Annotated in this window: 63 protein-coding genes and 1 other annotated feature (2 of these 64 running past the window's edge); of the genes, 59 read left to right on the top strand and 4 right to left on the bottom strand. The window is 46.8% G+C overall.

Going from position 1 to position 57,671, the window contains the following annotated elements:
* Positions 1–3,998, top strand: partial view of a collagen-like repeat preface domain-containing protein gene (locus NZ043_RS29335; protein WP_339309916.1) — the 3' portion only. The gene continues 1,126 nt to the left of window position 1, outside the view; the window shows 3,998 of its 5,124 coding nt (coding positions 1,127–5,124); its start codon lies off the left edge, out of view; the stop codon is at positions 3,996–3,998.
* 64 nt (positions 3,999–4,062) lie between these two features.
* On the opposite strand, the gene serA is transcribed toward NZ043_RS29335, so the two are convergent.
* Positions 4,063–5,658: a phosphoglycerate dehydrogenase gene (serA, locus tag NZ043_RS29330; protein WP_076209897.1), complete on the bottom strand. Its 1,596-nt coding sequence runs from the start codon at positions 5,656–5,658 to the stop codon at positions 4,063–4,065.
* Between the two features lie 198 nt (positions 5,659–5,856).
* Positions 5,857–6,087 (bottom strand) — a binding site (T-box leader).
* A 335-nt stretch (positions 6,088–6,422) separates the two neighbouring features.
* On the opposite strand from serA, the gene NZ043_RS29325 reads away from it, so the two are divergent.
* The 3 genes from NZ043_RS29325 to NZ043_RS29315 are packed head-to-tail and all read left to right on the top strand — an operon-like array spanning position 6,423 to position 8,292.
* Positions 6,423–7,016, top strand: coding sequence for a type II CAAX endopeptidase family protein (locus tag NZ043_RS29325; protein ID WP_036607728.1), 594 nt, complete (start codon positions 6,423–6,425; stop codon positions 7,014–7,016).
* On the top strand, positions 7,013–7,465 hold the full coding sequence (locus tag NZ043_RS29320; protein ID WP_339309915.1) for a hypothetical protein: 453 nt from the start codon (positions 7,013–7,015) through the stop codon (positions 7,463–7,465). The genes NZ043_RS29325 and NZ043_RS29320 overlap by 4 nt, the downstream gene beginning before the upstream one ends.
* A 29-nt stretch (positions 7,466–7,494) precedes the next feature.
* The gene (locus NZ043_RS29315) at positions 7,495–8,292 is read left to right on the top strand and encodes a metallophosphoesterase (RefSeq protein ID WP_339312905.1); all 798 of its coding nucleotides are present in this window, start codon (positions 7,495–7,497) and stop codon (positions 8,290–8,292) included.
* 45 nt (positions 8,293–8,337) lie between these two features.
* Here the strand turns inward: NZ043_RS29315 and NZ043_RS29310 are convergent, their stop codons facing one another.
* On the bottom strand, positions 8,338–9,234 hold the full coding sequence (locus NZ043_RS29310; protein WP_339309914.1) for a polysaccharide deacetylase family protein: 897 nt from the start codon (positions 9,232–9,234) through the stop codon (positions 8,338–8,340).
* A gap of 94 nt (positions 9,235–9,328) precedes the next feature.
* On the opposite strand from NZ043_RS29310, the gene NZ043_RS29305 reads away from it, so the two are divergent.
* From NZ043_RS29305 to NZ043_RS29195, 23 genes are all read left to right on the top strand, one after another.
* Positions 9,329–9,682 carry a hypothetical protein gene (locus NZ043_RS29305; protein ID WP_047843572.1) on the top strand — a complete coding sequence of 118 codons (354 nt, stop codon included), beginning with the start codon at positions 9,329–9,331 and terminating at the stop codon, positions 9,680–9,682.
* Positions 9,683–9,869: 187 nt separating this feature from the next.
* The gene (locus NZ043_RS29300; protein ID WP_133385349.1) at positions 9,870–10,484 is read left to right on the top strand and encodes a genetic competence negative regulator; all 615 of its coding nucleotides are present in this window, start codon (positions 9,870–9,872) and stop codon (positions 10,482–10,484) included.
* Between the two features lie 43 nt (positions 10,485–10,527).
* Positions 10,528–11,223, top strand: coding sequence for a glutamic-type intramembrane protease PrsW (gene prsW, locus NZ043_RS29295; protein WP_133385348.1), 696 nt, complete (start codon positions 10,528–10,530; stop codon positions 11,221–11,223).
* A 114-nt stretch (positions 11,224–11,337) separates the two neighbouring features.
* Entirely contained in the window at positions 11,338–11,508 is a 171-nt protein-coding gene (locus tag NZ043_RS29290) for a hypothetical protein (protein ID WP_165980215.1), read from the top strand.
* Between the two features lie 121 nt (positions 11,509–11,629).
* Complete coding sequence (gene ypeB, locus NZ043_RS29285) at positions 11,630–12,976, top strand: germination protein YpeB (RefSeq protein WP_076209902.1); 1,347 nt, start codon at positions 11,630–11,632, stop codon at positions 12,974–12,976.
* A gap of 148 nt (positions 12,977–13,124) precedes the next feature.
* Positions 13,125–13,778 carry a flagellar brake domain-containing protein gene (locus NZ043_RS29280; protein WP_017687679.1) on the top strand — a complete coding sequence of 218 codons (654 nt, stop codon included), beginning with the start codon at positions 13,125–13,127 and terminating at the stop codon, positions 13,776–13,778.
* Between the two features lie 63 nt (positions 13,779–13,841).
* Positions 13,842–14,066, top strand: coding sequence for a hypothetical protein (locus NZ043_RS29275; RefSeq protein WP_339309913.1), 225 nt, complete (start codon positions 13,842–13,844; stop codon positions 14,064–14,066).
* A gap of 103 nt (positions 14,067–14,169) precedes the next feature.
* Positions 14,170–14,874, top strand: a complete 705-nt coding sequence (gene cmk / locus NZ043_RS29270; protein WP_339309912.1) for a (d)CMP kinase — start codon at positions 14,170–14,172, stop codon at positions 14,872–14,874.
* Positions 14,871–15,458, top strand: coding sequence for a lysophospholipid acyltransferase family protein (locus NZ043_RS29265; protein WP_091018056.1), 588 nt, complete (start codon positions 14,871–14,873; stop codon positions 15,456–15,458). Before cmk ends, NZ043_RS29265 begins: the two co-directional genes overlap by 4 nt.
* A 142-nt stretch (positions 15,459–15,600) precedes the next feature.
* Complete coding sequence (gene rpsA / locus NZ043_RS29260; protein ID WP_036607712.1) at positions 15,601–16,815, top strand: 30S ribosomal protein S1; 1,215 nt, start codon at positions 15,601–15,603, stop codon at positions 16,813–16,815.
* Positions 16,816–17,000: 185 nt separating this feature from the next.
* Positions 17,001–18,323, top strand: coding sequence for a ribosome biogenesis GTPase Der (der, locus tag NZ043_RS29255; protein WP_076209907.1), 1,323 nt, complete (start codon positions 17,001–17,003; stop codon positions 18,321–18,323).
* A gap of 11 nt (positions 18,324–18,334) precedes the next feature.
* Positions 18,335–18,958, top strand: a complete 624-nt coding sequence (plsY, locus tag NZ043_RS29250) for a glycerol-3-phosphate 1-O-acyltransferase PlsY (RefSeq protein ID WP_339309911.1) — start codon at positions 18,335–18,337, stop codon at positions 18,956–18,958.
* Positions 18,951–19,991 (top strand): NAD(P)H-dependent glycerol-3-phosphate dehydrogenase, encoded by a 1,041-nt coding sequence (locus NZ043_RS29245; protein ID WP_036607707.1) that lies wholly within the window; start codon positions 18,951–18,953, stop codon positions 19,989–19,991. The genes plsY and NZ043_RS29245 overlap by 8 nt, the downstream gene beginning before the upstream one ends.
* Positions 19,992–20,094: 103 nt before the next feature.
* The gene (locus NZ043_RS29240; RefSeq protein WP_017687687.1) at positions 20,095–20,370 is read left to right on the top strand and encodes a stage VI sporulation protein F; all 276 of its coding nucleotides are present in this window, start codon (positions 20,095–20,097) and stop codon (positions 20,368–20,370) included.
* A gap of 173 nt (positions 20,371–20,543) precedes the next feature.
* Entirely contained in the window at positions 20,544–20,723 is a 180-nt protein-coding gene (locus tag NZ043_RS29235) for a DUF2768 family protein (protein WP_017687688.1), read from the top strand.
* A gap of 83 nt (positions 20,724–20,806) precedes the next feature.
* Positions 20,807–21,424: a hypothetical protein gene (locus NZ043_RS29230; RefSeq protein WP_091028916.1), complete on the top strand. Its 618-nt coding sequence runs from the start codon at positions 20,807–20,809 to the stop codon at positions 21,422–21,424.
* A gap of 17 nt (positions 21,425–21,441) precedes the next feature.
* Complete coding sequence (locus NZ043_RS29225; protein WP_091028919.1) at positions 21,442–21,792, top strand: 2Fe-2S iron-sulfur cluster-binding protein; 351 nt, start codon at positions 21,442–21,444, stop codon at positions 21,790–21,792.
* Between the two features lie 46 nt (positions 21,793–21,838).
* On the top strand, positions 21,839–22,618 hold the full coding sequence (locus tag NZ043_RS29220) for a hypothetical protein (protein WP_339309910.1): 780 nt from the start codon (positions 21,839–21,841) through the stop codon (positions 22,616–22,618).
* 454 nt (positions 22,619–23,072) lie between these two features.
* The gene (gene spoIVA, locus NZ043_RS29215) at positions 23,073–24,551 is read left to right on the top strand and encodes a stage IV sporulation protein A (RefSeq protein WP_036607700.1); all 1,479 of its coding nucleotides are present in this window, start codon (positions 23,073–23,075) and stop codon (positions 24,549–24,551) included.
* 216 nt (positions 24,552–24,767) lie between these two features.
* A complete protein-coding gene (locus tag NZ043_RS29210) occupies positions 24,768–25,865 on the top strand; it encodes a sugar ABC transporter substrate-binding protein (protein WP_133385344.1) in 1,098 nt (365 codons plus the stop codon).
* A 109-nt stretch (positions 25,866–25,974) separates the two neighbouring features.
* Entirely contained in the window at positions 25,975–27,492 is a 1,518-nt protein-coding gene (locus NZ043_RS29205) for a sugar ABC transporter ATP-binding protein (protein WP_133385343.1), read from the top strand.
* On the top strand, positions 27,489–28,475 hold the full coding sequence (locus NZ043_RS29200) for an ABC transporter permease (protein WP_017687695.1): 987 nt from the start codon (positions 27,489–27,491) through the stop codon (positions 28,473–28,475). The genes NZ043_RS29205 and NZ043_RS29200 overlap by 4 nt, the downstream gene beginning before the upstream one ends.
* A 217-nt stretch (positions 28,476–28,692) precedes the next feature.
* Positions 28,693–28,965, top strand: coding sequence for an HU family DNA-binding protein (locus tag NZ043_RS29195; protein ID WP_024630670.1), 273 nt, complete (start codon positions 28,693–28,695; stop codon positions 28,963–28,965).
* A 66-nt stretch (positions 28,966–29,031) separates the two neighbouring features.
* On the opposite strand, the gene NZ043_RS29190 is transcribed toward NZ043_RS29195, so the two are convergent.
* Positions 29,032–29,193 carry a hypothetical protein gene (locus NZ043_RS29190; protein WP_165980214.1) on the bottom strand — a complete coding sequence of 54 codons (162 nt, stop codon included), beginning with the start codon at positions 29,191–29,193 and terminating at the stop codon, positions 29,032–29,034.
* Positions 29,194–29,340: 147 nt separating this feature from the next.
* Here NZ043_RS29190 and mtrB point away from each other — a divergent pair, with 147 nt between their 5' ends.
* The 32 genes from mtrB (at position 29,341) to NZ043_RS29030 (ending at position 57,431) form a co-directional block, all read left to right on the top strand.
* Positions 29,341–29,562 (top strand): trp RNA-binding attenuation protein MtrB, encoded by a 222-nt coding sequence (gene mtrB, locus NZ043_RS29185; protein WP_017687697.1) that lies wholly within the window; start codon positions 29,341–29,343, stop codon positions 29,560–29,562.
* Positions 29,563–29,683: 121 nt separating this feature from the next.
* Positions 29,684–30,235: a hypothetical protein gene (locus NZ043_RS29180; RefSeq protein ID WP_076209915.1), complete on the top strand. Its 552-nt coding sequence runs from the start codon at positions 29,684–29,686 to the stop codon at positions 30,233–30,235.
* Between the two features lie 101 nt (positions 30,236–30,336).
* Positions 30,337–31,200 (top strand): heptaprenyl diphosphate synthase component 1, encoded by an 864-nt coding sequence (locus NZ043_RS29175; RefSeq protein WP_133385342.1) that lies wholly within the window; start codon positions 30,337–30,339, stop codon positions 31,198–31,200.
* 15 nt (positions 31,201–31,215) lie between these two features.
* Complete coding sequence (locus NZ043_RS29170; RefSeq protein ID WP_017687700.1) at positions 31,216–31,944, top strand: demethylmenaquinone methyltransferase; 729 nt, start codon at positions 31,216–31,218, stop codon at positions 31,942–31,944.
* Complete coding sequence (locus NZ043_RS29165) at positions 31,937–32,803, top strand: UbiA-like polyprenyltransferase (RefSeq protein WP_091028934.1); 867 nt, start codon at positions 31,937–31,939, stop codon at positions 32,801–32,803. Before NZ043_RS29170 ends, NZ043_RS29165 begins: the two co-directional genes overlap by 8 nt.
* Complete coding sequence (locus tag NZ043_RS29160; protein ID WP_017687702.1) at positions 32,804–33,424, top strand: flavin prenyltransferase UbiX; 621 nt, start codon at positions 32,804–32,806, stop codon at positions 33,422–33,424.
* 343 nt (positions 33,425–33,767) lie between these two features.
* Positions 33,768–34,742 (top strand): polyprenyl synthetase family protein, encoded by a 975-nt coding sequence (locus NZ043_RS29155; RefSeq protein ID WP_017687703.1) that lies wholly within the window; start codon positions 33,768–33,770, stop codon positions 34,740–34,742.
* 154 nt (positions 34,743–34,896) lie between these two features.
* Positions 34,897–35,340, top strand: a complete 444-nt coding sequence (gene ndk, locus NZ043_RS29150; protein ID WP_017687704.1) for a nucleoside-diphosphate kinase — start codon at positions 34,897–34,899, stop codon at positions 35,338–35,340.
* Positions 35,341–35,365: 25 nt separating this feature from the next.
* Positions 35,366–36,160, top strand: a complete 795-nt coding sequence (locus tag NZ043_RS29145) for a protein-glutamate O-methyltransferase CheR (protein WP_091028937.1) — start codon at positions 35,366–35,368, stop codon at positions 36,158–36,160.
* A 178-nt stretch (positions 36,161–36,338) separates the two neighbouring features.
* Positions 36,339–37,508 carry a chorismate synthase gene (gene aroC / locus NZ043_RS29140; RefSeq protein ID WP_017687707.1) on the top strand — a complete coding sequence of 390 codons (1,170 nt, stop codon included), beginning with the start codon at positions 36,339–36,341 and terminating at the stop codon, positions 37,506–37,508.
* A gap of 1 nt (position 37,509) precedes the next feature.
* The gene (gene aroB / locus NZ043_RS29135; RefSeq protein WP_133385341.1) at positions 37,510–38,604 is read left to right on the top strand and encodes a 3-dehydroquinate synthase; all 1,095 of its coding nucleotides are present in this window, start codon (positions 37,510–37,512) and stop codon (positions 38,602–38,604) included.
* Positions 38,605–38,609: 5 nt separating this feature from the next.
* Positions 38,610–38,987, top strand: coding sequence for a chorismate mutase (gene aroH / locus NZ043_RS29130; protein WP_133385340.1), 378 nt, complete (start codon positions 38,610–38,612; stop codon positions 38,985–38,987).
* Between the two features lie 689 nt (positions 38,988–39,676).
* On the top strand, positions 39,677–41,245 hold the full coding sequence (gene trpE, locus NZ043_RS29125) for an anthranilate synthase component I (RefSeq protein WP_133385339.1): 1,569 nt from the start codon (positions 39,677–39,679) through the stop codon (positions 41,243–41,245).
* 68 nt (positions 41,246–41,313) lie between these two features.
* Positions 41,314–42,354, top strand: coding sequence for an anthranilate phosphoribosyltransferase (trpD, locus tag NZ043_RS29120; RefSeq protein WP_091034830.1), 1,041 nt, complete (start codon positions 41,314–41,316; stop codon positions 42,352–42,354).
* Positions 42,344–43,132 (top strand): indole-3-glycerol phosphate synthase TrpC, encoded by a 789-nt coding sequence (gene trpC / locus NZ043_RS29115; protein WP_076250003.1) that lies wholly within the window; start codon positions 42,344–42,346, stop codon positions 43,130–43,132. The genes trpD and trpC overlap by 11 nt, the downstream gene beginning before the upstream one ends.
* Before the next feature lie 35 nt (positions 43,133–43,167).
* Complete coding sequence (locus tag NZ043_RS29110; RefSeq protein WP_091034832.1) at positions 43,168–43,869, top strand: phosphoribosylanthranilate isomerase; 702 nt, start codon at positions 43,168–43,170, stop codon at positions 43,867–43,869.
* The gene (gene trpB / locus NZ043_RS29105) at positions 43,866–45,065 is read left to right on the top strand and encodes a tryptophan synthase subunit beta (protein WP_017687714.1); all 1,200 of its coding nucleotides are present in this window, start codon (positions 43,866–43,868) and stop codon (positions 45,063–45,065) included. The genes NZ043_RS29110 and trpB overlap by 4 nt, the downstream gene beginning before the upstream one ends.
* Positions 45,062–45,868: a tryptophan synthase subunit alpha gene (trpA, locus tag NZ043_RS29100; RefSeq protein ID WP_339309909.1), complete on the top strand. Its 807-nt coding sequence runs from the start codon at positions 45,062–45,064 to the stop codon at positions 45,866–45,868. Before trpB ends, trpA begins: the two co-directional genes overlap by 4 nt.
* 86 nt (positions 45,869–45,954) lie before the next feature.
* Positions 45,955–47,055 carry a histidinol-phosphate transaminase gene (gene hisC, locus NZ043_RS29095; protein ID WP_133385337.1) on the top strand — a complete coding sequence of 367 codons (1,101 nt, stop codon included), beginning with the start codon at positions 45,955–45,957 and terminating at the stop codon, positions 47,053–47,055.
* A gap of 26 nt (positions 47,056–47,081) precedes the next feature.
* The gene (locus NZ043_RS29090) at positions 47,082–48,176 is read left to right on the top strand and encodes a prephenate dehydrogenase (RefSeq protein ID WP_091028950.1); all 1,095 of its coding nucleotides are present in this window, start codon (positions 47,082–47,084) and stop codon (positions 48,174–48,176) included.
* A gap of 699 nt (positions 48,177–48,875) precedes the next feature.
* Positions 48,876–49,469: a sigma-70 family RNA polymerase sigma factor gene (locus tag NZ043_RS29085; RefSeq protein WP_062835180.1), complete on the top strand. Its 594-nt coding sequence runs from the start codon at positions 48,876–48,878 to the stop codon at positions 49,467–49,469.
* Positions 49,466–50,101 (top strand): zf-HC2 domain-containing protein, encoded by a 636-nt coding sequence (locus NZ043_RS29080; protein WP_249912244.1) that lies wholly within the window; start codon positions 49,466–49,468, stop codon positions 50,099–50,101. The genes NZ043_RS29085 and NZ043_RS29080 overlap by 4 nt, the downstream gene beginning before the upstream one ends.
* Positions 50,102–50,144: 43 nt before the next feature.
* The gene (locus NZ043_RS29075) at positions 50,145–50,744 is read left to right on the top strand and encodes a histidine phosphatase family protein (RefSeq protein ID WP_091028954.1); all 600 of its coding nucleotides are present in this window, start codon (positions 50,145–50,147) and stop codon (positions 50,742–50,744) included.
* A 234-nt stretch (positions 50,745–50,978) separates the two neighbouring features.
* Positions 50,979–52,097 (top strand): hypothetical protein, encoded by a 1,119-nt coding sequence (locus NZ043_RS29070; RefSeq protein ID WP_339309908.1) that lies wholly within the window; start codon positions 50,979–50,981, stop codon positions 52,095–52,097.
* 47 nt (positions 52,098–52,144) lie between these two features.
* Positions 52,145–52,651, top strand: a complete 507-nt coding sequence (locus NZ043_RS29065; RefSeq protein ID WP_091028957.1) for a gamma carbonic anhydrase family protein — start codon at positions 52,145–52,147, stop codon at positions 52,649–52,651.
* A 23-nt stretch (positions 52,652–52,674) separates the two neighbouring features.
* Positions 52,675–52,854, top strand: coding sequence for an IDEAL domain-containing protein (locus NZ043_RS29060; RefSeq protein WP_017687723.1), 180 nt, complete (start codon positions 52,675–52,677; stop codon positions 52,852–52,854).
* Positions 52,855–53,006: 152 nt separating this feature from the next.
* Entirely contained in the window at positions 53,007–53,429 is a 423-nt protein-coding gene (locus NZ043_RS29055) for a DUF2487 family protein (RefSeq protein ID WP_133385334.1), read from the top strand.
* 192 nt (positions 53,430–53,621) lie between these two features.
* The gene (locus NZ043_RS29050) at positions 53,622–54,164 is read left to right on the top strand and encodes a ubiquinol-cytochrome c reductase iron-sulfur subunit (protein ID WP_017687725.1); all 543 of its coding nucleotides are present in this window, start codon (positions 53,622–53,624) and stop codon (positions 54,162–54,164) included.
* A gap of 15 nt (positions 54,165–54,179) precedes the next feature.
* A complete protein-coding gene (locus tag NZ043_RS29045; RefSeq protein ID WP_017687726.1) occupies positions 54,180–54,851 on the top strand; it encodes a cytochrome b6 in 672 nt (223 codons plus the stop codon).
* Positions 54,852–54,872: 21 nt separating this feature from the next.
* Complete coding sequence (locus NZ043_RS29040) at positions 54,873–55,757, top strand: menaquinol-cytochrome c reductase cytochrome b/c subunit (protein ID WP_091018012.1); 885 nt, start codon at positions 54,873–54,875, stop codon at positions 55,755–55,757.
* A gap of 111 nt (positions 55,758–55,868) precedes the next feature.
* Positions 55,869–56,495 carry a DUF1405 domain-containing protein gene (locus NZ043_RS29035; protein WP_091028961.1) on the top strand — a complete coding sequence of 209 codons (627 nt, stop codon included), beginning with the start codon at positions 55,869–55,871 and terminating at the stop codon, positions 56,493–56,495.
* A 66-nt stretch (positions 56,496–56,561) separates the two neighbouring features.
* The gene (locus NZ043_RS29030; RefSeq protein ID WP_289389661.1) at positions 56,562–57,431 is read left to right on the top strand and encodes a sporulation protein YpjB; all 870 of its coding nucleotides are present in this window, start codon (positions 56,562–56,564) and stop codon (positions 57,429–57,431) included.
* 123 nt (positions 57,432–57,554) lie between these two features.
* On the opposite strand, the gene NZ043_RS29025 is transcribed toward NZ043_RS29030, so the two are convergent.
* A protein-coding gene (locus tag NZ043_RS29025; protein WP_036607636.1) for a YitT family protein crosses the window boundary here: on the bottom strand, positions 57,555–57,671 show its 3' end. The gene runs 753 nt beyond the window's last position; the window shows 117 of its 870 coding nt (coding positions 754–870); its start codon lies beyond the right edge, outside the window — the gene reads right to left on this strand; it ends in the stop codon at positions 57,555–57,557.

Here is a 57,671-nt window from a genome sequence, read left to right as displayed (position 1 = left end):
GTCCGGGAGGGGTGCCAGGAAGCTCACCGGATTACACACTGCTTGCGACAGCAGGAGCGACGGGGGCAACTGGAGCCACAGGTGTAGGGTTAAATGGCATTGTACCGTTCGATCCGGCATTAGCACCAACCTATCCAGCTGGACAGATCGTCACGTTTGGTGGCAGTACCTACATTACGAATGTTGCATCACCAACGGGTACACCAGGAGGTTCTCCAGATTATACATTGTTAGCAGGATCAGGAGTTACCGGTGCGACTGGAGCTACAGGCATCGGCCTTAATGGTACAGTTCCGTTTGACCCTGCAGTAGCTCCAACGTATCCAGCAGGTCAGGTCGTAACGTTTAATGGAAGTACGTATATAACGAATGTGGCTTCTCCTACGGGTACTCCAGGGACTTCGCCAGACTATACATTGCTTGCAGGTGCAGGACCCACAGGAGCCACGGGTGCATCAGGTGTAACGGGAGCAACCGGGGCAGGTTTAACAGGCATTTTGCCATTCGATCCAGCGGTGGCTCCAACATATCCAGCGGGTCAAATTGTAACGTTTAATGGAAGCACATATATAATCGATGTAGCCTCACCAACGGGAACGCCGGGGACTTCACCAGATTACACGTTGCTTGCTGGAGCAGGAGCGACAGGTGTGACGGGAGCCACAGGAATCGGCGTAACGGGAAGTACGGGGGTTACAGGGGCATCGGGTTCAACGGGAGCGACAGGCTTGGGTTTAAGTGGTATCGTGCCATTTGATCCAGCCGTAGCCCCAACGTATCCAGCCGGCCAGGTTGTAACGTTCAACGGCAGTACGTATATAACCAATGTAGCCTCACCAACGGGAACGCCGGGTACTTCACCAGATTACACGTTGCTTGCGGGCGCAGGAGCAACAGGTGTGACTGGTGCAACCGGCGTTGGAGTAACAGGAAGTACCGGAGCATCAGGGGTAACGGGAGCGACAGGTGTAGGTTTGAGTGGTATCGTACCATTTGATCCAGCCGTAGCCCCAACGTATCCAGCCGGCCAGGTTGTAACGTTCAACGGCAGTACGTATATAACCAATGTAGCCTCACCAACGGGAACGCCGGGTACTTCACCAGATTACACATTGCTTGCGGGCGTGGGAGCCACGGGAGCGACAGGTACAACCGGAGTTGGAGTAACGGGAAGTACGGGTGCGACAGGTACACCTGGCGTAACAGGGGCAACGGGTGTAACTGGTGCGGGTTTAACAGGAGTTGTACCGTTTGATCCAGCGTTAGCCCCGACGTATCCAGTGGGTCAGGTAGTAACGTTTAGTGGCAGTACGTATATTGCGAATGTGGCCTCACCAACGGGAACACCAGGCAACTCACCAGACTACACATTAATTGCAGGTGTAGGAGCAACAGGTGCAACCGGTGTCGGGGTTACGGGTAATACTGGAGCCACGGGCGTAACGGGTGCAGGACTCACGGGAGTAGTACCATTCGATCCAGCCGTAGCTCCCACATATCCGGCAGGTCAAGTTGTTACCTTCAACGGCAGCACGTACATTGCAAATGTGGCATCGCCGACGGGAGCACCGGGCACCTCACCAGATTACACGCTGCTTGCGGTAGCAGGAGCAACGGGAGTTACTGGAGCTACAGGAATCGGTTTGAATGGTGTCGCGCCATTTGATCCAGCGGTAGCCCCCACGTATCCGGCGGGTCAGGTTGTAACATTTAATGGAAGTACGTATATAACCAATGTGGCATCACCAACAGGAACACCGGGCACCTCGCCGGATTATACACTGCTTGCAGGGGCAGGTGCTACAGGGACCACAGGGGCATCCGGTGTAACAGGAGCGACAGGTGTAGGTTTAAGTGGTATCGTACCATTTGATCCAGCTGTAGCCCCAACGTACCCGGCGGGTCAAGTCGTAACGTTTAACGGTAGTACGTATATAGCCAATGTAGCGTCACCAACGGGTACACCAGGCACGTCACCAGATTACACGCTAATTGCAGGTGCAGGCGCAACAGGTGTAACGGGAGCAACTGGACTTGGAGTGACAGGAAGCACAGGAGTGACGGGTGTTACGGGTGCAGGACTCACGGGAGTAGTACCATTCGATCCAGCCGTAGCCCCAACGTATCCAGCCGGCCAGGTTGTAACGTTCAACGGCAGTACGTATATAACCAATGTAGCCTCACCAACGGGAACGCCGGGGACCTCACCAGATTACAAGTTAATCGCAGGAGCAGGAGCGACGGGCGTCACGGGAGCCACCGGAGTTGGCGTGACCGGAAGTACGGGATTAACAGGTGCCACTGGTGAAACTGGAGCGACGGGTCTCGCAGGTTTGACGGGTGTGACTGGAGTTACAGGAGCCACCGGAGTCGGCGTAACCGGAAGTACAGGATCAACAGGTGCCACTGGGGAAACGGGAGCGACGGGTCTCACAGGTTTGACGGGTGTGACTGGAGTTACAGGAGCGACCGGAGTTGGCGTAACCGGAAGTACAGGATCAACAGGTGCCACTGGGGAAACGGGAGCGACGGGTCTCGCAGGTTTGACCGGTGTGACTGGAGTTACAGGAGCCACCGGAGTCGGCGTAACCGGAAGTACAGGATCAACAGGTGCCACTGGGGAAACGGGAGCGACGGGTCTCACAGGTTTGACCGGTGTGACTGGAGTTACAGGAGCGACCGGAGTTGGCGTAACCGGAAGTACGGGATTAACAGGTGCCACTGGGGAAACGGGAGCGACGGGTCTCGCAGGTTTGACCGGTGCGACTGGAGTTACAGGAGCCACCGGAGTCGGTGTAACTGGAAATACGGGTTTAACAGGTGCCACTGGTGAAACGGGAGCGACGGGTCTCGCAGGTTTGACCGGTGTGACTGGAGTTACAGGAGCCACCGGAGTTGGCGTAACCGGAAGCACGGGATTAACAGGTGGAACAGGTGCCACTGGTGAAACGGGAGCGACGGGTCTCGCAGGTTTGACCGGTGCGACTGGAGTTACAGGAGCCACCGGAGTCGGTGTAACTGGAAATACGGGTTTAACAGGTGCCACTGGTGAAACGGGAGCGACGGGTCTCGCAGGTTTGACCGGTGCGACTGGAGTTACAGGAGCCACCGGAGTCGGCGTAACCGGAAGTACGGGATTAACAGGTGGAACTGGTGCCACTGGGGAAACGGGAGCGACGGGTCTCGCAGGTTTGACCGGTGCGACTGGAGTTACAGGAGCCACCGGAGTTGGCGTAACCGGAAGTACAGGATCAACAGGTGCCACTGGTGAAACGGGAGCGACGGGTCTCGCAGGTTTGACCGGTGTGACTGGAGTTACAGGAGCGACCGGAGTTGGCGTGACCGGAAGTACGGGATTAACAGGTGCCACTGGGGAAACGGGAGCGACGGGTCTCGCAGGTTTGACCGGTGTGACTGGAGTTACAGGAGCAACCGGAGTTGGCGTAACCGGAAGCACGGGATCAACCGGGGCAACAGGTGGAACGGGAGCGACGGGGGTTACAGGGGCCACAGGTATAACCGGAGCCACGGGAGTCGGCATAACGGGAAGTACCGGAGCGACTGGCGCGACTGGGGAAACCGGAGCCACAGGAACTTCTGTCACAACGGCTTCATCCTACGCAGAAAATACGAATGGCACCATTCTTGTTATTTTGGGCGGAACGGTTGTTGCTCTTCCTGCGAATCAGAATATTGGAACCGGAATTACGGTAAATGGAGCGAATGATACCTTCACTCTTGCTACAGCAGGCAGATACTATATCAGTTACAAAATTAATTTGACAGCAGCACTCGCCGTACAATCACGGATATTGCTTAATGGGGCTGTAGTACCGGCGAGTGTAATCTCACCAGTGCTCTCTCTAAGCCAGTTGTCAACCGACTTTATTATCACTGCCACAGCGGGTTCGACCATTCAGCTTCAATTATTCGGTCTAATAGCCACAGCTGTTCTATCGCCGCCAGGTGCGACACTCAATATTATTCGCTTAAGCTAATCACGAAAAAAAAGAGACGGACCCTTTGGGGCTCGTCTCTTTGATCTTACTGAATGATAAGGAACTATTCCAGAACAATTTCAACAGCAGTATTGATTTCAGGCAGCGCAGCAAGCTGCACAAGCACATCTTTTGGAACAGCTTTATCTACGGTCAGAATCATGATCGCTGCACCACCAATAATTTTACGTCCAACCTGCATGGATGCGATGTTGACATCGTTTTGTCCAAGCAGGGTTCCTACACGTCCGATAATACCTGGTTTATCGTTATGGGAGATCAAAATTTGATGACTTTCCGGTGCGATATCTACCGGGAATTTGTCCAGACGAACGATACGCTCTCCATAACCTGCAAGTAATGTACCTGCTACACGACGTTCCTCAGCATCCTGAGTTGTAACCAATGTAACGGTAATCAGGTTAGTAAATCCTTTAGTTGCTGAGGTCTGGCTTACAACCACATTCAGATCACGGATTTTGGCCAGATGCATGGAGTTAACGATGTTGGCTTCCCCACCCAAATGTCTGGCGAGAATCCCTTTCACAATGTAACGAGTGAGAGGAGAAGTATCTACTTCAGAAAGTTCACCAGCATAGTCGATCCGAATCTCCTGGACTGCATTTTGTGTAATCTGTGCTGCAAAACTACCCAACGTTTCACCCAGTTTGAAATACGGCTGCAATTTGTTCATAACGGTTGGTGCAACAGCCGGCATGTTAACTGCGTTTTTAAACGGTTCGTTACGCAAAATGTGAAGTACCTGTTCCGACACATCGATAGCCACGTTCTCTTGTGCTTCTACTGTGGACGCACCAAGGTGAGGCGTAACGATAATGCTTGGGTGATTCAGGAACGGGTGATCAGCGGCTGGCGGCTCGCTTTCGAATACGTCAAATGCTGCACCAGCAACAATACCTTGATCAATGGCTTCGACAAGTGCCATCTCGTCAACTACACCACCACGAGCACAGTTGATGATACGCATGCCTTTTTTCATCACTTCGAATTGTGGACGTGAAATCATATGCCGTGTTTCCGGTGTTAATGGCGTGTGAACGGTCATGAAGTCCGCATTGCGAATAATATCATCTACACTAGCCAGCTTCACTTGCAGCTTCTCGGCACGCTCCTCCGTGAGGAACGGGTCGTAAGCAAGAATGTCCATTCCGAATGCTTTGGCGCGCTTGGCAACTTCACTACCGATCCGTCCCATACCCAGTACACCGAGCGTTTTATTTCTTAATTCCACACCCAGGAAGGTTTTACGATCCCACGTACCTTGAATAGTCTTGGCATATGCCTGAGGAATGTGTCGTGCCAATGCCATCATCATGGCAAATGTGTGCTCACAAGTTGTGATGGTATTGCCATCAGGAGCATTAATAACGATGATACCGCGCTGAGTAGCAGCTTCCAGATCAATGTTATCTACACCAACACCTGCACGTCCGATCACCTTAAGGTTGGTACCAGCCGTCATAATACGATCTGTAACACGAGTCTGGCTACGAACCAAGAGGGCATCATAATCACCAATAATGGCAACAAGTTCATCTTCACTAAGACCGGTTTTCTTCTCAACAACAACATCATTTGCATCCACCAGTTGCTGGATCCCCAGATCACTGATTGGGTCCGACACTAACACTTTGTACATGGTTTCTTCCTCCTTAGGTATGTGTATCTATATCGTCAAGGTTTGACCTCAGCGAAGAGGTATTCCTTAAAACCAGATTGATTCTTCCGCCCAACAACGCGGTGTCGCAACAGAGGGGGGAGGTGAAGCAAATAGAGTGATCCCACAGATATCCTTTAAATAAATCAAAAAACTCTCAATCCACATACTGCTTGCGCAATAAGGGACGAGAGTTGTCGTGGTACCACCCTAATTCACCGCCGTTTCGCAACGACAGTCTTAGCGGTCAATGAAGACCGAAGAGGATAACGGGTCTAAACCGATTGCACCTACTCCAATTTCAATGCAATAACTCAGGAGCGCTCAAGACCATTTGCCTGCCACCGATTCACACCTACCATCGGCTCTCTGTAAGACGAAGCAACGTCTTTTTTCCATCATCGTGTTTAACGTGACTAATTTTTTCATAATGTATCATGGCTGACATGAGCATGTCAATAGGCTTAAATGTTTTAAATTGTTTTGCAGATGTCTTTAGATTCACACATAAACAGAGTCACCATAAGTAATACAATAGTTAATATACCTACCACAAGAAGATGGAAAGTAAGCTGTTTGATGAATCGGATTTTACTGCTTTAATGAAGTAATGACACGGACACAAAACCAGGACTTGGGGCAGGTCTTGAACCTAATTGGTTTTTTGGCTATCATTTAGTATACTATCCGATTGGACAACGTAATTGTTATCCATCAAATTTAACTCAAGAGGACAGACGCATCCGATGAAAAAATTCAAGTTTCCCAAGTTCAAGATTCAGAAGGCTGAGCCACAGCAGCTTACCGAGCGTTTGCTTTTAATCAATCTATACTTTACACAAGGTCTGACACTGATTATCGGAGTTGTGTGGATTTTATTGCAGAAACGAAACTTGTTAGATGTACTCGCATGGCCTGACAATTACCAATTTATATGGTGGGGTCTTGGTCTTGCAGGCATTATGCTTGTTATGGACTTGGTACTGTCGTATGTTATACCTCAGGAAAGTATGGATGACGGTGGAATTAACGAGATGTTGTTCCGTGGGCGTCCGATCTGGCACATTGTATGTATAGCAGCCATTGTTGCTGTGTGTGAGGAATTATTATTCCGTGGAGCCATCCAACATGCCATCGGTCCTTACTGGACAAGTATTTTATTTGCAGTTATCCATATTCGTTATTTGCGCCACTGGATTCCAACAGGCTGGGTGTTTGTCTCAAGTTATGGATTGGGTTGGATTTACTTGCAATCCGGCACATTATGGGCGCCTATATTATGTCACTTTATTATTGATTTGGTGTCCGGATTAGCGATACGTTTTCGGAGGGGATCATGAATCAGCCATTAAGTAGAATGAAGACATATGGCAGTCAGCGCCATCGTCAATCGGATAAAAAAGAGAAATCCGAGCGTCAGGTGGCTTCTCAAGTAAGCATCGTTGCTGAAACGGCAGCAGCTGCTGAGGTTGGCGAAATCACACCAATTACTTCCGTTTCTTTACCTAGATCACAGCGCAAACCTTATACAGAAAAACTGGAAAGTCCAGTACTTCCTCAAAGGGCACCATCACGCTCCAAAAAAACGCCAACATCAACGGAAGAGTCGATCCCCGAAGCGGTTTCGCTTCCTACAAGAACAGAATTGCATCCTTCACGTCGGTTAAAATTGAGCAAGAGGTTTGTCAATTCACTTATTTTTATTTTTGTCATGTTAACGATTAGTCTGGTTTGGTGGGGGGTTGAAGGGGCACCCGCTCTGGATACGTTCCTTCCCTTACCGTGGTAATGCTTTTAATCGCAGGTTTAATCATTTTGATGGGAGTTTTACTACTTTTTCATATGTGGCGTGAAGCCCATATTCATCAAATGATTGAAGAAGAGGTTGAAGTGCCTCATCTGCCAACATCCTTTGACGGGGCTAAGATTTTGTATGTATCCGACACGCACAAGCGCAAGCTGAAGCAGAAGGATCTGGAAAACGTTAAAAACAAGGTGGACTGGGTTCTCATCGGCGGGGATGTTGCGGAAAAAGGAATCTCATGGTCTTTAGTTAGACATAACATGAAAATTTTATCGAACATTGCTCCTTCATTTACGGTGTATGGCAACCATGACAAGAGGGCTGGTACCGCTCAACTTGCGCGAATCCTTCGGGAATCGGACGTTAAGCTCCTGCAGGATAATGTGGAATATCTGCAAAGAGGCAACGATAGATTGAGCCTGATCGGCATAGACTATCGTTCCAAACAGGGCGATGTATTATTACAACAGATCGGTAACCGTTTTTGCAAAATTGCTATCGTTCATGATCCTTTGCAGGCCCTTCGCTTGGAGGAAAATGCAGATCTTATTTTAAGCGGTCATACACATGGCGGACAATTGGTTTTACCATTTTTCGGACCTGTGTTCCTGAGCAAAGTGTATCGTCCCGTATCGAATGGTTGGTACTCCCTGAAGCGAAGTCCGGAGGACGTTCACCAAGAAGGCAAAATGCTTGTTAGCAGAGGATACGGTACAAATCATCTTCCTCTCCGACTAGGTTGTCCTGCGGAGATGCATATCATCACGTTAAGAGTGCCCGCGGAAAAAGCACTCACAGAGAAACAGCCTTGATCCATTGGATCAAGGCTGTTTTATTTTAATGCGCAAAATTTCAATTTAACGAGCTTCCAATTCAATTGCACGCGGATCAACAAAGGAATAACCTTTCTTTTCGAGCTTGGTCAGCAACTCATCCAATGCTTCAACCGTCCATGGCAACTCGTGCATCAAAATATTGCTTCCGGGATTTAACTGGTCCAGTACATTTTGAATGACTTTTTCTGGTTTGTCTTTGGTACTTTTATCCCAATCGAGCGAACCATTAGACCAAGTCATATATAACATGCCATTTTTCTTCACAGCAGCCTTCAGTGCATCATTTCCCGACCCAAAAGGTGGACGGAAGAATTGCGGTTCCTCACCAATGGTATCCTTCACTATTTTTTGGACATCTGTAACCTGTTTTGCCGCCTCAGCGTTGGACATTTTTTTGAGATCCTCATGATCCCAGGCATGATTGCCTACAATCTGACCCCGTTCATGTATGAGTTTGAGCAATTCCGGATGGCTTTTTACCCGATATCCATTGACGAAAAATATCGCTTTAGCGTTATGTTTATCTAAAGTGTCGATCAGTGAAGTAATCATTTTTTCTTCTTTGGGTCCATCATCAAAAGTTAACAAGACCACTTTGTTTGGGCTCGCTTCATCGTTTGGTTTAATATAATAATTTTCATTCATATGATACGTCTTTTCCACTTTCTCTTCTGTAGGAACCTTCTCCGAAGATTCAGGTTCTTCTTCTGTCGCAGTTGAATCTTCCGTTGAAGGCTCGGGCACATCAGTTCCGGGTTCTGCTGTTTCAGTTGGGTTAGAGTTACCTTGCTCTTCTTGACTCGTGGTAGTCGATTCGCCCGCTGGTGCGGAATTTTCAGATGTTTTTTCTTCCGCTGTCCCACAAGCTGACAGCAGTAAACTTGCAGCAATGATCAATGCGGCGGTATGTCTGAACATGATTTCAACTCGCTTTCCTGTATTTATACGGAATGAGATCGCTCACTACCGCAAACACTAAATATGATTTTAACACTTGAAGGAGGTTGGTGTAATGAAGACGTCATCCTTTTTTTGGGGCATTGTCATTGGTGTTGCAGCCAGTTCATGGCTGTCCAAAGGCAAATTGCCCATGATGTCATCGGGTTCATCAAGAAATATGATGGATCAGGCAAAACATAAGATGATGGAAATGACTTTCCCGGGTATGGACGGGTTCACAAGTAAGCAAAATCAACATGGTGAATCCCACAAAAATCCGGCAGCAAAGACCGCAAGAGCAATCACACCGCAGGAAAAAGAAGCGAATATGAGCATGCTCAAAGATTTTATTCGCACCAATCCGGATGTTAAGCATGAAGTTGAGCAAATTTTAAGTCAAACAAACACAACAGTACCGGGTTTATAAACCAAAACCACCAATTAGAATCATCCACAGTCTAGATTGGCTGTGGAATGATTCTTTTTTTGTCGATTTTACTTCGTGCATTTAGAGGTATAAAATGATAACATAACTACATAGATTTATTTTCAGCACATATTGTTTTGTGCTTCATAATCTGTTATAAGACTTGCTTATAAAGGGGAGATCCTGTATGAAAATAGAACGACTAAGTCACGATAAGATACGGATTTTCCTGACCTTTGACGATCTGAGCGAGCGCGGAATACAAAAAGAAGATATGTGGCAGGAAATACCTAAGGTTCATGAACTGTTCACTGAAATGATGGATCAGGCCTATTCCGAACTTGGATTTGATGCCACAGGTCCACTCGCTGTCGAAGTATTCGCACTTCCCGCTCAAGGGATGGTTGTCATTGTCACACGTGGAAAATATGATCCGCAACAATATGGTTCAGGTCATGAAGATGATCTTCCTGAAGAAGTATATGAAATGGAAGTTACACTCGAGCAAAGCGATTCCATCGTTTATGCATTCAAGGACTTTGAAGTGCTCATTGAAGCTGCACATATGTTGCGTCAGCATGTTACGGATGCTGGGAGACTTTATTCTTATAAAGACAAGTGGTTCTTGCATTTTGAGCCAGATGAGGTAGATTCCACCAAACATGCGGCATTGATTGCTTTGCTTGCTGAATTTGGCGAAGGCTCCTCAGTTACTCCAGCAGTTATGGAAGAGTATGGTAAGGTTGTTATTCCTGCACAAGCGATTGATGTTATCTGCACCCACTTCAAACGCCAGGATTAATCTCTAGTTGTAATCGCGTCTTTAGTCAGAGGAGGGAATTTCGGTGCTTTTGTTTTCGGTCTTAGCGGCAGCAGTTGCTCCGGGTCTCGCCTTGTTAACATACTTTTACCTGAAAGACCGTTATGATTATGAGCCACTTCATATGGTATTGCGAGTTTTCCTCATGGGGATTCTCATGGTACTGCCTGTGATGATTATTCAGCGTGGCATGATGATGTGGCTCGGGGATAATCCTTATCTTGAGGCCATTATGATCTCAGGTGGTGTGGAGGAATTCATTAAATGGTTCGTACTTTATCATATCATCTATAATCACACCGAATTTGATGAGCCGTATGACGGGATCTTATATGCAGTCGCTGTTTCACTTGGATTTGCCACTGTTGAGAATGTGTTGTATGCCTTTGCGGGGAATGCATCCGTCTCAGCCATGTTCCTTCGGGCATTGCTCCCTGTTTCAGGGCACGCTATGTTCGCAGTAATCATGGGTTATTACATGGGTAAAGCCAAGTTTATCGGTGGTAAGAAAAAGCGGTGGTATCTGGTTCTTTCTCTGGTGTTACCTTTTTTCTGGCATGCATTGTACGATGTTATCATGAACACCATGGTGAATCATTGGTTGTGGTTTATAGCGCCGCTAATGGCGGGCCTGTGGTATGGGGCAATGGGTAAAATTACACGAGCTAATAACCGTTCTCCTTTTCGTTTTGTGAAGCGGGAGGAAGAGGTTAAATTATAAAAATACGGACACACTGGTGGACATAAAGCGCATATTGCGCCTATGGCTCCGGTGTGTTTTTATTTTTACGGATAAACTCCCGGGGAATGACCAACAGAAACGGAGATCGTTGTGATGAGAATTAAAATTAAAATCAGATGCAAACAATGCGGTGAACGATTTACATTACGAGGCAAGAAAGAGCGGGGCCGGATTGAGACGGGATTCAAGCAGTGCCTCTGTGATAACAGAGACCAGTTCGAAATTGAAGAAGAGGGCATGGCAACTGGGATTCAGCTGAATTAAAATAAGGACCCAAACGGTACTTTAGCAACCTGCTTGTGTAAGGACTGGAAATCGCATGCATAAGAGATCTTTCTTCGATCCACAATAGAGGTAGTGGTTTAGAAGAAAGGAGACTCTACCGATGTATAAACGATTAAGTTCAGTTATGTTTCCGATATTTGCGGTTCTGCTGGTCGGTGCGCTCGTGTGGGGCTATCAGGAGAATCAGGAGAAGAATGCAATTCTGATCAAGGCAGAGAATCAATATCAGCGTGCCTTTCACGATTTATCTTTTCATATGGACAAATTGCATTCGGAGATTGGTAACACCTTGGCGGTTCACTCTACATCACAGGGGATGCATCGCAAAGGTCTGATGAATGTATGGCGACTCACCAGTGAAGCGCAGAATGAGATCAACCAACTGCCACTTACCATGCTGCCATTTAACGAGACAGAGGAGTTTCTCTCGCGTATTTCCAACTTTGCCTATCGGGCGTCGATGCGTGACTTGACAAACGAACCGCTAAGTGAGAAGGAAATGGGCAACCTGAAAAAGCTGTATCAGAATTCATCCGAGATTACCAAGAATCTGCAGGATGTGCAGCAGAAAGTCCTGACGGACCGATTGCGCTGGATGGATGCAGAGACTGCCATGGCAACGCAAGAGCAAACCATGGACAACACGATCGTTGATGGTTTTCGTACTGTGAACAAAAAGGTGCAGGAATACCCGGAGCTTGATTGGGGTCCTTCCGTATCCAATATCTATGCAAAACGATCAGTCAAGAAACTGGGCGGCTTACCGGTGACCAAAGAACAGATTCAGAGCAAGGCTGCAAAATTTTCTAATGCGGATAGTAGCAAAATCCAAGTGCAGGAGAACGGCAAAGGAACGGACTGGGAGTCCTACACCGCCACGATTGATCATGCCAACAATGGCAAACTGATGATGGATTTCACCCGTAATGGCGGAATGCTGATCTCTTACAGTGATACGCGTCCAATCGGAACCAAAAAAGTGTCTCGTCAGAATGCCATGGCTAAAGCGGATCAATTTCTAATGAACAAAGGCTATAAGGATATGAAGGCTGTAAACTACGATGAATATGGTAATCTGGGTAACCTTACTTATGTGCGTAAGCAAGGAGACACTTTGATCTATCCAGAGAAAATGTCAGTTCGTGTAGGTTTGGATACAGGCGAAGTAACCGGCTTTCAGGCGAGTGACTTTGTCTACGAACATAATGACAAGCGCAAAATTCCGAAAGCAACTCTTACGGAGCAACAGGCGCGGAAAAAGCTGAACTCGGAGTTCGAAGAAAATTATGTTCGCAAATCCTTGATTGAGAATGATTACAGCAAAGAAGTATTGTGTTATGAATTCGGAGGGAAAATTAACGGTTCTCGTTACCGGATATACATTAATGCAAATACAGGAATGGAAGAAGCGGTTGAAGAGATCAAACCGGTCAATGCAACCTCATAAAAAGATGGATAATCTGAATTTTAAGCTGAGCGAATAACTGCGGCAGACCACGATGTGGTCTGTTTTTTTCTTGTTCAATGTGAGAAAGGTCATGGTATAATAGTCCTTGTACATACGAAGATAAATACATAAAGTGGCGGTGAACAGCTTGTTTCCGAAAATAAATGAAATTTTATACATCCAGATTGCTTCTGCAGATGAAAAAGAGGAACACAAAGAGTACAAATCACGCATTGCAGATATGGATGACAGCAGTTTTCTGATTGAGGTCCCGATGCAACAAGGAAGCAGCCGTCTGAAAAGGCTCTTTTTTGGAGAGGAATTGTCCATTTCATATATTACGGAGGATGGGGTCCGGCATTATTTTAATACCTATGTCACGGGATTTGAGGAAGATGTGGTCCGTCTTGTCCGTATCCGCAAACCGCTTCCGAGCGATATATCCAAAATACAACGGCGCAGCTTTCTTCGCGTTCATGCAAACCTCGAATTGGCCATCCAGAGTGAAGATTTGACCCGTGCCGTCGGATTGACTGAAGATATTGGTGGCGGTGGATTGTCCATCTACGGCGAAACAGGTTTTTCAATAGCTGAAGGTCAAAAACTGAAATGCTGGTTGCTGGTTCCCTACCGGAATTCAACCATCGAACATGTGAATTTTGAAGCTGAAGTTGTGCGGATCAAAACCCTGGAAACCGGCAGACAGCTATGCATGCTGAAATTTGTGCAGATTTCAGATTCGGAGCGCCAAAAAATTATCAAATTTTGTTTCGAACGGCAACTTGACTATCGCACGAAATAGGAATGTTGTGGCATAAAGAGAGGAAACTGCGGGTACCGTAATGAAAAAAACGGAGGTATTGCCTTGAATCATCGTCATGCAACCCGCAGATATGAACGACTTTATTATGTTTTCTCCAGGCGAATGGAACGAAAGGTTACGATTCTGATTACAGTCCTTCTAATCTTGCTTGTGGTATATCAATTGCTGCTGTTGGTACCCGGCTTCAAAAAGAATTTGACCACCATTGACTGCCTGGAAGGAACGCCAATTGAAGTGCAAACGATGAATGATTACGAACATCGTTGATTTGTCTGTTTTTGCATCCATGTGTAGAGTGTGGTATAATTTTCACGATGCAGGCAATGCCTGTTTTTTTATTGAGGTTTATCGTTTGAGGAGGAATGCCCCGTTGGCAAGCCAGAACACATCAGAGAACGGGAAAATGAACGTTGCAATTGACGGACCTGCCGGTGCCGGGAAAAGCACGGTGGCCCGATTGGTTGCAGAGGCGCTCGCGTATGTATACGTCGACACAGGCGCAATGTACCGTGCGGTAACCTTGCACATGCTTCGGAATGATATTGCGCCGGAAGAAGTGACACAGGTACTTCAGGAAGCCCAAAAGCTGGTCATTGATTTACAACCGGATCCCGACGGACAGAAAGTGTTCTGTAATGGGGAAGAAGTAACCTCGGAAATCCGCTCCCGTGAAGTGACGGGAATCGTGTCCCGATATGCGCAAATCGAGGGGCTGCGTACGCAATTAGTGGATACTCAGCGGCAAATGGCTTTGCGCAAGGGCGTCGTCATGGATGGACGCGATATCGGAACGACAGTATTGCCCGATGCGGAAGTGAAAATCTTCATGACTGCCAGTGTCGAAGAGCGTGCACTTCGCCGCTTCAAAGAACTGGACGCCTCTGAAGGACTGACGTTGCAACAGCTGGAGCGAGACATTGCCACCCGTGACAGATTGGATGAGAATCGGGAAATTTCCCCATTGCGTTGTGCTGAGGATGCTATCGTCCTTGATACAACGGAGATGAACATCCATGAAGTGGTTGACAAAATCGTATCTTATTGCACAATGGTCAGAGGAGAGATCGGTCTATGATTTACACATTTTGCAGCACATTACTGCGGATCATTTATACCATTCTTTTCCGCTTGGAGGCTGTTGGACGGGAGAATATTCCGAAAGAAGGCGGCGTACTTTTATGTTCCAATCATATTAGTAACTTCGATCCTCCAACCGTTGGTATCAAAATTCGCCGTCAGGTGCGTTTCATGGCCAAAAGCGAATTGTTTGAAATTCCGGTACTCGGCCGAATTATTAAAGCCGTGGGCGCTTTCCCCGTTAAACGTGGAGGTGTCAGCAAGGAATCCATCAAAACCTCACTCAATATTTTGCGTGATGGTCAAGTGCTTGGAATCTTCCCCTCGGGAAGCCGTCACAATGATGGAGGTATCGGCAAAAAAGGAGCAGCGAGTTTTGCTCTCCGCAGTGGCGCTACAGTTATTCCTACTGCTATTATCGGTAACTACAAAGTTTTTCGTAAGATGAAAGTTGTATATGGAGCACCAGTAAGTTTGGACGAGTTCAAGGAAGACCCATCTGGAGAAGCTCTGGAGAAGGCGACTGAAAAGATTATGTCCAAGATTAACGAAATGGTGCAAACGGGCGTGCCAAGCAAGTAATGGCTTCGTCGGTAGCTGAGTGCATGTTTCCATATTTTTGAGGGAGACTAAAGCTTAAGCACTCAGTGATGAAAGTGTTTTGAACTCTGCTACAGGCAGGTTTGAATATAATGGGGTTTTTGAATTGAGGAGGGTATTTGACATGTCGGAAGAAATGAAAAATCAAGAAGCAACCCAAGATGAGTTGGATCAATTCGTTTCCTTGAAAAAAGGAGATACCGTAAAAGGAACCATCGTCAAATTGGAAGATAACCAAGCCTATGTGAGCATTGGATATAAATATGACGGTGTCATTCCAATTCGTGAACTGTCTTCATTACATGTTGACAGCGCGTCTGACGCAGTTGAAGTTGGACAAGAAGTTGAAGCTAAAGTTCTTAGCATCGACGACGAGAAAGAAAAACTCGTTCTGTCCAAACGTGCAATCGACAGCGAAAACGCATGGGATCAATTGCAAAAGCATTTTGAAGACCAAGACGTATTCGAAGTTGTTGTAGGTGATGTTGTTAAAGGCGGTCTGGTAGCAGACGTGGGCGTACGTGGATTTATCCCGGCTTCCATGGTTGAACGCCATTTCGTTGAAGACTTCAGCGACTACAAAGGACGCACACTGCGTGTTAAAGTGAAAGAGATCGACCGTGAGAACAACAAAGTGATCCTTTCCCAAAAAGACGTACTGGAGCAAGAATTCGAAGCAAACAAAGCTACAGTAATGGCTGGTTTGCAAGAAGGTCAAGTGATCGAAGGTACAGTACAACGTTTGACTCAATTCGGTGCATTCGTTGATGTGGGCGGAGTTGACGGTTTGGTTCACGTATCCGAGCTGGCTTGGACACACGTTGAAAAACCATCCGACGTTCTGTCTGAAGGTGACAAAGTTAGTGTGAAAGTGCTGAAAGTTGACCCTGAAAAAGGCAAAATCAGCCTGAGCATGAAAGCTGTTCAACCAGGTCCTTGGGAAACAGCAAGCGAAAAATTCAATTCCAGCGATATCGTAACAGGTGTTGTAAAACGTCTGGTTGACTTCGGTGCATTTGTTGAAATCGCTCCTGGTGTTGAGGGACTTGTGCATATCTCGCAAATCTCCCACAAACACATCGGCACTCCTCATGAAGTGCTGAAAGAAGGACAGGAAGTTCAAGTTAAAATCTTGGACATGAACCCTTCTGAGCAACGTGTAAGCTTGAGCATCAAAGAAACAGAAGAAGCTCCAGCTCAACCACAAAAATCAGAAAGACCTTCAAGAAACAACGCTCCGCGTGAAGAAATCAACAATCCAAACGTTTCCTTGAACAATCAAGGTATGAGCACTACGCTTGGCGAACTGTTTGGAGACAAACTCAGCAAATTCAAATAAGTTAACAATGCATGGTTCTAAGTTATATACTGCATATTTTGCTGAATAACAAAAGCAAGATCGGCGAGCCCCAGGCGGGTTCGCCGATTGTTTTTATTGCGAGTAATTTGGCATGAAACGTTAGCCAAGACATATCTTTTTTGCTATGATGAGTATCGTAAGTATGGACAGGAGGAGTGGAATGTATGGCAAGACCCGTTGTGGCAATTGTCGGACGACCGAACGTGGGTAAATCCACCATTTTCAATCGGATCATCGGCGACAGACTGGCCATTGTGGAAGACAAGCCGGGCATTACCCGTGACCGCATATACGGAATCGGTGAATGGAACGGTAAACCATTTAGTATTATTGATACAGGTGGTATCGAAATTGATGGTGAAGATGTAATCTTAAAATCGATTCGGATGCAAGCAGAGCTCGCTATTGAAGAAGCGGATGTTATTGTATTCATGTGTGATGCAAAAGCAGGTATTACGCAATCGGATGAAGAGGTAGCAGAGATGCTCTACCGCTCAGGCAAGCCTATTGTTGTAGCCGTTAACAAAGTGGATAATATCGGACGAAGTGAGCTCATTTATGAGTTTTATGGATTTGGTTTCGGTGATCCCATCGGCGTATCCGGAAGTCACGGTACAGGTGTAGGTGATTTGCTTGATGCAATTGTGGAGAAGCTGCCAGAACTTGAGGAAGAGACTTACGATGAAGATGTCATTCGTGTAGCTCTGATCGGACGTCCTAATGTGGGTAAATCTTCACTGGTGAATGCTATTCTGGGTGAAGAGCGTGTCATTGTAAGTGACGTGGCTGGAACGACCCGGGATGCAATTGATACACCTTTTGAAAAAGACGGCCAACGTTACGTGCTGATTGATACAGCAGGTATGCGTAAGCGTGGTAAAGTATATGAAACAACTGAGAAATACAGTGTAATGCGTGCGATGCGTGCGATTGAGCGTGCAGATGTTGTTCTGATTGTCATTAATGGTGAAGAAGGCATTATTGAACAGGACAAGCATATTGCAGGATATGCATTCGAAGCTGGTAAAGCGTCATTGTTTGTTGTAAACAAATGGGACGTAGTAGAGAAGCATGACAAAACGATGAAAGAGTTTGAGAGAAAAATTCGGGATCACTTCCTGTTTATGACTTATGCTCCGGTCGTATTCTTGTCAGCCCTCACAAAACAACGCTTACAAAAACTGTTGCCGGTTGTGCAACGTGTAGCAGAGCAACACTCGTTACGTGTGCAGACACATCTGCTTAACGATGTGGTGTCTGATGCGGTTGCGATTAATCCTCCGCCAACGGATAAAGGACGGAGAATGAGAATTAACTATGTGACTCAGGTTGCAGTTAAACCGCCGACCATGGTTATTTTTGTGAACGACCCTGAGTTGATGCACTTCTCATATGAGCGCTATCTGGAGAATAAAATCCGTGCAGCGTTTGATTTCGAAGGAACACCAATTCGCATATTTACTCGGAAGAAGTCCGACGAAAGTTAGGGGAGAAGTGTGTGATTGTACAAATCGCAGCGATTGTACTGAGTTATTTACTCGGTTCGATCAGCTTTAGTGTCCTCCTTGCCAAAGCGATACGGGGGATCGATATTCGTCAGCACGGAAGCGGAAACGCGGGAGCTACCAATACGTTGCGTATTTTGGGTAAAGGACCGGCAATTGCTGTTCTGTTACTTGATGTACTTAAGGGTGTTGCAGCTGTATGGATAGGAATCTGGCTGAGTGACGGATCTGCCTGGATTCCTGCACTCAGTGGTATAGCAGCCATTGCAGGACATAACTGGCCGCTTTACTTCCATTTTCGTGGAGGAAAAGGCATTGCCACAGCCATTGGTGTTCTGGTGAGTCTTGCTTTCCTACCTGCGTTATGTGCTGGGGTGATCGCCATTCTGTCTATTGTATTGACACGCTATGTTTCATTGGGGTCTCTGATTTTTGTAGCATTTACACCCATCTTTATCCTGGTATTACCCGGATATTCAATGAATATCTTCTGGGGGAGTCTGATTATTTGTCTGTTTGCGTTCTGGAGACATCGTACCAATATTGCGAAGCTCGCCAAAGGACAGGAAAATAAATTGGGATCGAAAAACCCTGGAGGGGGTAAACGAGTTGTCTAAAAAAGTTGCTGTTCTGGTCGCTGGAAGCTGGGGGACAGCTCTGGCCAGTGTACTCGCCGCCAATCAGTTGGACGTGATGATGTGGACACGTGGTGAAGACCAGGCTAACGAAATCAATAACAAGCACACCAATACTCGCTATCTTCCGGATGCGGAGCTTTCACCACGGATCCAAGCAACAACTGATATGGAAGCTGCGGTGGAAGGCGCTATAGCTGTGTTAATTGTTGCGCCTTCATCAGCCATGCGTGCAGTTACGAACCAGCTTAAGGCTTATTACAAGCCTGAGATGTTAGTCATTCATGCAACCAAAGGTTTTGAGACAGAAAGCCTCAAACGGATGTCCACAGTCATTTCAGAAGAGCTTGAATGTGAAGAAGGACGTGTGGTTGTTCTTTCTGGCCCAAGCCATGCGGAAGAAGTGGTGAAGCGTTGTCCAACGACAGTGGTTGTAGCTTCACTGGATAAGGCATCTGCCGAGTCTGCCCAAGCTTTGTTTATGAATGCCTATTTCCGGGTTTACACGAATCGGGACATGATTGGTGTTGAGCTTGCAGGCGCATTCAAAAATATCATTGCTCTTGGTGCAGGCATGTCCGATGGTCTTCAATTTGGTGATAATGCCAAAGCCGCTTTGCTAACACGAGGTCTGGCAGAGATCACACGTATTGGTGTTGAGATGGGAGCAAATCCGCTAACGTTTTCGGGACTTGCCGGCATCGGGGATCTGGTTGTAACGGCTACAAGTCAGCACAGTCGGAACTGGAGAGCAGGTTCCATGTTGGGTCAGGGACAGAAGTTGGATGATGTTCTGAAGTCTATGGGCATGGTGGTAGAAGGCATTCGAACTACGCAAGCTGCCTATTTCATCTCACAAAAATACGGTGTGCAAATGCCAATTGCGGATCAGTTATATCACGTTTTATTCCAGGAGAGACAGCCGCGTGATGCGGTTGAAGCCTTGATGGGACGTGACCCGAAGACTGAAATGGAAGTCATGAAACTTGAAACCTGGGAGCAGTGGCATTCCTGATTGTAATCAGCCTAAACGTACCTTGTGAAATAAGAAGCTTATTCACCTTTTCTGTAGCAGACTCATACTATACACATGAGTATTGCCGGAGGAGGGGAGACGAATGGGTAACAACATTTCCAAAGATGCACTGAATGCAATCAACAAGAAAACGGGTAAAACGATAACTGAAGGTGCCGTTAAGAAATTGGCAAGCACGGTGAAACCAACGACGATTCAGAATGAAGCTCAGTTGCGCCAATTGATCAAACAAGTATCCGCCATGGCGAAAGTTCCGGTATCTGAGGATACGGTTAAGGATATTGTGAGTGCGGTCAAGAAAAGCGGATTGAATCCGAGCAGTATGGAATCGTTAATGAAAATGATGATGAAAAAATAATAGATCACACCTGCATATACAGGTGATCCAGTAAGACAAAAAGACGAGTCGGCTTCTGCCGGCTTGCTTTTTTGTCTTTTTTTTGGAAAGTTGAGCTGAATTTCGTGTTATAATGGTTGCAATTGTCACAGTGTCAGTGATGAATATCGGACTGAAGGGGAGACTGCTGGATTATGAGCGCAATGGACAAGATGTGGCTGTCATTGGTGGCCATCCTCATTATGGGATTATCTGTATTCCTGATTACGTTTGCTCGTGCCAAAACAAAAGGTATTGTACGGGGGATTCTTTCTCTAATTGCATTTTTGATTATGCTGATTGGCTTTTTCGGTGGAATCGCTTCTCTGACCTGATTTCCCATGCCTGAAAGATAACATCCGCATAAGCACATCATAAGAACTGACACAATGAACACGGATGAGGGGAGTGTGAGCCTATGGGGCCGCATGATACGGAGGGTCGGACAGAGCGTTATCCGGAATTACACGCGGCTTTGCTGGAAACGGCCAAAGCCTGGAACACACAGCCACAGACATGGTTACTTGGAGGAAGTTGTGGGTTGCTGCTTCAAGGGGTGGAGTTGCAACAAGCTCCAAGAGATATTGATATCTATGCGGATGTTGCTGCTGCTAAAGAACTTCACCGTAGCGCTCCGGGGGAAATGCTTGACGAGCCTACAGTGGACAAGACAGGACCGTATGCTTCTCTGCTGAGCCACTATCAGGTGGGTGAATGTGCGCTGGAATTGGTTGGTGGTTTCGAAATATGGGCTCGCAAAAGTTGGTACCGTATCGAGATTGAACATGTACTTGCTCCACATGCACCAGTAGCACAAGTAGGTTCATATACCCTGCGACTGATGCCGCTTGCGCATGAGCTGTTGTTTAATCTGCTGCGAGGTCGTGAAGATCGTTATGTACCCATTGCGACACAGATGCGTCAGCAACCACATGCACATCAACCTATAATGATGCTGTTAAGTCAACAGAATGTATGGACAGCCCGCTTCAGAGCCGAAGTGGAAGAGCTTGTTGGCTTTGCATGGCCCCAGTAGGTTGAGGGAGGAAAATGATGGACTATAAGATAACTTTTTTACCTATGAACAAATCGATAGCGCTCAAACCAGGGGCAACACTTCTGCATGCAGCACGACGTGCTGGAGTCAAGATTACGACCCGATGTGATGGTAAAGCGGCTTGCCTGATGTGCAAAGTGAACGTGGATGAAGAACATCGGGCGGAACTGTATCCACCAACAGATGCAGAAAAGCGCAAGCTGGGTTCACTGTTGGAAGCAGGTACACGACTGTCCTGTCAGGCCAAGGTGTGTGGATCTCTATCGGTTCATGTTCCAGAGGACCCGCTGAAGGCAGCCATTCGGAAACAACTGGAACGTCAACAACAGGAAGACGACTGGTTCTGAGCGTTATGAAATTGATTCTCTAATGAGTTATTCAAGGAGGACACGAATGATTAGGAACAAGCCAAATTGTGTTGAAAGAAGCAGACGGCAGCGTCTGAAACATCAGACGGGTGGTCTGCTGTTATTCCTGTTGTTTGCTTTTACAGCAAGTGGTTGTATGTATCCATCCCAGAGCGATTCGGACCCAAAGATAGCCTATCGGGAAAGCGTGAGCCGTATCCAGAGTGCGGTCGAGGCATTCCAGAAAGATGAGGGGATTTTGCCAATCATCAATGCAGATATGGAAACGCCAAAATATGAAAAGTTCAGAGTGGATCTGCCCAAGTTGAAACAACTGGGGTATCTGGATGAAATACCAGGAACCGCTTTTGAAAGTGGTGGGAGCGCTTACTTCCTTATTCAGGACGAAGAAGTGAATCCGACCGTTAAAGTGATGGATCTTCTGACTGTACAGAAAGTAAACGATGTGCAACGAATGGTTAATCAATATAAGTCCGTACATAACAATAAGCTGCCAGGTGGGGAAGAACTGTATCCGGGGTTATATGCTGTGGATATGGAGCAGGCTGCACAGGCGGGCACACCTTCCATTACGCTGAATAGTGTATATTCAGGTCAGGCGTTACCTTTTATGATGGATGACGAAGGCAAAGTCTATGTAGATTATGCTTTTGACATTATGCAGGCAGTGGAAAAGTCTGACATGTCCCCAGCAGACACTGAAGATGTTCGCGATTTTCTGTTGGAACACTCCTACTTCGTACCCGTTAAATCGGTTCCCTATGCTTGGCAAAATAATGCGCCGATTGCCCAGCCCATAAAATAAGCATGGTTGCAATTCAAATGATTTAGGTGTAGGACCGCCATGGCTCTAATGGTTCAAAAAGAGATATTCCAAATAAGGGATATCTCTTTTTTCTTTTGTTAGTATCAGCAATAACCGTCATAAAAGCTTCACGGATCACATAAAGTAGATTGAAATAAAGACGCGCAGTCCGAGATCGGGGGATTCTCCTAATGTCATCACCATAAGATAAAAAAACAAAAATACGCGTCATATTGCCGCATACGGATACATAAGATGATACTAGTCCAATTGCATGTACGAGTTAACGCCGCTCTCGCCGGTTTCATCAGAATGCAACGTTCGGCGGCGGACGACTTCCGGGCACTCACAAAGGCGGCTCTACCGTTGCAGGGATTTCAGTCTTCTGATTGAAAAAACGAAGCGGATGCTCTTTAGCATTTTTCCTTCGGAGTAATTTAGGGAGGGGATTTCATTGGAGAAAGTGGACATTTTTAAGGACATAGCTGAGCGGACCGGAGGGGATATTTATCTCGGGGTTGTCGGCGCAGTCCGGACGGGAAAATCAACATTTATTAAACGATTCATGGAAACCATTGTATTGCCAAACATCACAAACGAGGCAGATCGTGGTCGAGCGGTGGATGAACTTCCACAGAGCGCAGCGGGGAAAACCATCATGACTACCGAACCGAAATTCGTACCTAATAACGCAGTCCAGATCAAGGTGGCAGAAGGACTCGATGTCAATGTGCGTCTTGTGGATTGTGTAGGTTACGCGGTGGAAGGAGCCAAGGGATACGAGGATGAGAATGGTCCACGCATGATCTCCACGCCTTGGTTCGAGGAACCAATTCCATTCCAGGAAGCCGCCGAGATTGGTACTCGCAAAGTTATTCAGGAGCATTCTACACTGGGTGTTGTGGTAACAACAGACGGCACAATCGCCGAAATTGCCCGCAGCTCCTATGTGGAATCTGAAGAACGGGTCATTGCGGAATTAAAAGAAGTGGGTAAACCGTTTGTCCTGGTCATCAACTCGACTCGTCCTCGCAGTGAAGAAGCCCTGCAATTACGTAGTGAGCTTGCAGCCAAATACGACATTCCGGTGATGACACTCAGTGCAGCGACCATGACGGAAGATGATGTGACGGGTGTACTTCGTGAAGTGCTCTATGAGTTCCCTGTGCATGAAGTGAATGTAAACTTGCCGAGCTGGGTTATGGTACTCAATGAGACTCACTGGCTGCGTAGCAACTACGAAAACTCCGTACGGGATACCGTTAAGGATATTCGCAGACTTCGTGACGTGGATCGGGTTGTCGCTCAGTTCATGGAATATGAATTCATTGATCGCGCAGGCCTGAGTGGCATGAATATGGGGCAGGGTGTAGCCGAAATTGACCTGTACGCGCCAGATGAACTGTATGATCAGATTCTCGTGGAAGTGGTTGGCATCGAGATTCGCGGTAAGGATCATCTGCTGCAATTGATGCAGGAATTCTCGCATGCGAAGAGGGAATATGACCGCTTCGCAGAAGCGCTGGAGATGGTCAAAACGACCGGATACGGCATTGCTGCTCCATCTCTTGCCGAGATGGCTCTGGATGAACCTGAGCTCATTCGTCAGGGCACCAAATTTGGCGTACGCTTGAAAGCAACGGCACCGTCCATTCACATGATCCGGGTTGATGTGGAATCGGAGTTCGCTCCAATCATCGGCACGGAGAAACAAAGTGAGGAACTGGTGAGATACCTGATGCAGGACTTCGAGAACGATCCGATCAAGGTATGGGATTCAGACATGTTTGGTCGTTCACTGCACTCCATCGTGCGAGAAGGTATCCAGGGCAAGATTGCCATGATGCCGGATAATGCAAGATACAAATTGCAAGAGACGCTGGGACGAATCATTAACGAAGGTTCGGGCGGCTTGATCGCCATCATTCTGTAAGACATCAAAAGACCGTAGGGGGTATCCCCTCGCGGTCTTTTTTACGTGATTTCTTTATTTTGGATGAAATGGATAGGAAGAATAGTACTTTCGAAAAAACTTAGCGAGTTTTAGCTTTAAATTGCTAAAACCCATTTACATACTAGGGATTAGCCGTTATATTAATATTCAACTATTGTGATCGAGATCACAGAGAGTGGACAGGGGGAGACAGAGATGAAAAGAAAAGAGACAAAATGGGTATGGTTGAGTGTGTTATTAGTATTTACATTGGCGCTGTCCGCTTGCGGAATTAAAAAAGAACCGGCAGCAACTCCGGCTTCGGGTGCATCAGATGATACACCAAAAACGGAAGCAGTTACAGGCCCTCTAAGCGGCAAGCGGATTGCACTTATTATGGAGTTTAATACAGGTACTTTCTCGCAGCAATATGTACAGGGTGTAAAAGAAGAAATCGAAAAATTCGGTGGAGAACTGACAACGTTTGTTGCCGATAATGACAAAGCAAAGATGGTATCCTTGCTTGATAGCGCTATTAACCAGAAATTTGATGCCATTCTCACGGATCACGGTGATTCCCTATTAGAGCCAGGTGTGAAGAAGGCAGTAGAACTGAATATTCCAGTGGTCGTGTTTGACGCAGCTATCAGTGTTCCAGGAGCCACAGTCCTGTCGCAGGATGACCAGAAGATGGCTGAACTGACGCTGGAGCAAATGAAAAAAGATATCAATGGACAAGGTAATATTGTAAAAGTATGGGTAGCTGGTTTCGCACCGATGGAACGCCGTCAGATTGCATACGGTGAATTCATGAAAGCAAATCCGGACATCAAGGAAATAGCTACATTCGGTTCTGCACAGAACCCGGCGCTGGATACTCAAGCCAAAATGGAAGCTATTCTCAAGCAGTATCCAAAAGGTGAGATTACAGCTGTATGGACTGCATGGGATGAGTTCGCCAAAGGTGCAGCCCGTGCGATTCAACAAGCTGGACGTGATGAGATCAAAGTGTATGGTATTGATATGAGTGACGAGGATCTGCAAATGATTCAGGACCCGAAAAATCCTTGGGTAGCTTCCGCTGCTGTTGATCCAACGGATATTGGTCGCGTCCAAGTACGTTATGCTTATCAGAAACTGAACGGGGACGAGACCGAAGATGCAGTTGTTCTAAACCCGGTCTATGTTCAACGTGAAGCTCTGCCAGATAAACAAATCTCCACTTCGGAGCTGTCAGAGTTCGTTGAAGGTTGGGGTGGCAGCACACAAGGAATCAAGGACTGGATGAGCGAATACGGAATTACTGCTAAATAAGCAGCGTAACGGAAGCGCGCCGCAAGGCGCGCTTTTTCAAACATAATGAAGATATGTGTGGTCTGAAAAAAGGGATGCTCCCGGAAGGGAACGATTGGAGGTTAACATCATGAGCACTGCACCGATTCTGCTTCAAATGGAACATATCCACAAGCAGTTTTCAGGTATTCCTGCACTGAAGGATGTGGATTTCTCTGTAAAAGGCGGGGAAATTCACGCGCTGCTGGGTGCCAATGGTGCCGGTAAGAGCACGTTAATGAAAATTCTGTCCGGTGCCTATCCATTGGATCAGGGTACGATTCAGTTGAGTGGACAAGCGCTTCACTTAAGTTCTCCGGGAGACGCGAAGGCAAGTGGGATTCACTGTGTCTATCAGGAAGTGGATGCTGCACTAGTGCCACAGCTGACGGCTGCGGAGAACATTATGTTGGATCAGTTGGCTTCATCTGCTGGAGGTTGGTGGAAAAGTCCACGAAAATTGCAACAGCGTGCGGTTGAGGCGTTGAAGCAATTAGGAGCAGACATATCTGTTCACCAAAAAGTGGCCGATCTGACACTTGCAGAGAAACAGATGATACTGCTGGCGCGGATTTTAATTCAGGATGCCAAAGTCATCATTTTTGACGAACCGACTGCACCGCTGAGTCAGGAAGAAACGGATGCATTTTTCCGAATTGTTCATCTGCTGAAGGATCGGGGTGTAGCTTGTATTTTCATTACCCATCGCCTTGCTGAAGTGACGGGTCACTGTGATCGCGTTACGGTTATGAGAGATGGGCAACACGTATTTACCGGTGATGCAAAGGGACTGACGATCAATGATTTGGTTACACAGATGCTGGGCAAACCATTCGAAGAAGAGTTTCCGAAGACGGAAGCGCCCTTGGGAGAGCTGTTATTGGAGGCACGTGGGCTTCGTCGTGGAGTGAAAGTCAAAGGTGTTAACCTCTCTGTACGCCGAGGTGAAGTCCTCGCTGTGGTGGGTCTGGTAGGCGCGGGTAAAACGGAAAGCTCTCGTTTGCTGATTGGTGCAGATCGGCTGGAGGGAGGCGAGATCCGGCTTAACAACCGTAATCTCCGCCTGTCTCAGCCTGCGGATGCGGCGGCTCTGGGGATCGTTTCTGTACCGGAGGAGCGACGTAAACAGGGAATCCTGATCCAGGAGAACGTGGAACGGAATTTAAGTCTGCCTTTGCTAAGCCGTCTTAGTACATTAGGTTTCGTAAGTCGCAAGCGGGAACGTCTGAATGCAGAGTCATTGGTGAAACAGCTTGGGATTAAAACATCGTCCGTGAAACAGGAAGTGAAATATCTAAGCGGTGGTAATCAGCAGAAGGTTGCCATTGGTAAATGGCTTAATGCGGATGCGGATGTATTTATATTTGATGAGCCAACCAAAGGCGTAGATATTGGGGCAAAAAGTGACATTTTCCGCATCATCAATGAACTGGCTTTGGCGGGCAAGGGTGTAATCTATTTCACCTGTGAACTGGATGAAGGCATGGGAATTGGCGACCGAATCGCTGTCATGTGCGAGGGTGTTATCGTAAAAGAGTTCAAACGAGGCGAGACTAACCAAGAACAGCTGCTATACTATGCAAGCGGTGGACAAGAGGTGCAATCATGAAGGATAAATCACTGGATTTTGCGTTCCGTTACGGGGCGATTATAGTCATCATAGGTGTTATTGCATTTTTCGGCATTAAATTGCCTTATTTCTTTACGTACAGTAACTTGACTGATATTTTGGGCTCAATCTCTATCGTTACGTTTGTAGCGATCGGTGTTACATTATCTCTCATTGTTGATGGATTTGATCTCTCGGTTGGGGCGACTGTCTCATTAACTACCGTCGTTACTGCTTCGTTAATGATTTGGTATCAACAACCACTGGCAATTGTAATTATTGTGCCACTAATCATTGGAGCTGTTATTGGTTTACTGAATGCTTTGCTCATTGTAAAATTGCGTATTCCGGATTTGCTCGCCACCCTTGCCACGATGTACATCATCGGAGGTATTCACAAAACGTATGCACAGGGATATACCATTTACAATCACATGCAGTTCCCTGATGGGAGTAAAGCTGCGGGAGAGATGGACCCGACATTCCTGCTTATAGGGCAGGGTAAATGGCTGGGTATGCCTATATCAGTTATCATGCTACTTATTGCGGTAATAGGTGTGCATATCTTTTTGACGTATACGAAATATGGTCGCCAGATGTACATTACAGGTGGTAATGAGGAAGCTGCACGGTTGTCTGGAATCAAGGTGAAAAAGGTGCGTACACTCGCCTATGTAGCCGCTGGAGTGTTTGCAGCAATTGGTGGTATCATCTATGCTTCCAAAGTAGGATCTGGTCAAATTGATGCGGGATCACCGTTGTTAATGGAATCCGTAGCTGCAGTATTTGTCGGTTTCTCTGTGTTTGGCGCGGGTAAACCAAATGTCATCGGAACCTTCATCGGTTCGGTTCTGATTGGTGTACTTGTGAACGGTTTAACAATGATGAACGTACAGTATTTCACACATGATATTGTAAAAGGTGGGGTTCTTGTGCTTGCCCTGGCGGTTACATTTTACGTCTTAAACCGCAACCGGACTTGAAATTGTGGGCTGTCTGTATTAGTATGAAATTTGTTCGGCGTCTGAAATGCCCGTGGTTTCAGACGACATTCTGCCGAAAATGACTGTTGACCGCAGGCGGAGATTTGTGTTCAGCGCTCAAGATGTACGTAGATTTTTTGCGTATGAACGTATATTTCGCTATAAAACGGAAACACAGTATAACATTCAGGACATTGATACAGGAGGTGAAAAACAAATGAACAAATCAGACTTGATTACACACGTATCTGAAGCGACTGAATTGTCCAAGAAAGATGTAACGAAAGCGGTTGATGCCGTATTCGAAGCAATCTCTGAGGCTCTTCAAAGCGGAGATAAAGTACAATTGGTTGGTTTTGGGAACTTCGAAGTTCGCGAGCGCTCTGCACGTAAAGGACGCAACCCGCAAACAGGTGAAGAAATCGAAATTCCTGCGAGCAAAATTCCTGCATTCAAACCAGGTAAAGCGCTCAAAGACGGAATTAAATAAGATTTCTACATATTCCATATGTCGACAAAAAGACCGTGACTTGTTCACGGCCTTTTCTTTTGCCCTTTAACGATGATTCTTGCGGCTATCCGAGTGCTCAGGATCCTCCGGTTGCCCAATATAAGCAACCAGAATCAGTTCTTCGCCCGCAGCTGCAGACAGATGCTGTTCGATTTCTTTTAACTGATGAATATGCTCGTCTGTAAGTGCGGCAGGGGTGTACTTCATGCAAATTCTCCTTTCTGTAGCTGTATAACTGTAGTATGACCCTAGGGTAGCCGATTCTTGCGGTTCATTCGTATAAGGCGCAGGTTGACAAATGAAACAATCTTAATCATCATTAACGCTATCGAACTAAAGAAGGGGACATGCGTGATGGATCATCCAACCGGCAATGATTATATTGTAATTAAGGCAGAGGAAAATGGTGTCCAGGTGATCGGATTAACCCGAGGTCAGGATACACGTTTTCACCACACCGAGAAATTGGACAAGGGTGAAGTGATGTTTGCCCAATTTACCACTCATACCTCAGCTATTAAAATCCGGGGCAAAGCCACGCTGATTACCAAGCATGGACAGATTGAATCGGAGTAATGGACAGATTGAATACATTCAAATGAAGATTGCAGGCATAGCCTGCTTTTTTTCATTGTACAATGAGGTATGAGCCTTTACCGGACAGACTACACTAACAGGTAAAGGCAGGGAGGCGTATATGAAACCGCGGATGATTGTTACTGCTTCAATGCTGGCAACGGTTGCGGCGGTCTTTCTGCTTGTTGCGATACAAACCTTACATATGCGTACATGGGGTGGGGACAACGTACAGCCTGCCTCTGCATCACATCATCCAGTTCAGCTAACGAATGACAATCTGGTTGATGTGCTAAGTTCCATGCAACTATCAACTCCCATTGCAAGAGTGGAATGGAAACAGTCCATTTTGACGTTGGACCTCAAAGTTAAAGGAACGGGTACAAGTTACACTGAAATCTATGAGAACATGGCAGCTGTGGCGGATCTGGGCTTTCGGAGTCTGGATAACGTGGATCAGGTGCTGCTACGTGTGATGGCAGAAGATGAATGGATGCATAAACGACATCTGTTACTTGCTGCTGATATTCGGCGTGGAGAGTGGCCTCTGTATGCGATTGAAACATTACGGAACTGGAAAAGTGCGGCCTTTTCAGATGAATTGAAGGACTGGTTTCATTTGATGGAGACCGAACTCTGGAAGAAGCAATTCGAAATGACAAGTCAGGGGTAATAGAATAGCAGGATTCAGTGCGTGCCCGTTCAACATATGCTATAATATATAAGATTGTAGTGCAGAAATGGTTTAACAATGTTAAGGCTCGGAGGCTGAGAATGAATTCATATCGCGTACCCCAACTAGCAAAGAAATATACGGATTACGACATGATTCGACAACATACGGAAATCCCATCATTTCCGGATAGCCGGGCACGTCTGCTGCAGGTATTTGTGGGCCGCACAGACGAAAAGGTGCATCAAGAGTTATATGCTCTTGCAACTTCGCTCGTTCAGTTGGCCATGGATACGCATGATCGAATCGATACGATTTCCGGTGAGCGGAGAGAGCAGGAGATGCGTTCACGCCAGTTGAATGTACTCGCCGGGGATTATTTAAGTAGCCGTTTTTACCAATTGCTTGCCCAGGCGGGCAGAATTGAAATGATTGGCAAACTCAGTGGTGCTGTATCCGGAGTGAACGCACGCAAGATGACGCTGTATGAACGGATGAAGAAGCTTCTCGTTTCGGCTGACGAATACTTGCGTGAAACGGTACAGCTGAGGATGCAGCTGTTTCTTTCATTTACAGGCATGATTCGAGATAACGAAGAGTCATTATGGAACAGCCTGTTGACCGAATTCAGCTCCTGCGAAACGATCGTGGAAGAACTGAAGCGGATGAATGACGCAAAACAATATCTTCACAGCTATGCATATTGGCACATATACGAGCATGGTAATGACGATGAGCGCAGTGTGCTACGTCAGTCTGAACCGGATGCACGTGTATGGAACGCTATGGTGCTGAAGCATAGGGTTGGCGAGGTTTTGCTGGACAAGCTTCGCGAGTGTACACACCGCATTCAACTGTTGTTGCAAGACGAGGAAGGGCGGATGGGCTTGCATGAGATACATGCAATTCTAGATCCTTACTTGGCATATTTGCAGCCTTCACATGCGGCAGTAAGGGAAGATTGAGGGGGAGACAGACGAATGGGGAGCGGAGAGACCAAACCGAAAGAAGAATATGTCCATTCGGTTTTTCAGAGTATAGCCGGAAAATATGATGTCATGAATGATATTCTAAGTTTCCGCAGGCATAAGGCTTGGCGTAAATTCACCATGAAAAAGATGAATATGTCCAAAGGCGATACCGGTCTTGATTTGTGTTGCGGCACATGTGACTGGACGCTTGCTATGGCAGAGGCAAGTGAAACGGGGCACATGCACGGACTTGATTTCAGCAGCAATATGCTGGAAGTTGGTCAGACAAAGATCAATGCGGTGCAACGTCAAAAGCAGATTACCCTGACACAGGGAAATGCCATGTCACTTCCTTATGAAGACAATTCATTTGATTATGTGACGATCGGGTTCGGGCTGCGTAACGTACCTGATCTCAGACAAGTGTTGTCTGAAATGAAACGTGTGGTCAAGCCGGGCGGTATGGTTGTGTGCCTGGAATTGTCCAAGCCAACATGGCAGCCGTTCAAAGGCATTTATTATTTTTATTTTGAGAAGGTTTTACCGAATCTTGCCAAAGTGTTTGCTAAAAGTTTTGAGCAGTACAAATGGCTGCCGGACTCACTGGCCATTTTTCCGGGAAGGCAGGAACTGGCAGATATTTTTGCAGAAACTGGATTACAACAAGTGCAGGCCTACCCTCTGACCGGAGGTATAGCGGCACTGCATATTGGAACCAAGGAGAATCAGCATGTTTAGGAAAATTCGCATCTTTTTAGAAATGATCAAGATTGAACACACGCTTTTTGCTTTACCTTTTGCATTTATGGGGGCCATTCTCGGCTCCATGGTAGTGAATGATACCTTCCCAAGCTGGATGCAGATCATGTGGGTATTGCTTGCGATGGTCGGCGCACGTAGTGCAGCTTTTGGTTTGAACCGAATTATTGACCAAGCGATTGATGGCAAAAATCCGCGTACCGCGATGAGAGCCATCCCGGCAGGACTGTTGAAAAATGGGGAAGTTGTTATATTTGTCATTATCTCATTTATATTGTTATTCTGGGCCTCATCCAATCTTAATGTATTATCCATGCAGCTGTTGCCTATTGCTGTGTTTATGTTGGTACTGTATTCGTACACCAAACGATTCACATGGTTATGCCACGTCGTTCTCGGAATGACGATTGGTTTGGCACCACTTGGTGGCTGGGTAGCTGTAACAGGAACGATGGATTGGACAGCGATTGTGCTGTACGTTACGATTGTGTTCTGGACAGCGGGCTTTGATATTATCTATGCATGTCAGGATCTGGAGTTCGATCAGGGAGAGGGGCTTCACTCCATACCTTCCCGTTTTGGCCTGGTTAAATCCTTGCAGATCGCCAAGTTCTTCCATGTGATTACTGCAATTGGTTTTCTTGCGTTATTGTTGATGACAGATCTGAGCTGGTGGTATGGCGCAGGCATGTTGGTGACGTATGGAATTCTGTTCTATCAACACTATATCGTATCGCCTAATGATATGAGCCGTGTTCAAACGGCGTTTTTTACCATGAACAGTTTGCTTAGTATAATCGTATTTACGTTCACTCTTATTGATCTGGCGGTGAAATAAATGGTGCAGCAGCCGGACAATAAACGACTGGTTGTCGGAATTACCGGAGCGAGTGGCAGCATATATGGCATTCGATTAATTGAAACGCTGCTTGATTTGGAATATAACGTTCATCTGGTCATATCCAATGCAGGGTGGCGTGTACTGAAAGAAGAATTGGACTGGGATGTGACGAATCGGGACGCGGTGCTGGAAGAAAAATTCGGCAACCGTGCCGGTTCTCTGATCTATCATCCTGTGAGTGATATAGGGGCCTCCATTGCAAGTGGTTCTTATCTGGCCGACGGCATGATTATCATGCCATGTTCTATGGGAACTCTTTCGTCCATCGCGCAGGGATCGTCGGATAATCTGATGTCTCGCGCAGCCGATGTTATGATGAAAGAGGGAAGAACATTGATCCTCGTACCACGTGAGACGCCTCTTCATGCAATCCATCTGGAAAACATGCTGAAGCTTTCTCGTCTTGGTGTACGAATGATACCGGCTATGCCTGCTTTTTATTACAAACCTCAAACTATGGATGAGTTGATTCTATTTTTGGTGGGGAAAGTGCTGGATAGCTTGCGCATCCCACATCAACTGTTTACAAGATGGGGAGAACCGGATGAACGGGGATAACGACTGAGTTCGATACAAGGCTGTTTTTTGCCAAAGTGTTGCTCGGTTTATTTGTCCCCCGAATCCCGGGGTATTGGTGAGTGCTGATGGTGAGTCTTCATGAACCACAGTCTTGACCCATGCTCCGGCAACTTCTGTATTTTGTTTCAGAACAAGTCGCAGAGTTTAATTTTCGGGTGTCGGCTATGACATTCGGAGAAGAAAAATACGTTAGATTACCTTATAGAAAAACACAAGCAAGAACGGTAAGCCGGGTTTTTCGTAATGCCTGCAGGCCCGACTTGCTGGAGGGGAAGGTAAGCATGAATTTATGGACTGACAATACGCTGATACGGGTGAACGAATGAAACTATTGGATATTTTCGGGTTGTTAAAAAAGGACATGGATTACATTGAGAAAGAATTGTATCGCAGTGTTCGAGGAGAACAGAAGCTGCTGAGTGAAACGTCACTTCATTTGCTCAAAGCAGGAGGAAAACGGTTACGGCCCGTTTTTGTGTTACTTGGTGGGAAATTTGGTACATATGACATTGAACGTCTGAAGCTGGTTGCGGTTCCGCTGGAACTCATTCATTCGGCATCCCTCGTTCACGATGATGTTATTGATAATGCGGAGACACGCCGAGGTAAACCTACGGTGAAGTCAAAATGGGATAATCGGATTGCCATGTACACTGGAGACTATATCTACGGTAAGGCACTTGAAATGACTGCCGGATTATCCGATCCAGCTATTCATCGTATCCTTGCCAAAGCCATGGTACAGATGTCCATTGGTGAGATGGAGCAAATTCGGGACTTTTTCAATACGGGACAAAGTGTTCGTAATTATCTACTGCGGATTCGCCGCAAAACAGCACTTCTGATTGCGGTTAGCTGTCAGTTAGGGGCATTGGCTACACGTGCGCCTGAGCATGTATCTTCCCTGCTGTATACGTACGGATACAATGTGGGGATGGCTTTTCAGATTCAAGATGATGTACTTGATCTGGTAGGTACCGAGAAACAACTTGGCAAGCCACCTGGCAGTGACATGAAGCAAGGGAATATTACTCTTCCTGTACTTTATGCTCTGGAAGAATCCGATCTGCGGGAACCTTTACTTAAGGAGATTTCCCGTGTCCAGCATGAAGAAGGACGGGCAAGTGCATCGGATGCAATTGGAATGATTCGCCAAAGTCAAGGAATTGCTAAAGCAGAAGCCCTTGCTGACCGATATATGAAGAAAGCGCTCGATGCTCTCGATCAGCTACCTAACATCAAGACGACCAAAAACCTGCGTGATATCGCTCATTTTGTGGTTAAACGTACGCATTAAACTTTGTATGACCTTCGACTCTCGGCTTGCTCATACCCAAAGATGAACAGAACTGTGAGATTCCTCATTGGGAGGATTTGGACATGTATGTTACAATCATAGGGATTGCGTTTACATAGTGATTAACTTTGAACCGTGAGTGAGGAGTGAGCTGATGGATCGTACATTTTTGATGGTGAAGCCGGATGGTGTGCAGCGTGGATTGATCGGTCGAATTATTAGCCGTCTGGAAGACAAAGGATTTAAGTTGGTGGCAGGCAAATTGGTGCAGATGTCTGAGGATCAGGCAAAACGCCATTATGCTGAACATGAGGGCAAACCGTTTTTCGATGATTTGGTTCGTTTTATCACATCTGGGCCTGTATTTGCCATGGTGTGGGAAGGCGACGATATTGTGGCGCTTGCGCGCATCGTCATCGGAAAAACCAATGTGAAGGAAGCAGCTCCGGGTACCATTCGCGGAGACTTCGCCAGCCACACACCACATAATCTGATTCATGGGGCAGATTCACCGGAAAGTGCTTCCCGTGAAGCAGCCAATTTCTTTGCTTCAGATGAACTGGTGGTATACGACAAGAGCATCGCAGCCTGGTTGTAATTATTAGCCAAAAGGGTGATACACGATGCTGGAGCAAGAACAACTACTAGACCCGGATTACACCGGATTCATTCGTAAAATCAAAGAGAGCACAGGCATTGATCTTGCTCAATACAAGGAAGGCCAGATGAAAAGAAGGCTGACCACACTTCGCAACAAAAACGGGTTTCATACATTTTCTAACTTTTTTGATGCTATGCAGAAAGATAAATCATTGTTCTACGAATTCCTTGATCGTATGACGATTAACGTGTCGGAATTCTGGCGTAATCCCAATCGTTGGGAAGTGCTGCGGGACGAGATCCTGCCTGAACTGCTGGGGTCCAAGCGTCGTGCTAAAGTTTGGAGTGCGGCCTGTTCAACAGGTGAAGAACCTTATACACTCGCCATGATTCTGGACACGATGGGTATTTTGAAGGACAGCTCCATTACGGCAAGTGATCTGGATGAAGGTGCATTGGCCAAAGCCAAGGAAGGGCGTTATATGGAACGCTCACTTAAGGATGTGCCAAAGGAAACGGCGAACCGTTACTTCAAGCAGGATGGCTTGGTATACCGTATTGATGAGCAACTCAAAAATTCGATCAAGTTCATGAAACAAAATTTGCTGGTGGACCGTTTTGACGATGGGTACGATCTGATTGTGTGCCGAAATGTCATGATCTATTTTACCGAGGAAGCCAAAAACCTGTTGTATCACAAATTTGCAGCAAGTTTGCGTCCAGGCGGTATTTTGTTTGTGGGCAGTACGGAGCAGATCTTCTCCCCGGGACAATATGGTCTGGAGACAGCAGAGACATTCTTCTATCGGAAAAAATAATGATAATGGTTGTTGAGCCGTCTGAAGCACATGTACATGTGTTCAGGCGGTTATTTGTATACCAAGTACAAGAAAGAGCCGACTTTCTTGTCAAAGCCGGTCAGCTATACTATAATAAGCAAAGAAATTATGGGATTTTAGCAATGTGAAGTTTAACAGTTTAAAGGGGGAACGTATTATGAGTTTACGCTATTTAACCGCAGGGGAGACGCACGGACCCCAATTGACCGCTATTATTGAAGGATTGCCAAGTAATTTGACAATTGATTTTGAAGAACTGAATTTCCAGCTTCACCGCCGCCAAAAGGGATATGGCCGTGGACGCCGGATGCAGATCGAGAAGGATCAGGCGAATTTCGTTGGTGGTATCCGTCATGGATATACAACAGGTGCTCCGGTAGCGCTGGTTGTTCAAAATAACGACTGGAAACATTGGCAGAATATTATGAATATTGAGCCGATTGAAGGCAGTGACGAAGAGAAACGTCGCGTTCATCGTCCTCGTCCCGGACACGCTGATCTGAACGGTGGACTCAAGTATAATCTTAAAGACTTGCGTAACGTACTGGAGCGCTCCAGTGCACGTGAGACAACGGTACGTGTGGCATGTGGTGCCATTGCACGTCAATTCCTGGCTGAATTCGGAATCAAGGTAGCAGGACGTGTACTTCGCATTGGAGAGATCGAAGCTCCGTATCAGGACCTTCCGATTGATGAACTGATCGCTGTGACAGAAGCTTCCTCTGTACGTGTTACGGATGCTGAGACAGAGAAGAAGATGGAAGCCTACATCGACCAGATTAAACAAGAAGGCGATTCCATCGGAGGAATCGTGGAATGTATCGTTGAAGGTGTACCTATTGGTCTTGGTAGTTATGTTCAATACGATCGCAAACTGGATGCACGAATCGCTCAAGGCGTAATGTCCATTAATGCATTCAAAGGTGTAGAGATTGGTATCGGATTCGAAGCCGGAGTCATTCGGGGATCACAGGTGCATGATGAAATCATGCATACGGATGAGCGCGGCTACCACCGGGCAACCAACCGTCTGGGTGGATTCGAAGGTGGTATGACAAACGGTATGCCAGTCGTTGTACGTGGTGTGATGAAGCCGATCCCAACGTTGTATAAGCCACTGCAAAGTGTTGATATTGATACAAAAGAAGCATTTACGGCTCAGGTTGAGCGCTCAGACGCTTGTGCTGTACCAGCAGCGAGTGTGGTTATGGAGCATGTTGTAGCATGGGAAATTGCCAAAGCATTCCTGGAGAAATTCGGTGGGGATTCCATGGAAGAGATCCGTGCGAATGTTGCTAGTTATAACGCTCAACTGGAGAATTACTAATATGCGTCAGCTGACGGTGCAGTTGGAGGAACGCTCATATCCGATTCTGATTGGCAGCGGCCTACTGGCACAAGCCCCTCAATATTTTGAGCAATATGGCTTGACCAAAAAAAGTCCGTTACTCATCATTACAGATGAAAATGTGGCTCCCAAATACTTGTCAGGTTTGGAGCAAACGCTACGTACGGCTGGTTATACAGTCGTATCGGCGGTTGTGCCCTCTGGTGAAACATCGAAATCCCTTTCGGTATACCAGGATATGATGACCGTAGCGATCGAAGGCAAACTGGATCGGAGTTCTGCGATTCTGGCCTTAGGTGGTGGTGTCGTAGGTGATCTGGCTGGCTTTGTTGCCGCTACATATATGCGTGGAATTAAGTTTGTTCAAGTACCTACAACGATTTTGGCGCATGACAGCAGTGTTGGCGGCAAGGTGGCTGTCAATCATCCGCTGGCCAAAAATATGATCGGTGCATTCCACCAGCCCGAGCTTGTACTCTATGATGTGGACACACTTCAATCCTTGCCACCACGAGATGTTTCGGCAGGGTTGTCAGAGATGCTGAAGCACGGGCTGATCCGTGATGAGTCTTTTGCACATTGGTGTGAGGAGCATGCGGAGGAGTTGCTTGCGCTTAATCCGGAAGCACTTGGGTACGGCTTGGAGCGTGGGTGTGGCATTAAGGCAGAGATTGTATCCAGAGACGAACGGGAAAATGGAGAACGTGCGTTGTTGAACCTGGGACATACGATTGGTCATGCCATTGAAGCGATTGCCGGTTATGGAGAATTCCTGCACGGAGAGGCGATCTCGATCGGTATGGCTGGATCAGCATTGCTTGGTGAGAAGCTTGGTGCGCCAGCAGGGCTCTATGAAGATACAGTTCGCATGCTGCGTTCACTTCGCCTTCCAACAACGATGCCTGCACATCTCGACACGGAAGCATTAATGGAAGCGATGATGCATGACAAAAAATTCCGTGAAGGTCATATGGTGTTTATCATTCCTGATCGGATCGGGGCTGCAAGAATTGTGAAGGACGTACCTGTGTCGGCAGTTCGGGACGTCATTGAAATGCTCAGGAAGGGAGAATAACAGCAATGGTCACACGGGGAATTCGCGGGGCTACAACAGTCACGCAGAACAACGAAGAACAGATTTTGAAGGAAACGGCTGTATTGTTGCAGGAGATCGTGGATCGCAATGAGATCCAATCGGAAGATATCTGCAGTGTGTGGATTACGTTAACTGGTGATCTGGATGCTGCTTTCCCGGCAAAAGCTATTCGCCAACTGGATGGCTGGGAACTGGTACCACTGATGTGTGCACTGGAGGTTCCTGTTAAAGGTGCCTTGGCGCAGTGCATTCGTTTCATGGTGCATGTGAATACAAACAAAGCTCAGAATGAAATCAACCATGTGTATCTGAACGGTGCACAGGCATTACGTCCGGATTTGGCGGCACCTTCTGGCTCTTAAGTAGTGGGTTGTCAAACCGATCATAATGATGTATAGTGAGAACCAGTTGAGTAGAGTTGAGATTGAGCTGAGAGCAGCTGAGCTAGTGGAGTATATAGCAGAGTCCAGTGGGTGGTAACCGGGGCAACAGAAACCGGTCAACTGATTCACGGTACGTCGTGCTACGGAATAGGTAACAGGAACAGGGAAAACAAACGTGTCATAGGACATCGTTGTTTTGATATATTTTGGTATAAACACAATCAATGCACTCTCCTATATTTTATGAAATATTGGAATAAGAGTTGAAGTGTTTTAACTGATATATTTTCCCGAATTGGATGATGTGAGATGCATCAATTCAGCGACCTGTGAATAATCCGACAGCGAAGTATAGGGACTTGTTATTTATGAAGCATCACCCTGTTAAATACAGCTTATAACCAAACCTCTACCTGATGGTAGAGGTTTTTTTGTACATATAACCTTTTCTTCTACCCCTATAAGTTCAACTAAACTTTTACACAAAAACGCAGAGGACAGAAATAACGTAAAGAAGCGGAGCGTTCACATTTATCACCGGATTTTCCCTTTAGAAAGGGATCAAAAAAATCTGGGGATAACAGCGATCGGAAGGTTGTTCTGTCATCGAAGTGCTCAGTGTAAACATCTTTAGTTGAACTTACCTAAATCTGAAAGGACGTGATCTGATGATAACGCCAAACGTTAATCAAGTACTGAAAATGTCGAATGAGTATAATCTGATTCCGGTAGTCAAACGGATTCTGGCAGATATGGAGACTCCGATTCGAATATTCCGCCGTTATGCTGACAACGACCGGGCATTCCTGTTGGAAAGTGTAGAGGGGGGGATCCAATGGGCGAGATACTCGTTCATCGGTACAGATCCGTTCCTGATGATTTCGGCCAAGAAGGGTCGGATCGTTGTAGAAGAAGCAGGGAAAACACGTGAATTGCCAGGCAAACCGATCGAAGAACTGAAAGCACTGCTGCGTAAGTATCGCAGCCCAAAAGATGATGAACTGCCACCATTCACAGGTGGGGCAATTGGTTTCTTCGGATATGATCTGCTGTCCTATTATGAGAAACTTCCAGCTCACGCGCTGGATGACCTGAATATGGATGACATTCGCTTTATGTTCTGTGACCAGATTATCGTGTTTGACCATGTGAAGCAGCAGATGCTGCTCGTCGGGAATGTACACGTCAAGGACGGTGCAACGGATGATGAGATACGTCAAGCGTATGCAGTGACTTCGGAGAAGCTGGAGCAGGCCGCAGAACGTTTGCAGCAGCAAGGACCAGGGGAGAACCTGAATCCGCGTTCCATTCCGGGAGACGTGGAACTGGGGGATATTCGCTCCAACCTTACGAAGGAGCAATTTATCGGTAATGTGGAGCAAGCCAAAGATTACATTCGCGCAGGTGATATTTTTCAAGTGGTATTATCCCAGCGTTTCCACATTGATACGGAAGTTTCTCCGCTTCACGTGTATCGTGTGCTTCGGACCCTGAATCCATCACCTTATATGTACTATCTCAAAATGGATGATGAGATTATCGTGGGTACTTCGCCTGAAGCGCTGGTCAAGGTGGACGGAAATCGTGTCGAGACACGTCCGATTGCTGGCACACGTCCAAGGGGAGCAACAGAGGCGGAAGATCGTGCACTTGCTGCTGATCTGCTCCAGGATGAGAAAGAACGCGCAGAGCATCTGATGCTGGTTGATCTGGGTCGTAACGATCTGGGCCGGGTATCCAGCTTCGGCAGTGTGAAGTGTGACATGTTCATGGAGATTGAACGGTATTCTCACGTTATGCACATGGTATCCAACGTTACGGGCGAGCTTAGAGAAGACAAGGATTTCTTCGATGCGTTCCTCTCATGCTTGCCAGCGGGTACCGTATCCGGCGCACCGAAACTGCGAGCAATGGAGATTATCGCGGAGCTGGAGAAAGAAGCACGGGGTGCTTATGCAGGAGCAATCGGATACCTTGGTTTCTCGGGTAACATGGACTCTTGTATTACGATTCGTACGATTATTTTCAAAAAAGGAAAAGCTTATGTACAGGCCGGAGCGGGAATCGTCTGGGATTCTGTGCCTGAGAATGAATATGAGGAAACAGTTAACAAAGCTAAAGCATTGCTCAAGGCGATTCGAACAGCAGAAGCCATGTTTCCTGCCAAAGAAAAGGACAGCACGTTGAGACTGGCGAATGCAGACTACTTTGTCACACCAACGGCCGCTAAGTACTGAGAGAGGAGAGACCGGAGATGAACATAAACCCAATAATGAATGAGAAACCTGTAACCCCCATTGCTGAGATTACTCGTGAGGAAGGCATGAAGAATGGCCTGGCGAAGATTTTGGAGGGCAGCCATCTGGAACAAGCCGAAGCAAGAGATTTGATGTACTCGATCATGAGAGGTGAGGCAACGCCGGCTCAAATCGGAGGTTTGCTGATGGCGCTGCGGATGAAGGGGGAAACGGTGGATGAGATCACCGGTTTTGCTGAAGCCATGCGTGGTCAGGGCGGACGAATTCTAACGGATGGCAGCGGCTTGCTGGACACTTGTGGAACAGGTGGATCGGGTATTCACAAATTCAACATTTCCACAGCATCCGCCATTATTGCTTCGGCCGTCTCGGTTCGTGTCGCCAAACATGGCAACCGTTCAGCTTCAGGTAAAGCGGGTAGTGCAGATGTATTAGAGGCACTGGGTGTAAATATCCATCTGAACGGGGAGCAGGCCAGACAATGTCTGGATGATATCGGAATCTGCTTCTGTTTTGCCCAGGTATATCACCCTTCCATGCGACATGCGGCAGGACCAAGAAAAGAGCTGGGTGTTCGTACCATTTTTAATATGCTCGGACCATTAACCAATCCTGCGGGAGCAGATCGCCAATTGCTTGGTCTGTATGATCGTTCCCGGACGCCGATGATTGCTGAAGTACTGAATCGTCTTGGTCTCAAAAGAGCGTTGGTCGTGGCCAGCCATGATGGTCTGGACGAAATCAGCATCTCGGCGCCAACTCAGGTATCTGAACTTCGCAATGGGGAAGTGCACACCTACGATATCGATCCACGTGATATGGGGTTGTCTCTGCATCCGCTCGAAGCGGTACTTGGAGGAGATGCGGCACAGAATGCCGAAATTATTAAAAGGATCTTCCAGGGTGAGCAGAGTGCCTATCGCGATGTCGTTCTGTTGAACGCCGGAGCGTGCATCTATGTATCCGGTCTTGCAGATAGCATTGCTGAAGGGGTGACACTTGCCGCAGAAGCGGTAGATTCGGGCAAAGCTGCCGGGAAGCTTGAACAGTTAATTCATACAACGGAGGCGTACAGTCATGTATCTTGATCGAATCGTTGCAACCAAACATAAAGAAGTTGAAGTTCTGGCACAAACATTTCGCATGGATGAAGCTATCCAAAAAATCGAACAACTACCCGCAACCCGGGGGTTTGAACAAGCACTATCGAGCGGACGTAATCGCAAACTCGGCCTTATTGCTGAAGTGAAGAAAGCTTCACCATCCAAAGGGTTAATTCGTCCGGATTTTCATCCGGTAGAGATTGCTGCTGCTTATGAGCGAGCGGGTGCAGACTGCATCTCCGTATTAACGGATGTGTCGTATTTTCAAGGCAGCAACGAGTACTTGCAGGCTATTCATCAGGCGGTGAACATTCCGCTGTTACGCAAGGATTTTATTATAGATGAACGACAGATTGCCGAGGCAAGATTGCTGGGGGCGGATGCGATATTGCTGATTGCCAGCATTCTGACACCTGAACAGATTCGTCAATATCTGGAATTTGCCAAAAGTTTGGGGCTGGATGCCTTGATTGAAGTCCACGATCGAACAGAACTGGAGCAGGTATTGGAGATTCCGCAGGCAACACTTGTAGGCATCAACAATCGTAATTTGAAAACATTCGAAACCAGTCTGAACACGACACTGGATTTGATGGAATTGATTCCAAGTGGTGTTACCTTGATTAGCGAAAGTGGTATTGACGGACCAGAATCAACAGTACCTCTGATCCAGGCCGGTGTTCATGGTATTCTCGTAGGTGAGCATCTCATGCGCAAGGATGATGTCGAGGCGGCTGTATATGATCTGATGGGACCCAAATGATGAATACTTCCATACACGATGGCACAGGTGACAGTATGTCAGAACTGAGAAACCCGCTGCCAGCGGCCGTAAAAATATGTGGACTTCAGGACGTTGAAGTGCTAAAATCGATGATAAACTTGCCTGTGGATTACATTGGTGTTGTTTTTGCCAAATCACGCCGCCGAATCGAACCCGAGCAGGCTGCTGCATTAAGAACGGTGTTGTTCGAATGGTCTGCCTATGATCGGCCGAAGCTTGCGGGTGTATTTGTGAATCCTACGCTCGAAGAACTGGAACACATTATGGAGATTGCTCAGCTGGATGTTATTCAACTGCATGGACAGGAGACTGCGGAATTTTGCCAGCAGGTGAAGCAGCGGTGGAATGCCAAAGTGTTCAAAGTTTTTTCTTTTCCCAAAGATGAAACGGGGCCGGAAGCTGATGATGCAGCCATAAGGGCTCTTGATACTTACGATAAATTCGTGGATGCGATATTGCTTGATACCCATGATCCTCTATATGGAGGGGGCTCCGGGAAAACGTTTGCCTGGGAGCGAATCCCTGCCTATGCTGAATGGGCGAAAAGTCACGAAATTGCTCTGTTCGTTGCAGGAGGGTTGCAGCCGGACAATGTACAACAACTAATACAGACATATGCACCTTTCGGCGTCGATGTATCCAGCGGCGTGGAGACTGAAGGTGTGAAGGATATGGCCAAAATTACAGCATTCGTAGAAAGGGTGAAGCAGGCATGACACATCAATTGCCGGATCAACACGGGCGTTTCGGTCACTTCGGAGGCCGCTTTGTACCTGAGACACTAATGAACGCACTTATTGAGTTGGAGGAGGCATATAGCCACTTCTCTGAAGATGAGGAATTTAACAAGGAACTGAACTATCTGCTAAGCGAGTATTCTGGACGTGAAACGCCATTGTATCATGCAGAGCAATTGTCACGCCGATTGGGCGGACCGAAAATTTATCTGAAACGTGAAGATCTCAATCATACAGGCGCGCACAAAATTAATAATGCGATTGGACAAGGTTTGCTCGCCAAACGGATGGGCAAAAAGAAAGTTATTGCCGAAACGGGTGCAGGTCAACATGGCGTTGCAACGGCTACCGTAGCCGCATTGCTTGGATTGGAATGCAAAGTATTTATGGGCGAAGAAGATACAGAGCGTCAGCAGTTAAACGTATTTCGGATGAAGCTGCTTGGAGCAGAAGTGATTCCGGTGACGTCTGGAACACGGACATTGAAGGATGCTGGTAATGAAGCGCTTCGCTACTGGGTCAGCAATGTGGAGGATACGTTCTATGTGCTTGGATCAGTGGTTGGTCCTCATCCATATCCGATGATGGTGCGGAATTTCCAACGTGTGATTGGTGATGAGACCCGTCGTCAGATTCAGGAGATCGAAGGACGTTTGCCGGATGTAATTGTAGCCGCTGTTGGTGGAGGAAGTAATGCGATTGGTATGTTCTATCCATTTATCGGTGATCAGGATGTGAAGCTTGTTGGTGTTGAAGCCGCAGGCAAAGGGGTCGAAACCGAGTATCACGCTGCGACGATGACCAAAGGTACGCATGGTGTATTCCAGGGATCTATGAGTTACCTGTTGCAGGATGAGTATGGACAGGTTCAGCCAGCGCATTCCATCTCGGCCGGACTTGATTATCCGGGTGTTGGTCCGGAGCATTCCTATCTCAAGGATATTGAACGGGCAAAATATGTACCGATCACGGATCAGGAAGCACTGGATGCCCTGCAACTCCTATGTCGGACGGAAGGAATCATTCCTGCTCTGGAGTCTGCACATGCGGTAGCTCAAGTTGTCAAACTGGCGCCTGAACTTACAGCAGATGATATTGTAGTCATTTGTCTGTCGGGACGTGGAGACAAGGATGTTGAATCGATCATGAAATACACGGGAGGTGACTTGGGATGAATCTGATGGACCAGACCTTCCAGCAATTGAAGGAACAGAATCGCACGGCACTTATTCCATTCTTAACCGTGGGAGACCCGGATGTGGATACAACGATTGATATCATCAAGGAGCTTGAAGAGGCTGGAGCGGACATTTTGGAATTGGGTGTTCCCTATTCCGATCCGCTTGCAGATGGACCAGTCATTCAGCGCGCTTCCGAACGTGCGCTGAAAAGCCAAATTACCATTCGTACTGTTATGGAAACTGCAGCAAAAGCTCGTAAGGCAGGTGTGAAACTGCCGTTTGTACTGTTCACCTATTATAATCCGGTATTGCAGACAGGACTGGATGTATTCTTTGATGAATTGGTCAAACACGATATTAGTGGCATGATCATTCCGGACCTGCCGATTGAGGAAGCGGAAGAGATGCGTGAACGCGCAAATCGTGCTGGTGTGCATCTGGTGCCGCTTGTTGCACCTACATCTAATGCCCGGATTGAGCGGATTGTAACGGGAGCGAGTGGCTTTATCTATTGTGTATCATCCCTTGGGGTAACCGGAGAGAGAGCTTCTTTCTTTGATGGCGTAGAAAGCTTCATTGAGACGGTGAAAAGTCTGACAGACCTCCCTGTAGCGGTAGGTTTTGGTATCTCCAGTCATGAGCAGGTGGCCCATTTCTCCAGCATCTGCGATGGCGTTGTGGTAGGTAGTGCCATTGTTCGTCAGGTGGAAGATGCGATTCCTCTGCTTGAAAATCCGGATACGCGTGCAGCGGGACTGTTGCAAATTCGCAACTTTGTGGCACAATTAAAGGGATAGAGATGTCCTGAAAGGACATCTTTTGGACACGTGAGGTGCAGGCTGATTCGTGTCTAACATTATTTCAATAACAGGAGGCGGTCGGGTTGAAACCGAAATCCCAGATTGTCAATCTGCCTGTGTACCAGCCGGGCAAACCGATTGAAGAAGTGAAACGCGAACTGGGGCTTGAACAAGTCATCAAGCTGGCCTCCAACGAAAACCCGTACGGCAGTTCTCCTGCCGCCCTGGAAGCCATTACGAGAGAAATGACTAATATAAGCATATACCCAGACGGTAGCTCGGTTGAGCTGACGGGAGTTCTTGCCAAGCATCTTGGCGTTGAACGGAACAACTTAATATTTGGTTGTGGTTCCGATGAGATTATTGCTTTGATCACAAGAGCTTTCTTCTTGCCGGGTGACGAGACCATCATGGCAGATCAGACATTCTCCGTATATAAAAGCAATGCAGATATTGAGGGGGCCGTGACCATAGAAGTGCCTCTGAAAGATGGCACGCATGATCTGAGCGCGATGCTCGCGCAAATTAACGACAAAACCAAAGCAGTATGGGTATGTAATCCCAATAATCCGACAGGTACGATTATCTCCGAGCAGGAGCTTATAGCCTTTATGGACCGTGTGCCTGCTCATGTGATGGTCATACTGGACGAAGCTTATTATGAATTCGTAACCGATGAAGCATACCCGCAGAGCGTACCATTGATCGAACGGTATCCGAACTTGGTCATACTGCGGACATTCTCCAAAATTTACGGTTTGGCTTCGCTCCGGATCGGGTACGGCATTGCACGTCCCGAAATTATTGATTTGATTAACCGTGTACGTGAACCGTTTAACACCTCCCGTTTTGGACAGGTTGCGGCAACCGCTGCACTACTGGATCAGGATTTTGTTCAAGAGTGCTCGAAGCGGAATGCAACGGATCGGGATTACCTGCAAAATGAATTTACACGGCTCGGATTGTCGTATTTCCCTTCACAGGGTAATTTCATTATGGTTGACCTGGATATGCCTTCAGCAATTGCGTTCCAATCCTTGCTCAAACAAGGCATTATCGTTCGCCCAGGATTCCACGTATACCCAACTTACATTCGTGTGTCCGTCGGAACATCAGAACAGAACCGTGCATTTGTCACGGCACTGGAGAACACGCTGGCTGAGAAGGCGGTAGCACGCCCTTAATACTGGCGATGAAAGAGTGAGGACCCATGAAACTAAAAATTGCAATGATTGGTGTAGGACTCATCGGCGGTTCACTGGCGCTCTGCTTCAAAGGCAAGCCAGATGTAACCGTGATGGGCTACGCCCACTTGGATGAACTGAAGGACAAGTACATAGCGAGCGGTGTAGTGGATGATGCTACGCTCTCTCTGGAAGAAGCGGTAGAGGATGCCGACTTTATTTTTTTGTGCGTTCCCGTAGGTTTGCTTGAATCCTATTTCGAAAAGCTCTCCAAGCTGCCATTGAAAAAAGGATGCATCATCACGGACGTAGGAAGCACTAAAGCTTCCATTGCCGCTTGTGCCGAGCATGTGCGGTTGACTGACGCTTACTTCATTGGTGGTCATCCTATGGCGGGGTCGGAGCGTGCAGGCGTAGATGCGGCCTCAGCTGTGTTGTTTGAGAATGCATACTATGTCTTAACCCCTTCAGAACATGTACCTGAGGAAGCCTACAGCAGGCTGTCTGAGCTGCTTGCGTATACACGGGCACAGATCGTGCGTGTGGAGCCTCTGCTGCACGATGACATCGTGGGGGCGATTAGTCATCTGCCACATGTTATTGCTGTTGCGCTGGTGAATCAGGTGCGTGAATATAATGAGTCGAATCCACTGTATAAAATGCTGGCTGCAGGTGGTTTCCGGGATATTACCCGGATTGCGTCCAGTGATGCGATTGTGTGGAGAGATATCTTGCTTAGCAACCGTGATGTACTGTTGGGCTTGCTTAAGGACTGGAATAGCCAGATGAAGGCCTTTACGGATATGCTGGAGCATAAGAACGGTGAAGGTATAGAGGAGGCATTCCGTCAGGCCCGCGAGTTCCGCAGTATATTACCAGAACGACGCAAAGGCATGATTTCGCCGTTATTCGATCTGTATACTGATGTCCAGGATGCACCGGGTATGATCGGTAAGATCGCAACTGAGCTTGGGGCGAATGACATCAACTTGAGCAATTTGGAGATTATCGAAAACCGGGTGGATGTGCCGGGCATTATGCGTCTGTCTTTCCGTCAGGAAGAAGATATGGAACGAGCCAAGACGTTATTGGATTCCTTAGGCTATCAAGTGTGGATATAAGACGAGAGAGGGCGAAAGCCCTCTTTTTTGTGAGTTTATATTGGAGTTATTATTTGATTTTCAGACACGGATCAAAGAGGATTTTATACAGGGTTTATATAAATATTAACATATGAATATCTTTTTAAAGACAAAAAAAAGACCGCTTACAAAAGCGGCCATTGCTCACGTGGAGCAATACAGTTATTGGATAGGAGTGGAGAGAAACCATACTGTACCCTTATTATATGTATACGTTTTCATTTTGTCAACACTTTCAGTAAAATTGCTTGAATTAATTATATCTTTCGGTAATTCAGGATAATAACTCCTTTTTTTTAGGGATACCTTAGATCAAAAAAATATCACATTTTTGTAACCTTTTCGGTATGTCGTCCGTCTATATAAGCAGGGCTTACCAAAAAGGCTCAAAATGAAGTCATGAACGTGAAAATGACCGCATATGAATGACAGGTCGGGTTTTGCGGATACCAATGGATTTGCCAGGATGATGCAGACCGTTGTACAATAAATACTGTTAATGTAGAAACGTTGGGGAAATTGCCATTACATAGGGGAATTTGGCGGGAAGGCCAGTTATGGCGCTGAACGCTTTTTATATGCGGTGAGAACCGCAACTTTTTTGTGCCTGTTCGGTAATACATGGATAGAGTCGAACGGGGAGAAGCACATGGATGGGCGAGGAGGGGTCGCACTCAAATGACGGATTCCCAGTTGATTCGAGAGATCAAGGAAGGTAACCTGGAGTTATATTCCGAGCTGATGAGTCGTTATCAGCGTAAAATACTGGCTTTCGTATATCATATGTTGAAAAGTTCCAATATGGAGCTGCTTGCGGAAGATCTCTGTTCTGAGACTTTCTATAAGGCGTTCCGCAGTCTGCACTCTTTCCGTGAGGTGGATGCCTCATTCTCAACCTGGTTATATACCATTGCGAGAAATACGGTACTGAGTGAGCTTCGCAAACAGCGCAGCGGAAATGTCCCACTTGAAGAGAGCGGGATTGTACCCGTTGCTCCTTCGGAGAATGCACCGGAGTATGCTGTACTGCGCAGCGAGCGGGTGATGCTGGTTAGGGATGCGATTAACAATTTGCCGGAGAAGCAGCGTTCTGCGATTATACTCCGCGAGTATGATCAACTAGACTACCAAGAGATTGCGAATATTCTTGGGCAGAGCGTCAGTTCTGTGAAATCGCTATTATTCAGAGCAAGATCAAGCGTAAAAACTCAATTGGAACCTTATTTCTTCGAACCGGTGTACGAGCCATATGAAGGGATGAAGAACCGATGAATTGCAATGAAGCCCAGGAACTGTTTGCACTGGTCTGGGACTTGCCGGAAACTCATCCTCAGCGGATTGCATTTCATGCTCATCTCGCTGGTTGTGGAGAGTGCTCCGAGCAGTTTGAGGTCTGGGAAGAAGCTCAGATCTTGCTGCACAGCATTCCGGTTCCAGTGACAGAACAACAAGCAGAGAGAGTGAACCGTAACGTTATGGACCGGATCTATGCGGAGTCTCCATGGCTACTGCCGGAAGAGGCAAAGGTTAATCGTTTCTCTGCTGTGATCCGCAAGCATATGTCTTTGTGGATTGCCGCGTTCCTGGCTATTTTTTTATGCAGCTTTCTGTATATGGCAATGTTTAAGCCAGACGTATCAGAAGCTGAGCAAACCAAAGTTGTTACTACGGGTATCCTGGAGACAGGGGTTGCCGGAAGCGGACCATCGTCCTCTGGAATGTATCAGTACAACATGACTGGAGCGGACAGAGGAAGTATCATAGAACCTTTTGTTGTGAGCATGGGACCTGCTTATCCGCAGTATTGGATGGCCCTCTCTTTACTTGCAATAGGAATGGCGTTATTTTCTCTTGGACGTATGCATCGAACAACGAATAAACGTAAACAAAGTGCGAGTGCATAGGTAACAACCTTTCGTTCGCCGTGTGGAGAAATGAGGGATGTAAGTGCGAATCGGGCTTATTCGTCACGGTCTTACAGACTGGAATGCGGCGGGCCGTATACAGGGTCAGACGGATATTCCTCTGAATGGAGAAGGTCGTGAACAGGCAGAGCGCCTGGGAAGACGTCTGCTGACGGAAGAATACCAATGGGACTATATCATCACAAGTGGATTATCGCGTGCTCAGGAAACAGGGGAGATTATCTCTAAACTGTTGAATGTACCTTTGCTTGAGCCGGACGCACGGTTGAAAGAAAGGGCTTTTGGTCAGATTGAAGGTCTGACTTCAGAAGAGCGGGTTGCCCGTTGGGGCAAATCCTGGGAGACATTGGACTTGGGACAGGAGCAGATAGCGGATATCCAGATTCGTGCACTGGCGTTTCTGGAAGATCTATGGTCTGCCTATCCGGACCAAGCCGTGCTCATTGTCACTCACGGAGCTTTCTTGGCCAACCTGTTAACAGCCTTGTTTAAAGATCGGTATACAGAACGGATTGGAAACCTGTCACTGACGATCCTGGAAAAGGAACGTGATGACTGGAGTCCGCTGTTATATAATTGCACACGACATCTGTCTTTGGACACTGCGAAACAACCTGAGTAATCCAACTTGGGTTGTTTTTTTTGCATTTTATGGGGAAATAAAGACTTTATATGATTTCAAACCTCTCATTTTTCTTCTGATTGACCAACTTGGGGCATAGTATGGTTTAAAACATAAAAGATTTCCAAAAAGAGGTTTAGATTATGGGAATTCCGTCAACGATGTTTACAAAACCAAACTATTTCAGGCTCCTAATCAGCAGTCGAAGTAGTTAACGGGCGAGGCGATGGACCCATGAATCTAGCGGATATGCTTACTTTTGCCGATATTGGCCAGCTTAATCGAATAGCAGACTATTACCAATGTGAATGCAAGCCCAATTCCAAACATGAACTCATCCAGAGTATTCTCACTACATTGGGCAGCAGACCCTTTTTTGAGCAGCAGGTACGTCAACTGAAACAAGCAGATCAGCGCTTTTTGAACAACTTGTTGTTTGATCCTCGCCAGTATTATGGTATGGAAGAACTCATTGCCATAGCCCGTCAATCGATGGACAAAAAGGAGAGTGAGGCTGGCGCGAGTCCACGTGATCTCATCGTTCGCTTTAATAAGAGTGGATGGTTGTTCAATGGGACAACGCAGCAGACCAGGTATTTGTATCAGGTACCCCAGGATCTGAAATTAAGATTCAGGGATGTGTTATCCACACATCTGCGAGCAGGGATTACCAAAACAACGGAACCACCCATGTATCGGGATGAATATCATCTCTTAGCGGATGATCTCAAGTTGTTCCTGCAGTTTGTCCAGCAGCACGAGATTGCCCTTAACGCTGAAGGCATGATGTATCGTCGCTCTCAACAGCAGATTATGGAGCATCTGCACATTAGTGAGGAATTGGTGGGCAAAGGTGGATGGAGATTCGGATATGGCCGTTCCTTCAAGGATTACCCGGATCGTTTCGCACTTCTCTACGACTATGCATTTCACCATCGGCTGGTTCGTGAGGAGCAAGGCACGCTGAAGCTGTCACCAGCTGGAGAAGACAAGCTGGGGGCAGAGAAAACAGCCGAAATGATACAGCTATTTAGGTTTTGGTTAAGATTGTATAAAGGTGCTATTCCCAATCTGTCCTCTATTGTGTACTGGACAGGCGAATGTGCCCAAGAATGGTCAACCGCCGAGTCGCTGTTTCGTCAGATCGGTCCATTCATTCAGCCGTTCTATTATGATACGGCCGCGGCCATCTATGATAACAGAATTGTTAAAATGATGTTGCATCTTGGCATGGTCCGTATTGGGGAACATGAGGAAGGTCGGTCTATACAAATGACAGCCTGGGGCACGCGTCTTGCTGCATCCTGTCGCTCCATCTCAGGAGACATTACACCTATTATGTTTGACAAGTGAAGGACAAGTTGCTAAAATCACTCCCAAATTAAGGAGTGATAATAATAATGATAATTCCATACAAAGGTTTACAACCTCAGTTACACTCTTCGGTATATATGGCTGAGGGTGCAAAACTGATCGGTGATTTGAGAATGGGAGAAGAGTCTTCCGTCTGGTTCAATGCAGTCCTGCGGGCTGATTTGGCTCCTATTATCATTGGAAAGCGCTGTAATATTCAAGATAACGTTGTCGGGCATGTCAATACTGATCAACCTTTAATTGTGGGAGATGATGTTTCAGTAGGACATACAGCGATCATTCATGGTTGTTGTATTGGAACAGGATCATTAATCGGCATGGGAGCCATTCTGCTGAATGGAGCCGACATTGGCGAATATACGCTGATTGGAGCCGGTTCTGTTGTTACTGAGAATAGTAAGATTCCGCCCTATACTCTTGCTTTGGGGACACCTGCCAAAGTGATACGTGAGCTGACAGATGCCGATCTGGAGCGGATGTCCAGAACTTCACTGGGTTATGTTACCAAAGGAAAAGAATATAGGAGCTCTTAAATCCGTTTTGGAGGTGCATCCTATTGGATAAAATGAAAGTTACGTATGAAGTCATGTTGGGGCTGGCAGCTGAGATGGTGTGGGACGAAGCGCTTCGCAAACAGCGCAGCGAGAAGCTCTATTTGGAAATCGATAAAGCGTTAGCTACCGGAGACGAAGTAGCTTTCCGGAGTCTGACGGATGAACTGAGGACCATAAACTGATAGGCGAAATATATCCTTTCTGAGATAAAAGGGAATGCGCAGAGGCGTATTTCCTTTTTTGATATGTGTAATTCTGAAATGAATGTCTGGATTTATAAGATATGGTCATATATAATATGGGAATAAAATGGATAGAGAGGGGATATAGGGAATTGAAATTCAGTGAGATGACTCAAGACAGCTGGGCTGAACTGCAACTCTATCTGGATACATGCCTTATTCCATACACAGCTCTTAGCGGTGAGCAGTCGCCAGTTGAAGCTACCGAGGCATTGGAGCGGCTGCGAGATTTTCTGGATCTGGTCGAAATTCCTTTCAAAGGGAGAATCATGACTTATCCAGCCTTTCATTATGCTAATTCGGAATTGTCAATGACATTAAATTCCTTGTCCGCACAGCTTAAATCCTCAGGATTCAAATATGTGGTTATTATGTCATCAGATGGTCATTTGGATGGCGTGGACATTCCATCTGCTGATCTGATTTTGAGTCGGTCCGTGTTAACTCATGAGGTCGGAGAAGAGGGGATTGCGAGATTCATAGGGGAAAAGATACGAGAGTTGTGGAAAAAATAGTTTTTGGCGACAAATGTGACAATTTACCAACAATTTTTTAATAACGCTTACAATTGAACCTTAAAAATGTGTGACAAATTCTTGACGGTGTTCTAGGGCTACTATATGATTATGTATGTTCTAGTAAGTCGTGGAATTTATGAAAATGAAAACGTTTGAGAGAGTTGGCTGAAAAAGGGGGTTGGAGACAGTATGAGCAGTGAGCATGACCACCACGAAGCTTCATTGAAATTGCCAAGCCGCATGGAGATGTCACGCAGGCAGTTTTTGACTTACACGCTTGGTGGAGCTACAGCCTACATGGCCGCCGGTGCAATCCTTCCTATGGTCCGTTTTGCGGTGGACCCGATTTTGCAACATAAGGGAGAGGGCACCTCTGTCAAAGTAGCTGAAATCAGCAAAATTACGAATGAGCCTCAAGAATTCACCTTTGAACTTAAACAACAGGATGGTTGGTATCTGAGTAATGCATCGTTAGTGGCGTGGATTCGCAAAGACGAGCAGGGTAAAATTTATGCACTCTCACCTATCTGTAAACATCTGGGATGTACAGTAGGCTGGAATAGTGACAAGCAATACCCTGACGAGTATCATTGCCCCTGCCATGGCGCGCACTATGACAAGGAAGGGAAGAATCTTGCCGTAGCCCCCAAACCGCTGGATGAGTACGTAGTCAAGGAAGAGCAGGGTTGGGTATATCTGGGCGACATTGTTCCGAACACCCGAGTGAATTAGGAGGCGTGAACGCAGATGTTTAAAAATGTCTATGACTGGATTGACGAGCGTCTTGACATCACGCCAATCTGGCGGGACGTTGCGGATCATGAAGTTCCAGAGCATGTAAATCCGGCTCATCACTTTTCCGCATTCGTGTACTGCTTTGGTGGCTTGACGTTCTTTATTACTGTTATTCAGATTCTGTCAGGCATGTTCCTGACCATGTATTATGTACCTGATATTATCAATGCCTACGCAAGTGTGGAGTACCTGCAGACCAAAGTAGCCTTCGGCCAAATTGTTCGCGGCATGCACCACTGGGGAGCCAGTCTGGTTATCGTAATGATGTTCTTACATACGATGCGTGTGTTCTTTACAGGCTCTTACAAGGCACCGCGTGAAATGAACTGGGTTGTAGGCATGCTGATCTTTTTCGTCATGTTGGGCCTGGGGCTGACAGGGTACTTGTTGCCATGGGATAACAAAGCCTATTTTGCAACAAAAGTAACACTGGAGATTGCCAATACGGTTCCTTGGCTGGGACCGATTATTAAAGAATTCCTGCAAGGCGGCACGATTGTCGGTGCACAGACACTAACCCGATTCTTTGCCCTGCACGTATTCTTCCTCCCCGCTGTGCTTCTGGTGCTTCTGGTCGGACACTTTATCATGATCCGCAGACAGGGCATTTCGGGACCACTATAAACTGAGAAGGGAGGAATCGCAATGGCTCACGGACATAAGAAGGATGATGAGGAAAAGGTTATCTTTGTCGGTGATTCACGGGTCCGTAAAGGGGCGGGATTCATTACCCCGCCCGATTACACGGCGTATCCCGGCAAATCAGAAGCATTTATTCCCAACTTCCTGCTGAAAGAATGGATGGTTGGGGTCGTTGTATTGGTGGGGATTCTGGTACTAACGATCTCAGAACCTGCACCTTTGGGGTATCCGGCCAATCCGAGCGCATCCGTAATTCCTATGCCGGACTGGTACTTCCTTTTTCTGTATCAGTACTTGAAGTATCCATACGCATCGGGCGATTACGTTCTGCTCGGGGTACTGGGGGTCAGCGGAGTCGCTTTTGGAGCTTTGCTGCTGGCACCATTCCTGGATACAGGCAAGGAGCGGCGTTTCTATAAACGCCCAATTGCTTCATCACTGATGATTTTGTCGGTCATTTCTGTATTCTACCTGACAAATGTAGCGTGGACTCACTACGAGCATGAGTTGGAAGCAAGTGGACAGAAGCCTGAACATATTCAACGTGAAGAAGAAGCGCTGGAGAGGCGTGAACAGGGGCTCCCACCCGTTTCCAATGCACCTGGACAGCAAGAGGAAGTTGCGATCGTGGAACAGGATGATCCTGCAATGGAAACGTACAAAAAGGCTGGATGTATCGGTTGCCATGCGGCTGATATGAAGGGTGCAAGTGGACCGTCACTTCGGGGCGTGGGTGACAAGCACAGCCAGGAAGAGATTCTGACCATTATTAAAGAAGGTTATAACGAGATGCCTGCGATGTACGATCAAGCGATTGCTCAAGGCGTCACAGATGAAGAGATCACTCATCTGACCGAATGGCTTGCGAAACAGAAAGCAGAACAGTAAAATCGAAATAACCAATGAAACCTGATCGTTTATGCGGTCAGGTTTTTTGAAGTGTTTTTTTGGACAGCACTGTATCGTGCACAATATATGATGAAGGAAGGGGCAGGGAATGTGGCTTTATCGTATTTCTGGAGTAGGGAATTTCTGACCAATCGTTATTTCCTGTGGCTATTATTTTGGTGTAATGCGGTAGGAACGGTATACGGATACATCTGGTATGGAGAGCAAATGAAATTGACGCTGGCTGAGCAGCCGGTGTGGCAGATCGTATTTGTGCCAGATAGTCCAACAGCGAGTTTGTTTTTTACTTTAGCGTTGTTATGGGTTTTGTACCCACCTCGGTCCATCATTATCAAACGGATCGGACATGTGATTCAGGCGCTTGCCGTAGTCACATCTGTGAAATATGGCTTGTGGGCCGTGTCCATTATATTCGCTGGATGGATGCAAGGCGGTACACAGCACTGGCAAGATTGGATGTTGATTGCTTCGCATAGTGCAATGGCCATTGAAGCTCTTATTTATGTACGTTTTTTCGGCTTCCGCTGGGCTTCCCTTGTCGTTGCAGGTCTCTGGACGTTGTTAAACGATACGATGGATTATACATATGATATTTACCCTTGGTTACCCGCTTCCCTCTATGATCATGTAGATGGTGTGCGTAATTTCACATTCGGACTGACACTGGTAAGCATTCTGTGCGCATGGTTGGCCTTAAGACAAGCGAGACGAACCTGATATCCGATCTTGAGCTTGTTCTAACGGACTGTCCCCCGCCATACATTGGTGGTGGGAGGGATGTCCATGAAGAGAACGTTTGGGATCAAAACTGGCTTATTGGTGGTATCGTTCATAGCTCTGCTGCTTTGGACGAACTTAGCATATCGTGTATCCGCGCAAAGTGAAGCATTGAATTCGAATTCAGATCAACAAGTGTCCACAAGCAATTCAATTGCACAACTGAATGAGGAAGCAGCCATATTGTATCGTCAGGCGCTCGAGAATAATATTGAAGAAGTGCGCGGAAGCATTCTGCGTATCAGTAAAAGTCTGGAGCATATCTCCTTTGAGGGACAAACAACGGTTGAGGGCATTCACGCCTTGTCCGAAACCATTGTTGAAGTGAAACAAGCCGTTGTGAAGGTGAAAAATGACGATGCTTCTCTTCAGCAGTCCTCTGCCAAGCTCAGACTTGCAGCCGATAGTCTCGCGAATCCAACCAAGCCTTTATGGCTTCAGTATTATAAAATCGTGAAAAACGATCTGGACGCTTTATCCGCTGCTACAAATCAAGGGCAAACTGCGGCCGTACTTGCAAACCGCTACACCGTTCTGGAGGAGCATTATGAGACGATTCGTCCTGCCGCGCTGATTCGCCGTGAACCTTATGAGATTGCTCAGATGGACGCCTGGTTATCTCATACCAAAGGGCTTACCGCTGCCAAGCAACCTGATCTGGCTCAATTAAAGAACATGGTGGGCCATGGGGAGGAACTGGTGAACCAGTTGTTTGGTCGCGAGAAGGACGAGAGTGCCTTTGTACCGTTTGTACAGGGTCCTGATCGCAGGGCAGCCGGGCTGCTCATTAGTTCGGTCATTGTGGCGACGTTAAGTTACGCCGGATATCGTAAATATCGTGCGCAGCAGCAGGGGATTTTTCCTTTTCGGCGCTAATTGAATATGAATTTGATCCTGGTCTATATGTGGTATATAAAAAAAGACCTCTTTTCACATAAACAGCCACTTTAACGGCTCTTCATGCGAAAAGAGGTTTTCTTGTAGTTTCTGTATAGTGAATCAACTTTCTTTGAAACCTTCTCCATGTACATCGTGAACATCGCTGATGATGACAAATGCTCTGGGGTCAATGGAACGTACAATCGTCTGCAGTCGCCTGAACTCTTGCCTGGAGAT

Origin of the sequence: Paenibacillus sp. FSL k6-2145 (assembly GCF_037976585.1) — a bacterium.
Taxonomy (GTDB): Bacteria; Bacillota; Bacilli; order Paenibacillales; family Paenibacillaceae; genus Paenibacillus.
This window is presented reverse-complemented; position numbering and strand designations above follow the sequence as displayed.

Excerpts from the sequence above, each read along its gene's own strand:
- NZ043_RS29310 (WP_339309914.1), bottom strand. The coding sequence starts at position 9,234 with ATGTTCAGACATACCGCCGCATTGATCATTGCTGCAAGTTTACTGCTG.
- NZ043_RS29320 (WP_339309915.1), top strand. The coding sequence starts at position 7,013 with ATGAATCAGCCATTAAGTAGAATGAAGACATATGGCAGTCAGCGCCAT.
- NZ043_RS29090 (WP_091028950.1), top strand. The coding sequence starts at position 47,082 with ATGAAACTAAAAATTGCAATGATTGGTGTAGGACTCATCGGCGGTTCA.
- NZ043_RS29265 (WP_091018056.1), top strand. The coding sequence starts at position 14,871 with ATGATTTACACATTTTGCAGCACATTACTGCGGATCATTTATACCATT.
- ypeB (WP_076209902.1), top strand. The coding sequence starts at position 11,630 with ATGTATAAACGATTAAGTTCAGTTATGTTTCCGATATTTGCGGTTCTG.
- NZ043_RS29325 (WP_036607728.1), top strand. The coding sequence starts at position 6,423 with ATGAAAAAATTCAAGTTTCCCAAGTTCAAGATTCAGAAGGCTGAGCCA.
- NZ043_RS29220 (WP_339309910.1), top strand. The coding sequence starts at position 21,839 with ATGATTAGGAACAAGCCAAATTGTGTTGAAAGAAGCAGACGGCAGCGT.
- NZ043_RS29170 (WP_017687700.1), top strand. The coding sequence starts at position 31,216 with ATGGGGAGCGGAGAGACCAAACCGAAAGAAGAATATGTCCATTCGGTT.
- trpE (WP_133385339.1), top strand. The coding sequence starts at position 39,677 with ATGATAACGCCAAACGTTAATCAAGTACTGAAAATGTCGAATGAGTAT.
- mtrB (WP_017687697.1), top strand. The coding sequence starts at position 29,341 with ATGGATCATCCAACCGGCAATGATTATATTGTAATTAAGGCAGAGGAA.
- NZ043_RS29175 (WP_133385342.1), top strand. The coding sequence starts at position 30,337 with ATGAATTCATATCGCGTACCCCAACTAGCAAAGAAATATACGGATTAC.
- NZ043_RS29155 (WP_017687703.1), top strand. The coding sequence starts at position 33,768 with ATGAAACTATTGGATATTTTCGGGTTGTTAAAAAAGGACATGGATTAC.
- NZ043_RS29235 (WP_017687688.1), top strand. The coding sequence starts at position 20,544 with ATGAGCGCAATGGACAAGATGTGGCTGTCATTGGTGGCCATCCTCATT.
- NZ043_RS29240 (WP_017687687.1), top strand. The coding sequence starts at position 20,095 with ATGGGTAACAACATTTCCAAAGATGCACTGAATGCAATCAACAAGAAA.
- NZ043_RS29225 (WP_091028919.1), top strand. The coding sequence starts at position 21,442 with ATGGACTATAAGATAACTTTTTTACCTATGAACAAATCGATAGCGCTC.
- NZ043_RS29030 (WP_289389661.1), top strand. The coding sequence starts at position 56,562 with ATGAAGAGAACGTTTGGGATCAAAACTGGCTTATTGGTGGTATCGTTC.
- der (WP_076209907.1), top strand. The coding sequence starts at position 17,001 with ATGGCAAGACCCGTTGTGGCAATTGTCGGACGACCGAACGTGGGTAAA.
- NZ043_RS29180 (WP_076209915.1), top strand. The coding sequence starts at position 29,684 with ATGAAACCGCGGATGATTGTTACTGCTTCAATGCTGGCAACGGTTGCG.
- NZ043_RS29085 (WP_062835180.1), top strand. The coding sequence starts at position 48,876 with ATGACGGATTCCCAGTTGATTCGAGAGATCAAGGAAGGTAACCTGGAG.
- NZ043_RS29165 (WP_091028934.1), top strand. The coding sequence starts at position 31,937 with ATGTTTAGGAAAATTCGCATCTTTTTAGAAATGATCAAGATTGAACAC.
- NZ043_RS29300 (WP_133385349.1), top strand. The coding sequence starts at position 9,870 with ATGAAAATAGAACGACTAAGTCACGATAAGATACGGATTTTCCTGACC.
- trpA (WP_339309909.1), top strand. The coding sequence starts at position 45,062 with ATGAATCTGATGGACCAGACCTTCCAGCAATTGAAGGAACAGAATCGC.
- NZ043_RS29080 (WP_249912244.1), top strand. The coding sequence starts at position 49,466 with ATGAATTGCAATGAAGCCCAGGAACTGTTTGCACTGGTCTGGGACTTG.
- NZ043_RS29315 (WP_339312905.1), top strand. The coding sequence starts at position 7,495 with ATGGGAGTTTTACTACTTTTTCATATGTGGCGTGAAGCCCATATTCAT.
- trpB (WP_017687714.1), top strand. The coding sequence starts at position 43,866 with ATGACACATCAATTGCCGGATCAACACGGGCGTTTCGGTCACTTCGGA.
- aroB (WP_133385341.1), top strand. The coding sequence starts at position 37,510 with ATGCGTCAGCTGACGGTGCAGTTGGAGGAACGCTCATATCCGATTCTG.
- NZ043_RS29190 (WP_165980214.1), bottom strand. The coding sequence starts at position 29,193 with ATGAAGTACACCCCTGCCGCACTTACAGACGAGCATATTCATCAGTTA.
- aroH (WP_133385340.1), top strand. The coding sequence starts at position 38,610 with ATGGTCACACGGGGAATTCGCGGGGCTACAACAGTCACGCAGAACAAC.
- aroC (WP_017687707.1), top strand. The coding sequence starts at position 36,339 with ATGAGTTTACGCTATTTAACCGCAGGGGAGACGCACGGACCCCAATTG.
- NZ043_RS29305 (WP_047843572.1), top strand. The coding sequence starts at position 9,329 with ATGAAGACGTCATCCTTTTTTTGGGGCATTGTCATTGGTGTTGCAGCC.
- serA (WP_076209897.1), bottom strand. The coding sequence starts at position 5,658 with ATGTACAAAGTGTTAGTGTCGGACCCAATCAGTGATCTGGGGATCCAG.
- NZ043_RS29200 (WP_017687695.1), top strand. The coding sequence starts at position 27,489 with ATGAAGGATAAATCACTGGATTTTGCGTTCCGTTACGGGGCGATTATA.
- ndk (WP_017687704.1), top strand. The coding sequence starts at position 34,897 with ATGGATCGTACATTTTTGATGGTGAAGCCGGATGGTGTGCAGCGTGGA.
- NZ043_RS29045 (WP_017687726.1), top strand. The coding sequence starts at position 54,180 with ATGTTTAAAAATGTCTATGACTGGATTGACGAGCGTCTTGACATCACG.
- NZ043_RS29195 (WP_024630670.1), top strand. The coding sequence starts at position 28,693 with ATGAACAAATCAGACTTGATTACACACGTATCTGAAGCGACTGAATTG.
- rpsA (WP_036607712.1), top strand. The coding sequence starts at position 15,601 with ATGTCGGAAGAAATGAAAAATCAAGAAGCAACCCAAGATGAGTTGGAT.
- NZ043_RS29110 (WP_091034832.1), top strand. The coding sequence starts at position 43,168 with ATGTCAGAACTGAGAAACCCGCTGCCAGCGGCCGTAAAAATATGTGGA.
- trpC (WP_076250003.1), top strand. The coding sequence starts at position 42,344 with ATGTATCTTGATCGAATCGTTGCAACCAAACATAAAGAAGTTGAAGTT.
- NZ043_RS29290 (WP_165980215.1), top strand. The coding sequence starts at position 11,338 with ATGAGAATTAAAATTAAAATCAGATGCAAACAATGCGGTGAACGATTT.
- NZ043_RS29160 (WP_017687702.1), top strand. The coding sequence starts at position 32,804 with ATGGTGCAGCAGCCGGACAATAAACGACTGGTTGTCGGAATTACCGGA.
- NZ043_RS29070 (WP_339309908.1), top strand. The coding sequence starts at position 50,979 with ATGAATCTAGCGGATATGCTTACTTTTGCCGATATTGGCCAGCTTAAT.
- NZ043_RS29210 (WP_133385344.1), top strand. The coding sequence starts at position 24,768 with ATGAAAAGAAAAGAGACAAAATGGGTATGGTTGAGTGTGTTATTAGTA.
- NZ043_RS29230 (WP_091028916.1), top strand. The coding sequence starts at position 20,807 with ATGGGGCCGCATGATACGGAGGGTCGGACAGAGCGTTATCCGGAATTA.
- NZ043_RS29205 (WP_133385343.1), top strand. The coding sequence starts at position 25,975 with ATGAGCACTGCACCGATTCTGCTTCAAATGGAACATATCCACAAGCAG.
- NZ043_RS29065 (WP_091028957.1), top strand. The coding sequence starts at position 52,145 with ATGATAATTCCATACAAAGGTTTACAACCTCAGTTACACTCTTCGGTA.
- NZ043_RS29145 (WP_091028937.1), top strand. The coding sequence starts at position 35,366 with ATGCTGGAGCAAGAACAACTACTAGACCCGGATTACACCGGATTCATT.
- NZ043_RS29040 (WP_091018012.1), top strand. The coding sequence starts at position 54,873 with ATGGCTCACGGACATAAGAAGGATGATGAGGAAAAGGTTATCTTTGTC.
- NZ043_RS29050 (WP_017687725.1), top strand. The coding sequence starts at position 53,622 with ATGAGCAGTGAGCATGACCACCACGAAGCTTCATTGAAATTGCCAAGC.